Source organism: Streptomyces sp. NPDC051738 (assembly GCF_044453205.1).
Classification (GTDB): Bacteria; Actinomycetota; Actinomycetes; order Streptomycetales; family Streptomycetaceae; genus Streptomyces.
Genome location: NZ_JBITCM010000021.1, coordinates 115,343 through 173,013 on the forward strand (window position 1 = coordinate 115,343; position 57,671 = coordinate 173,013).

Consider the following 57,671-nt stretch of genomic DNA (forward strand, 5'->3'; position numbering starts at 1 on the left):
CCCTGGTGGCCCTCTCGGCCGCCGTCCTGTCGCGGCTTCCGGAGACCGTTCGGGAGCGGCAGCCGCTGAGCACCGTACGGCCGCGGCGGCCCGCTCTGCCGGCGGGTGTGCGGGCGGTGTTCGGGCCGGCGGCGATCGCCTCGTTCGTGGGGTTCGCCCTGTTCGGGGTCTTCACGTCGGTCAGCCCGGCGTTCCTCGCCGAGTCCCTCGACGTGACCGACCACGCCGTGAGCGGGCTGGTCGTCGCGCTGGCGTTCTTCGCCTCGACCGCCGGGCAACTGGTCGTCGGCCGGGTCGGGGTGAGCCGATCGCTGCCGCTGGGCTGCGCCGGACTCCTCGCCGGGCTGGCGCTGCTCGCGGGGGCGCTGCACTGGGATCTGATGTCGCTGGTGGTGCTCAGCGCGCTCGTCGGCGGGGTCGGGCAGGGGCTGGCGTTTCGCGGGGCGCTGGCCGCGGTGGCCGAGGCGTCTCCGGCGGACCGGCGCGCGGCGGTGATCTCGACGCTGTTCGTGGTGGCCTACGCGGGCATTTCGGTTCCGGTGATCGGTGTGGGGGTGCTGACCCAGTCGATCGGTCTGGAGGACGCGGGGCTGGTGTTCATCGCGTGCATGGCCATCCTGGTGTCGGGGGCGGCGGCCTATCTCCTTCGGCGGCCGGTAGCGGCGCGGACCTGAGCGCGGTATCAGGTCGTCGGCCGTTTTCCGGCCGCTCGGGCCGGTTGCCCAACTTCCGTGATACACCGGGAAGTTCACCATGCCGCGAGCAGAGAGGGCATTGCCCATGGGCCGACCCACGACCTCGACTCCCCTGCCGGGCGACACCAAGGTACTGTCCATCGGTCTGCATCCGAGTGCGCTCGACTACAGCCGGATGCCCGACGGTGTCGACGAGGCGGTGCTCACCGCTCGGATCGACGCGGCGAACGCGGCGCTGCGCGAGGCGGGGTTCGATGCTGTTCCGTGCCTGATCGGCGTCTCTCCCGACAGCGCCGAGGCCACTGTCCGCGAGCGGCTTCAGGAGCACACGTTCGGCTTGGCGATGATCGGCGGGGGCGTACGGATGCTGCCGGAGAACACCCTGCTGTTCGAGCGGCTGGTCAACGTCCTGACCGAGGAGGCGCCCGGGATCCGGCTCTGCTTCAACACGTCGCCGGAGGACACGGTCGAGGCGCTGAGGCGGTGGATTCGGGCGTAGGCGGGCGTGGCAGCCGCATGTCCGGGTGGGAGCCTGGCCGCTCTCCCGTTGGTTCCCCTCTCGCTTTGTCCAAACATTCTCGATCTCTGTCCATCGACGGGTCCGCCGGCGGCGGTCGAGGGTGGCTCCATGGATGAATTCAGCGTCCGGGACACGGACTTCCGGTGAGCGGCGGCACGTCCGGGCCCGCTCCGCAGGGGCCCGCGATCGAACGGCGGCGGATGCCGGGTGGACTCGTCGCGCTGGCACTCGGCGGTTTCGGCATCGGACTGACCGAGTTCCTGATCGCCGGGCTGCTGCCGCAGGTGGCGTCGAGTCTCGCGGTGTCCGAGGCGGCCGCGGGATGGCTGATCTCCGGGTACGCGCTGAGTGTCGCGGTCGGCGCGATCGCACTGACGGCGGCGACGGCCCGGCTGCCCCGCAAGAACGTCCTGGTCGGTCTGGTGGCGTTGTTCGTCATCGGCAATCTGTTGTCCGCTCTGGCACCGAGCTATCCCGTGATGCTGCTCGGCCGGGTCGTCGCGGCGTTGTGCCACGGCTCGTTCTTCGGCATCGGCTCACTCGTCGCTCGAAGCCTGGTCGCGCCGGAGAGGAAGTCCCGCGCGGTGGCCGTCATGTTCGCCGGGCTGACGGTCGCGAACGTGCTGGGCGTGCCGTTCGGCGCACTCGTCGGTGAGCGGTGGGGCTGGCGGGCGGCCTTCTGGGCGGTCACCGCGATCGGTGTGCTGGCGCTGGCGGGAATCGTCGTACTCGTCCCCGGCCGGGCGCCGACGGTGACGGGCACGCCCGGCCCGGTACCGCCCAGTGGCCTGCGCGCCCAGGTCCGTGCCTTCCGATCCGGGCAGGTCTGGCTGACCCTGGCGGCCACCGCGCTCGGCTACGGCGGGATGTTCGGCGCGTTCAGCTACATCGCCTACACGTTCACCGAGGTCGGCGGCTTCTCTCCCGCGGATGTCGCCTGGTTGCTCATGGTGTACGGCGTCGGCCTCGTCGGCGGGAACCTGATCGGCGGGCGGGCGGCGGACCGTGACCGTGACCGCGCGCTGGTCCTCTCCCTGCTCGGCCTCACCGTCACGCTGGTCCTGTTCGGTCTGCTGGCCGCCAGCGCCACCGCGTCGGTCGTCCTGGTATTCCTGATGGGACTGTTCGGGTTCGCCGGCGTGCCCGGCCTGATCACTCGCGTCACCGACTTCGCCCACGGTGCGGCCCTGGCCGCGAGCGCCAATGTGTCCGCGTCCAATGTCGGCAACGCCCTCGGCGCCTGGCTCGGAGGCCTGGCCATCACGGCGGGCCTCGGCTATACGGCGCCGCTCTACGTGGGCGCCGGTACCGTCCTGATCGCCGCCGTCGTCATGGCCGTCGCCGCGCAGAAGGCCAAGCAAACCGGGCGCCGGGCCACGGCGGCCGAGCAGCGGGCAAGGGTAGCCAAGCAGCGGGCCGACTGGCCTTACTGAGACCAAGAGGTCCGGGATGCGGGACCGGCGGCTGGGGGCGAGGCTGGTGCCATGTCCGGGCACCGCGTGATGGTCCGCCTGCCGTCGGCGGCTGGTTGCAGGACGGCCGCCCTCACCGACGGCGAGGCTTTGAGGGCCCTGGGTGCGTTGCATGCGCGTGGTACCGCCAAGTCGCTTCCGATCCTCTGTCGCGAAGAGGGGCCGGGGATGTGGGAGCCCTGAGCAAGCGCAAGGGCCCACAGGCCGGCCGGGAGCCTGACGTGGAGGCGGCGCTCGACGATCTCTACGTCACGCCTCCGGCCCAATTCGTCGCCCGCCGTGCGGAGATGTCGGCCGCGGCCAAGACGGCCGGGCGCGCCGAGGACGCCCGTCGTATCGGCGCCGCCCGCCGCCCCACTCTGGCGGCCTGGGCCGCGAACCTGCTGCTGCGCTCCCGACCGGAGGAGAGCCGGCGGCTCCTGGACCTGGGACCGGCCCTGCGCGAGGCGTACCACGTTCTGGACGCCGCCGGGATCAAAGATCTGGCGGAGCAGCGTCGGCGTATGGTCTCCGCGCTGTCCCGGCAGGCCGCTCAGCTGGCTCAGCAGGCCGGGTTCCCCCTGTCGGCCACGGTGCAGCAGGACGTCGAATCCACCTTGCGTGCCGTGCTCGCCGACCCTGAGGCCGCCGACAGCTGGGCCGAAGGACGCTTGGAGGGCGCCCTCACCCCACCGTCGGACTTTCCCACCGGCACCGTCCCGGCAGCCGGCGCTCCGCGAAAACCGACCGCGTCCAAGGCGCCGCCGCCGTCGGCGCGAACACGCCCGAAGGACGAACTCGCCGAACGGCGCCGACAGAGGCAGGAACAGCTCGATCAGGCCCGTAGGACGGCCGAGGAGGCCACGCGGCGGCTGCACGACAGACGCGCCGAGCAGGCCGAAGCCGACAACGCGCTGCAGCGGGCCCGAGACCGGCACGAGCACGCCGAGCAACAGGCGTCGGCCGCCGAGCAGCACCTGCGTGAGGCCCGGGAAGAGCTGCGGCAGGCCAACCACGAGCAGCGGGAGACCGAGAAGCGAAGCCGAGCGTCCGCTGACGCACTCGCCCAGGCGGAGCGGGAGGAGCGCGAGGCCGCCCGCGAGGTGAAACGGCTGAGCGCACGGAAGCGTTAGGAGCCGCGCGAGCGCGGGCGGGCGCAAGCTGGAAGGGTGGTCGCTTCGGCTGCTCGTAGGACGAGACCTGTGGGAGGACCGAGAGATGACTTCGATGGCGAACCTGCCGGAGGTCGTGTCACGCGAGGAGTGGCACGCCGCCCGCAAGGAGCTGTTGGCCGAGGAGAAGGCGCTCACGCGCGCGCGTGACCGGGTGAACGCCGAGCGGCGGCGGCTGCCGATGGTCCGGGTCGAGAAGGCGTACGCATTCGAGGGCCCGGACGGGACGGTGAACCTGCTCGACCTGTTCGAGGGGCGCCCTCAGCTGGTCATGCACCACTTCATGTGGATGTACGACATCGACGCCGACGGTGTCGAGCGCCCCCGCGACACCGGCTGCCCGAGTTGCTCCTCCGCGGCCGACGGCATCGGCGGGCTGCGGCAGCTGCACGCCCGTCACACGACGCTGGTGGCGGTGAGCCGGGCGCCGTACCCGAAGATCTCCGCGTATCGCGCGCGGATGGGGTGGACCTTCCCCTGGTACTCCTCGGCGGGCAGCGACTTCAACTACGACTTCCATGCCACCGTCGACGAGCGGGTCGCGCCGGTGGAGGTCTTCCATCGCACCGAGGCCGAACTAGCGGAGGCGGGAATGCCGTGGTCGGAGGGATTGCGCGGTGACTGGCCGGGGATCAGCGCCTTTCTGCGGGTCGGTGACGAGGTCTTCCACACGTACTCCACCTTCGGCCGTGGCATCGAGCAGTTCCACTACGGCATCCCGTACCTAGACCTCACCGCGCTCGGCCGCCAGGAGGAGTGGGAGGAGCCCAAGGGCCGGGCGCTGCCTCTTGGGCTGCAGGCCGGCGGCCCCGCCCTGCGTCTGCCCGACGAGTACGACGACTGACCGTTCTAGTGGTGGTGCGGCGGGTGCGGGGGCGGGGCCGGGATGCTGGACAGGCCCGGGGCGGCCTCCGGCCAGACCAGCAGGACCGGGCAGGGTGCGTGGTCCACGACGAACCGGCTGGCGGGACCCAGGCTCTTGGGCCCCAGGTGGCTGCGATCACCGTCCCGGGCCACGATGAGCAGGTCGGCGCCCTCGGCCGCGGCGACGACCTCGCGTTCGACCCGGCCGGAGCGTTCCACGCGCGCGCAGTCCCGGCCGAGCAGACCGGCCGCCTCCCGCAGCAGTTCGCGGGCGGAGTCGGCGGCCAACTGTTCCATCCGGGTGCCGGGATCCCGCTCGGGGTGGCCGCGGCCGAGCAGACCGGCGAAGGCACCGTGTGCGGCTCCCGCGCTTTCGTGGCCGGTGACGTGCAGGAGGACGATCTCCGAGCCTGCGGGAACCTGGGCGCGGGCCGCGTCCACGCAGGCCGGCCAGGTGCCCTCGACGATCCACACGATGACGGCCATACGGGTCAGCCTCCGGTTCGTCGGTCCGGTCCGGTCCATTTCCGACCGGCAGCCGATCGATCGCTGATCTGCCGCCGATGCGGTCCCTGATCAGGTCCGATCATCAGGTTCCGATCACTTGCAGTGCGCCCCACAACGCCACCACCGAGCAGGTGAGCGCGGCGGGCACCGTGTACAGGCCGAGCCGGGTGAACTCCCCCAGCTCGACGTCAGTGTCGTGCTCGTGGACGATTTTCCGCCACAGCAGCGTCGCCAGGGACCCGGCGTAGGTGAGGTTGGGGCCGATGTTGACGCCGAGCAGCACCGCGAGCACCGCGCCGGGGCCGGTCTCGGCGGTCAGGGGCAGCAGCACCAGCACCGCCGGCAGGTTGTTGATCACGTTGGCCAGTACGGCGGCCAGCGCGGCGATGCCCAACAGCGCGGGCAGTCCGGTGCCGTCGGGGACGAGATGGCCGAGGGCGTCGTCCAGCCCGTTGTCGACGACCGCCCGCACCACGATCCCCAGGGCCAGGACGAAGGCGAGGAACGGTAGGCCGGCGGCCCGCACCAGGGCCACGGGAGTGGTGCGCCGCCTGATCAGGGCGCGGACGGCCAGCACCAGCGCTCCCGCGAAGGCGGCCCACGCCGGGTCGATCCCCACCGCCGAGGTGACCACGAAGCCGGCCAGCGTGCCGGCCACCGTGCAGAGGGCGAACAGCGGCACCTCGGGCGGCCCGGAGGAGGCCGGGGCCTGTGCGCCGGCGTCCAGGTCGACCGCGAAGAACCGGCGGAAGACCAGGTACTCGACGCCGATCGCGACCACCCAGGGCAGCGCCATCAGCGCGGCGAAGCGGGTGAAGCTCAGCCCGCTCGCGGCGAAGGCGAGCAGATTGGTGAGGTTGGAGACGGGCAGCAGCAGCGAGGCCGTGTTCGACAGGTGGGTGCACGCGTACACGTGCGGCTTGGCGCGGGCACCGAGCCGGGCGGCGGTGGCGAAGACGACCGGGGTCAGCAGCACCACGGTGGCGTCCAGGCTCAGCACCGCGGTGATCAGGGAGGCGACGACGAACACCTGCCCCAGGAGCCGGCGCGGTCGGCCCGCCGCGGTGCGCGCCATCCAGGCCCCGCACGCCTGGAAAAGGCCCTCGTCGTCACACAGTTGGGCGAGCACCAGCACGGCCGCGAGGAAGCCGATGACCGGCCCCAGCCGGGCGGCCTCGTCCGCCGCGTGGTCCAGTGAGATCGCACCGGTGGCGATGACCACCCCCGCGGCCGGAACGGCGACGACGGCCTCCGGCAGGCCCCATGGACGCACCACGGCGCCCACCAGGACGACCACCAGGAGGACGGCAGAGAGCGCTTCCGCGAGGGAGCCGGTCAGGGTCGGAGCCTTTCGAGGTGGATGGTGTCCGGTGGAGACGGCGGTGGCACGAACCGCGTGATCATCGGGTACCCACAGAATACTCAGGCATCCGTGCGGGCAGTCCGCGCCGACAACCCGCGGCGCAGGCACTCCGCGAGGCGGGCGGCGAGGCGGCCGTCCGGGTCGAGGCGCGGGTTGAAGATCGTGACGTCGAGTCCCACGGCGCGCGCGTCGGCCAGCGCCGTCCGCAGCACGCTCTCCAGCTCGTCCCAGGTCAGCCCGTCGGGCTGGCGGTAGTCGACGGCGGGCATGATGGCGTCGTCCAGGACGTCGACGTCGAGGTGGACCCAGAATCCGCCGCCCACACCGCCCGCACCGCCGGCGAGCCGGTCGACCGCTCGGCGTGCCGCCGTGCCCGCGCCGGACGCGCGTACTTCGTCGAGGTCGACGGCGTGCAACTCGGCCGGGAGTGGCTGCATACCGGCCTGGGCGGACTCGGCGGCGTCGCGAAAGCCGAAGGCCACGACGTCCTCGTCCCGCACCAGGGGGCCGCGGCCTTCGAGGTCGGTGAGCAGCCGGGGGCCGCGGCCCGTGGCCAGGGCGAGTTCCATCGAGGCCGCCTCGCCGGTCGGCTCCGCCGAGGGCTGGTAGAAGTCGGTGTGGCCGTCGAGGAACAGCAGGCCGTGGCGTCCGCGGCGGCGCAGGGCGAGGAGGTTGCCGAGCAGGATGCTGCAGTCCCCGCCGAGGACGACGGGGAAACGGCCCTCGTCGAGGACCCCGCCGACCGCGTCGGCCAGCCGGACTGAATACCCCGCGATGCCGTGCGGGTTGAGCACCCCGGTGTCGGGGTCCCTCGTCGGGTCGTAGGCGGGTGGTTCGACCCGGCCGGCCCGTACCGCGCCGAGATCGGCGGCCAGTCCGGCGTCGAGCAGGGCCGTGGGCAGGTCCTGGACCCCGGAGGGCCGCAGGCCGAGCACGGACGGCGCCTCGATGATCGCGAGTTCCCGCATGTCCAGCTCCTTCCGTCGCCACCCGCCGCCCGCACCGTCACTCCATCTGTGCCACACCCTGAAGGCCGCCACCACTTGTGGGCCGGAAGGCGGCGGGCAGAGGGGCTGGGCGGTGCTCATGGTTCGGCGGATGCACACGTTCGGCAGGCCTTCCCGAGCCCGGCGCTCATCTGGCCGAAACTCATCCCCCTGTGACCGGAGTTGACTCCCGGTGATACAAAGCTCAACTGCTACCGGCGGTAAAGGCTTGCTTTGCGCAACCTTGCCCCGTACACCTTGCTCCACAACTAGCCAAGACTCTGGGGGGAGTTGGCTCATGGAAGGCACGGTTGACGGGTTACGCTACGGCGCGGTAACCCCGGTGGCGGCCTATTTGATGGCCTGCCTGGGAGGGGCGTTGGGACTGCGATGCATCGTTCGGTCCCTGCTCAACGAACATTCATGGAAGGCGGGTTGGCTGGGGCTCGGCGCCGCCTCGATCGGCTGTGGCATCTGGACGATGCACTTCATCGCCATGGTCGGCTTCCAGGTCGAGGAGACCCGGATCCGCTACGACGTCGGACTGACCGTCCTAAGCCTCGCCGTGGCCATCGTCGTGGTCGGCATCGGCGTGTTCATCGTCGGGTATCGGGGCGCGGGCAAGGGCGCGCTGACCGGTGCGGGTGTCATCACCGGGCTCGGTGTGGCCGCGATGCACTATCTGGGGATGGCGGCGATGCACCTCGACGGCAGCATCCAGTACGACGTGTTCACCGTCGGGCTCTCGATCCTGATCGCGATCGTCGCCGCGACCGCCGCACTGTGGGCCGCCGTCACCATCCGCGGTTTCCTCACCAGCCTCGGCGCCAGCATGGTCATGGGGATCGCCGTCTCCGGGATGCACTACACGGGCATGGCCGCCGTCAGCGTGCATCTGCACGGCACGACCGGCGCGTCGTGGGCCGGTGACTCGCCCACCTCGCTGCTGCTGCCCATGCTCCTGGGGCCGGCCATCTTCCTTCTGCTGGCCGGAGTGGTGGTGATGTTCGACCCGCTCCTGGTCCTCGGCGAAGGCGAAGGCGCGAGGAGCCGAACCGGCACATCCAGGGGCGCAGGAGGACCGGGCGGTTACTCGGGCCAACGGCCGGTAGCCGCCCGCGAGTTCAAGGCACCTGTCCCCGGCGCCCCACCACCCCGCCGGGAACCGTACGCCCGCAAGTGGTGACCCAAGGGGAGGGCGGGGCACGGCGACACGCCGGAGCCCCACCCTCCCCTTCTCGGCGTTCTCTAGATCATTGTTACGGTGCACAGGTGTCTGATTCCTCACGCGATACCGCCGAAGGCGCCGGCTGGGGCGCCACCGAACTCGGCGCGTACAAACGGCTGATGCCGCACCAGGTCGAGAAGATCTCCTGGCTCAACCCGAAGACGCTCTGGGCCGCCCGCAACGGCGTGCTCGCGTCCTGGTTCGGGGACCCCACGGGGCGTACCCGCGGTCGCTGGGTGGCCCAACGGGCCGCCGCCGGGGCACCTGCCGACAAGGTGATCCGGCGCGACGACCCGGACCGCTTCTCCTTCCTCGTCATCGGTGACACCGGTGAGGGCGACGAGCCCCAGTACGCCGTCGTACCGGGCTTCTTGAAGGTGGGTCAGGACACGCGGTTCACGGTCCTCGCGAGTGACGTGATCTATCCGGTGGGCGGCGCCGACGACTACGGCACCAAGTTCTTCCGGCCCTACCAGGACTACCAGGCACCGATCTACGCGATACCGGGCAACCACGACTGGTACGAGGACCTCGGCGCGTTCATGCGCGTCTTCTGCGGCGACGCCCCGGCCCTCGAAGCCGAGGCCGCGCCGCGCCCGCTCAGCAAGGCGTGGCTGCGGTCCCTGCTGTGGCACCGGCCGCGCAAGGGGGACGGTCAACGCCTCCCGCAGGACCGGGAGTTGAGGTCCGCTCCGGCTCAACAGGCCGTTCAGCCGGGGCCGTACTGGGCGATCGACGCCGGGCCGGTGCGCATCATCGGCATCGACACGGGACTGCTCGGCACCCTCGACGCCGAACAGGGAGCCTGGCTGCGCGAGGTGTCCAAGGATCCCCGGCCGAAGATCCTCATCACGGGCCAGCCGCTGTATGTGGACGGTGAGCACCACCCCTGCGCGATCGACGGGGGCGGCACCGTCGACGAGATAGTCCGCGACCCGGCCCACCGCTATGTCGCGGCGATAGGCGGCGACATCCACAACTACCAGCGCTACCCGGTGCAGGTGGACGGCCGCACCATCCAGTACGTCGTCTCGGGCGGCGGCGGTGCGTTCATGCACGCCACGCACACGATTCCGCGGGTCGACATCGCGAACGTCACGGAGAAGGAGTTCCGCTGCTATCCCCTGCGCGGTGACTCCCTGGCCTTCTACAGCGGGCTCTACGGGCGGAGGCTGCGCCTGCGTCGCTTCTTCACGCTCAGCGAGGCGGAGGCCACGGCCGTCGTCGCCGAGCGGCTGGACATCCGGCCGGGTCGCGCTCCGGCCGCCGACGCCCGGATCACCCGGCGCACGCGCCTGGTCGCGGGCCTGCTGGGCACCGGACGCCGACCCGACCGCGCCAAGCGGTTCCGACTGCCCGTGCGCAAGATCTACACCTCACTGTTCTCGCCGAGCTCGGCGACCTACAGCCCGCCGTTCTTCAAGTGCTTCCTGCGCCTCGACGTCACCCCGGAGACCATCCGCCTGCGCTGCTACGCCGCTACCGGCAACCGCGCCCAGGAGCTCGTCCCGCCGGTCGAGGACGAGGTCACCATTCCCCTGTTCTGACCCGGAGGGCGGGAACATCATCGGGCGCGGGGCGGTTGGCACTGCCGTACTGCTTGATCCATGAACGATGGAGGGCCCGTGCCGCCGACCTCACGACCGTTGCGCAAGCTCGGCTTCCTCACGATCGGGCTGTTCGACGAGGCGGATCCACGGCGGGGCCACGAGTCCACGCTGGAGATCATCGAACTGGGCGAGCGGCTCGGCTTCGACAGCGCGTGGCTGCGCCACCGTCATCTCCAGTACGGCATCTCCTCCCCCGTCGCCGTCCTCGCGGCGGCCTCCCAGCGCACCAGTCGCATCGAGCTCGGCACCGCGGTCATCCCGCTCGGCTGGGAGAACCCGCTGCGGCTGGCCGAGGACCTGGCGACGGTCGACATCCTGTCGGGCGGCCGCATCAACCCGGGCGTCAGCGTGGGCCCGCCAATGCACTACGACCGCGTCAAGGAGGCCCTGTACCCCGACACGGCCGATGTCGAAGACTTCGGGTACGAGCGGGTGCGGCGGCTGCTGGACTTCGTGCGGGGCAAACCGGCCACGGACTTCAGCGGGGTCGAAGGGTTCGAGGTGTTCGCGGACCGGGTGCAGCCGCATTCCCCCGGCCTTGGCAGCCGTCTGTGGTACGGCGGCGGCAGCCTGCGTTCGGCGCAGTGGGCCGGGGAGCACGGGATGAACTTCCTGACCAGCAGCGTCGTCAAGGCGGAAGGGCCCGAAGACGCGGAGCGGTCACCGGACTTCGCGGAGATCCAGCTCTCGCACATCCGCGCCTTCCGCGCCCACCATCCGGACGGCGAGAACGCCCGTGTCTCCCAGGGCCTGGTCGTCATCCCCACCGACTCCGCCACGCCGGAGCAGCGCGCGAGGTACGAGGCGTACGTCACCAAGCGCACCCCGCGCACCGCGTCACCGCAGGGGCCGGCCCGGCTGATGTTCGCGCCGGACCTCGTCGGCACCGCGGAGGAGATCACCGAACGTCTCCACGCCCACGCCGCGTTCCGCGAGGTGGACGAGGTGGCGTTCGCGCTGCCCTTCACCTTTGAGCACGAAGACTACGTGCAGATCCTCACGGACATAGCGACCCGCCTGGGTCCTGCGCTGGGTTGGCGTCCGGAAGGCTGAGGGGCACCTCCTCGCCCTCGGCGATGACGCGGTCGAGCAGGTGCAGCGGGGCGGGCCGGACTCCGGCCGCCTCGGCCGCGTCCCAGTGGGCGAGGGCCCGGGGCAGGTCGACCAGGCCGTGGATCAGGGGCAGGTCGCTCGGGGGCCGCCCGGAGTCGGTGAGATGGGCATGGAGCAGCGACTCCAGCCGGCACGACGCCAAGGTGCCAGGAATCCCGGACCGCATGGCGAAGCCCGCGCTCGCCACACCCGGCAGGTCGTCGCTGAGCCGGGTCCGAGTGGAGTCCAGGCCCAGCAGACCGCCTCCGACGACCAGGACGTCCCGGTCGCGGCTCATACGGTCCAGCGCCCGAGCGGTGTCGAAGCAGTGCGGGAAGGAGTCGTCCACGACGATCGTGCCGGGCCGGAGCCGGTCGACGTCCAGGAGGGCCGTCGCGCCGCTCACCGCGGTGACGATCACGTCGGCCTCGTAGACCGCCGCCGGCAAGGTCCGCCCCGATTCGGCGACCTGGACCGCCATCGCCGGATGCCCGGACGACAGGTCTGCCGCCAGCCGTTGGAGTCGCGCGGTGCTGCCCGGCAGGTCGCACAGCAGCAGCCGGGCCGGCGGGTTGGGCGCCGTCGCCAGCAGCAGCCGTAGGGACGAGGTACCGATCGAGCCGCACCCGACGACGGCGAGGGAGAGAGCGTCGAGACGGCGGCCGGTCGCCGTGAGCGCGGCGTGAACGGTCTTGGCCACGGCGACGGTCGTCGAGGCGTGGCCGGTGGTGAGCGCCGCGCTCGTCGTGGTCTCCCGCAGGACGTCGTAGCCGTAGCCGGTGTGGGACGGGATCATGCCCGCCAGCGAGACGCAGCGGGCGCCGAGTGAGGCGGCGTGCTCCACGGCGCGGGCGGTGCGGGCCGCGAGGTCGCCGGCCGAGGCCAGTTCGTCGGCGAACAGCGGGAGGGCGACGAAGCCGGAGTTCCCGAGCGGGGTCCCCGTCTCCTCCAGCAGTCGGGCGCGGCCCTCCGGGAAGAGGAGTGCCCGGATCTCCTCACGACCGAGACCAGGACTCTCGGAGGACAGTCCGGCGAGGGCCGCGAGGTGGTGCGGGGCGGGCAGGTAACCGACGAGCGCGGCGTCGAGGTGCGGGCGCCGACGGTGGCCGCCTCTGCGGGCGGGCGAGGAGTCGGCGTCGCCCAGCGCGTCCCGCAGCTGCCTCCGTATCTCCTCGGCGAACCCGGCGACTTCGCGGGACGTGAGAGCCGCCGCCGAGGCCCGCACGGTGACACGCAGGCCCGCGTCGTCCGCCACCGGCCGCACGGCCAGGAACACGTCGGTGCCCACCGGCGGCGGGGCGAGCGCGGTGTCGGACTCGTCCGCGCGCAGCGTCAGACCGCCCACGGCCTCGGAGCCCAGCGACGTGAAGTCGAGGAAGGTGAAGAAGAACTGGGCGTGGTGCGGCAGCCCCGCTGCCGTGCGCAGTTCGCCGCCTGGGCCTTCCGCCCGGGCCAGGTCGGTCTCGTCGGCGATGTGCCGCAAGTCCTCCTCGAATGCGGGCAGTTGACGACCGCTCTGCCCGCCGCGCCGAGCCGGGCGCAGTGCCACCGCCTCCGCGAACGGGCCGAACACCCGGTGCGCGTCCGCCGTGGACTCCTCGCGTCCGGTGACGGCGAGCCCGACCACGAGGTCGCGCCGGCCGGTGAGCTCCGCGAGGGCACGGTAGTACGCGGTGAGCAGCGGGGCGTACAGGGTGCGGTACGCCGCTCGGGCGAGTTCTCGCAGCGCCCCGGTGGTGGCGGCGTCCAGGGTGAACCCCGTGGTGTGGAACGCCGGTTGTGCGTCGGCGTCCTCTTGGGTCGGCCGGCGCAGGGCGGGGGGTGTGTAGGGCGCGCGCAGGCGTGCGCGGTAGTCCTCGGCCTCGGGTCCCGGTGCAGGTGGGCGTACGGCGGACAGGGCGACGTGCTCGCGGAAGGAGCTGTCGAGCGGCGGCAGGCGGTGCGGGAGGCCGCGGTCGAGGCGGTCGTACACGGTGAGCAGTTCCCCGGCGAGCAGGGCGGCGCTGTAGCCGTCGCCGATGAGGTGGTGTGCGTGGACGACGAGCACATGCTCGGCGGGGGCCACGCCGAACAGCCGCAGACGCAGCAGCGGCCAGGCCCAGGGTTCGAGTCGGCGCCGCGCCTCCTCGGCGATCCGTTCCTCCAGCAGATCGGGGTCCGCGAGGGTCTCCACCTCCACGGGCAGGCGCAACGAGTCCGGCAGCTCCTGCTGCACGGGCGGGCGGGCGCCCGCGGGGAAGACGGTGCGCAGCATGGGATGCCGGGCCACCAGAACGTCGACGGCGCGCTGGAGGACGTCCGGGCGCAGCGGCCCGCTCAGCCGGAACCGGGCGAGCCAGCCGGAGCCCGCACCAGGGTCGATGGTCTCGGCGAGCAGGAATCCTCGCTGGGAGGGGGTGAGCGGGTAGGGGCTCGCGAACTGAGCGGAGCCGGAGTCCGAGGTCGGCTCGGGCGAGGGGCCGGTGGCGGCGGAGACGGCGGTGGCGGTGTCGAGGGCCGCCGCGAGTGCGCTCAGGGTGCGGTGGGTGTAGACGGTGGTCGGCCGGGGGACGGCCGGCAGTTCCTTGCGCAGTCGGGCGAAGAGTTCCAGCACCATGATGGAGTCGCCGCCGAGCGCGAAGAAGTCGTCATCGCGGGTGACGTCCGGGACGTCCAGCAGGGCCGACCAGATGCGTGCCAGGGTGTGCTCGGTCGGGGTGGCGGGAGGGGTTCCGGGCCCGGACGGCAGGGAGTCGTGCGTACGGTCGCCCTCGTCGTGATCACCGTCACCTTCGGCGGCATCCACACCGCTCGTTCCCTCGAACTGGCGCGCCAACAGGTTGCGGTCGATCTTGCCGGTTCCGGTCAGGGGCATCGCGGAGATCGAGCGGATGCGTCCGGGAAGCATGTACGGCGGCAGTACGCGGGCCAGGAAGGCGCGCAGCCCGCGTGCGTCCGGCTCCCCCGAACCGGGCCTGGGTTCCACGTACGCCACCAGCCGTCCGTCGGCGAGCAGCACGGCGGCCCGGGAGACGTCCGGGTGGGTGAGCAGGGCGGCCTCGACCTCGCCGAGTTCCACGCGGTGGCCGCGGACCTTGACCTGGTCGTCGAGGCGGCCGAGGAACTCCAGCGCGCCGTCCGCGGTTCGGCGGACCCGGTCACCGCTGCGGTACCAGCGGCGCCCGTCGAGTTCGACGAAGGCCTCCGCGGTGAGGTGCGGCTCGCCGAGGTAACCGGGAGTCAGCCCCGTTCCGGCGATGAGCAGTTCACCGGCCCCGCCGGGCGCGCACGGACGACCGGTCTCCGTGACGACGGCCAGTTCGGTTCCGGCCACCGGCCGGCCGATGGGCAGCTGCCGTACGTCGTCGGCCGGCCGGGTCTCGATGATGTGGCAGGTCGCGTTGATGGTGGCCTCGGTGGGCCCGTACAGGTTGGCGACCCGGTGCTCCGGTCCCCCGCAGGTGTCGAGCAGGTCGAACCAGCGGCGTACGTGGGCGGCGGGAAGTGCCTCGCCGCCGACGTGGACCCAGCGCAGCTCCGACAGGTCCGGGGGTGTGCCGTCCTGTCCCGCCCGGGACTCGGCGGCGGTGAGCAGTCGCTCCCAGAGGGTCGGCACCGAACTCCACACCGTGATGCGGTCGTCGACGATCCGGTCGAGCAGGGCTTCGGGGTCGCGGACGAGGTCCCGGGTGAGGGTGTGGACGGTGGCGCCGACCAGCAGCGGTGCCAGCAACTGGCGTACGGAGGCGTCGAAACAGACGGATGCGGTCTGCGCGAGATGGTCCCCGGGGCCGTAGCCGAAGGTGGCCAGGGACCAGTCGAGGTAGGTGAGCATGGACCGGTGGGTGATCGGTACGCCCTTGGGGCGGCCGGTGGAACCCGAGGTGAAGATGACGTAGGCGATGGCGTCCGGGTCGGCGGGCGGCAGCGGGTGCGCGGGAGTCGGGGCCGGTGTCGGTGTCGGGTCGTCGGTGGCGACCGGGGTGATGCCGGGCAGTGCGGCGGTGGCCGCGCGCGTCGCCGTGTGACACACCACGACGCCGACGCCGGTGCGGTGCACCTGGTCCCGCAGCCGGGCGACGGGGTGACCGGCGTCCAGGGGGACCCAACCGGCGCCCGCGCGGAGGATGCCGACCACGCCGACGACGGTGTCCGCGCCCGGTTCGGTGAGCAGGCCGACCAGGTCGCCGGGGCGTACGCCGTTCCCCCGCAGACGGGCGGCGAGAGCGGCGGAGGCGCGGTCGATCTCGGCGTAAGTGAGCGTCGCGCTACCGGTGTTGACGGCCATGGCTGTCGGCGTCGCGCGGAACTGGGCGCAGAGGCGGTCCACGATCCCGGCGTCGCCGCGGCTCCGAGAGCCGGGAGACAGGACGGGGGGTACGACCGGTGCCGCCGACGGCTCTCCTGCCGCGGCGCGCAGTTCGCCCAGGTAGTCCGCCGCGAGACGCTCCACCGTCTCGCGGCGGAAGAGGTGAGCGGGGTGGTTCCAGGACAGGCGCAGGGCCGTGTCGGACTCCCAGCACAGCAGTCCGAGCCGGGTCGCGGCGGAGGCGGTGGCCGCCGCGGTCGGGGTCACGGTGACCGGCCAGTCGCGGCCGTGGCTCACGGGGAAGCGGGCGAAGCTGAACCCGGCCGGGGCGACCGTGCGCGGGGCGGGGCCGGTGGCGGGCAGCAGCGCGGCGATGTCGGGGCTGCCGAGCGTGGCGTGGGACTCCGCCTCGCGCCAGATCCGCCGCACCCGCTGGGCCAGGGCGGTCACGGGCTCGTCGAGGTCGACGTCGGCGAACATCGGCAGGGTGTCGGCGAGCGGGCCCACGAGGCGGTCGATCCCGGGCAGGGGCGCCTCCCGGCGGGCCCGCGCCACGTTCATGGCGACGGCCCGCTGTCCGCTCCACCGGGCCAGGCAGCGGCCGTACACCGCGAGGAGGAGATGGAAGAGGGAGACCTCGTGGCGGGCGGCCAGCTCGCGCAGCGCCGCCGTGAGTGTCGCGTCGACGTCCGTCTGGTGGTGGGTGAGCGACGGCTCCGGGAGTGCGTCCGGGTCGCCGTCGTACGGCAGTGCCGGTGCATGTGCATGTGCCGTTGCCGCCGCGGCGTGCTCGGCAATGCGGTTACGCCAGTACTGCTGGTCCCGGGTGAAGTCGGGCGACCGGCGTTCGGCGGTGACCAGGTCCGCGTAGTCGGCGAACTCGGCGCCTGGGGCGGGGAGTTCGAGTGGGCGGCCATGGGCGAGGGCCGTGTAGAGCGACCAGAGCTCCTCGCACAGGACCTTGAGGCTGTAGCCGTCCGCGGCGCTGTGATGGACGACCAGCAGCAGGTGAGCGAGGTGGGCGTCCCGGCGGTCGCGGACCAGCGCGGCGCGCACCGGGGCATCGGCGGTCAGGTCGAACGGGCGGTTGTACAGGCGCTGTTCGAGGTCGGGGACGGGGACGGGTGGCGCCGTGTCGTCCGGGTCGATCACCTCGTACCAGTGGGGGGCTCGGTCCGTGGCGTCGGCCGGGGCGGTGTACTGGCGGGGAGGTGCGCCGTCCCCGGCGTCCGTGGTGATGCGCAGGCGGAGCATCGGGTGGCGTGCCGCGAGGTGGGCGAGGGCTCGGCCGAGGAGGCCGGGGTCGAGGGGGCCTCGGACGGTCTGGCGTATGTAGCCGTAGGCGGTGACGCCCTCGTACAGGGCCTCCGTGGTGAGGAAGGCGCGTTGGAGCGGGGTGAGGGAGCGAGGGGTGCTTTCCCCACCGCGGTTGACAACTACCGGGACGGGGGCGGCAGTTGGTCCCTGTCCGCTGAGGTGGGTGGCCAGTTCGCCGATGGTGCGGTACTCGAAGAGCAGCGTGGCGGGCAGCGGCAGGCCGAGTTCCGTCTCCAGGCGGCGTGCGAGGTCCACTGCGGTCAGGGAGTCGAGCCCGAGACCCAGGAACTGCTCGTCGTCGGCGATGTCCTCGGGGGCGCGGTGCAGTGCCTCCGCCAGCAACTGCCGTACCAGATCCGCGGCGCGGACCGGGTCGACGGCGGCGCCGGCGTTGCCGTCCGGTGTGGTGCGGGGCGCGGGAGGCGCGCTCTCGTGTGTGCCGTTCGGGCGTTCCGCGGTGACGGTCGGCGCGGGCGGCTCCCAGGGCGTCACCAGCAGGTGCGCGGCATCGGTGGCGACGGCCGTGTGCAGCGCGGCGATCGCGGCCCGCGTGGTCATGGGGGTCAATCCGCGGGCGTGCAGCCGCTGTCGCACCGGCGATCCGGCGGCCAGTCCCGCGTCGGCGACGGGCCCGAACCCGATCGCCTGCCAAGGCCGGCCCGCCGCGCGTTCGGTGGCGGCGAAGGCGTCCAGGAAGGCGTTGGCCGCCGCGTAGTCGCCGAGGGCGCCCGCCAGGCCGGGCAGTACCGAGGAGAGGGAGGAGAAGGCGACGCACACGGCCGGTACCTGGCCGTACCGCCGCAGCGCCTCGGCGAGCAGCACCGTGCCCCGCACCTTCGCGGCCAGCACCTGCCCGATCTCGCCGTCGGTCTTGGCGCGGAGGGTGCCGGGCCGCACCGTACCGGCGGCGTGGAACACCCCGTCCAGCGGCGGCAGCGTGGCGAACAGGGCGTCGACGGCGGCCGCGTCGGACACGTCGGCCGCCTGGTACCGGGCCCGGGCGCCCTGGGCGCGGAGCTCGGTGAGCAGTTCGTCGGGAACGCTCTCGGAGCGGCCGGTCAGGATCAGTTCGCGGGCACCGCGGCTTGCAAGGTCGCGCGCGAGTGCGGAACCGAGCCCGCCGGCTCCCCCGGTGATCAGGTACGTGCCGTCCGGCGGCAGGGCTCCGAGCGCCGCCGGAACGTCCGGCACGTCGACCGGTGTACGGCTCCGCCTGCGGCCGGAGCGCCACGCGAACGCGCCCTCCGCGCCCGGCTCGTGGGCCGACGACAGCTCCCGCATCAAGGCGTCGGCCCTGGCGTCGAGCGTGTCGCGGGAGGACAGATCGATGCTGCGGGCGGCGAGCCCTGGGTGCTCCTCCGGGAGTGCCAGCGTGAAACCGTGCGGGAGTGCCTGTGTCGGGCGCGCCCGTTCCGTCGGGGCGCCGGTGAGGTACGCGTCCTCGGTGACCACCAGCAGGCGGGCGAGGTCGGTGGTGAGCAGGTCGAGTACGGGGCGCAGTGCGGAAACGGCCATGCTCAGGTCGATGCCGAGGTCGTTCCCGAGGCCCATGCCGAGGCCTATGCCAAAGTCGGTGCCGATGCGGAGTTCGTTGCCGAGGCCGATGTCCGTGGCCGGTTGGCCTCCGTCTCCGGCGCCCTCCGCGCCCGCCAGCCACACCACGGTGTCCGCCGACGCGGAGACCGACTCGTCAGCGCCGTCCTCCCCCAGGACCGTCACTCCACGACCGGCGAGCCGCTCGGCGAGGGCCCGGCCGAGCGGCTGATCCGCGCCGATGAGCCGTACCACGCGGGGTCCCACCGCCGGCGTGATCGGCGCGTCCCTCCAGTCGAGGCGCCGCACCACGGTTCCCTCGCCGGGCCGGCGCGGCCAGTAGCGGGTGCGCTGGAAGGGATACGTCGGCACCCCCGTCGGCACCGGCACCCTGCGACGCCCGGCTCCCCTATCCAAGACCGCACCGCGTGCCCACAGTCGGCCCGCCGTCTCCAACAGCGCCCGCGCTCCGCCGGAATCGGCGTCACGGCCCGAGGCCGGGGCAGGTCCCGCCGTCAGCACGGCCACGTCCGGGGCACCCTGCGCACCGGCGACCGCACGGACCGCCGCGCCCAGGGAGTTCCCCGGGCCGAGTTCGACGAAATGGTCGTAGCCCTCGTCCAGCAGCCGCGCGACAGCCGCGCCGAACCGCACCGGCTGGACTGCGTGCTCCTGCCAGTAGGCGGGCGTGAGGCCGGGGCGCCACTCGCCGGTGACCGTGCTCAGCATCGGTACGGCAGCCGGTTTGACCGTGAGCGCCTTCGCGGCGTCGGCCAGCGGGGCGAGGACCGGCTCCAGCAGCGGGGAGTGGAAGGCGTGGGAGACGCGGAGCCTGCGCGTGGCCACGCCACGGCGTGTCAGCTCGGCGACAGCGCGGTCGACGGCATCCTCGGATCCCGAAATCACCACCTGCTCGGGCCCGTTGACAGCGGCCACGCTCAGCGAGCCGCCGGATGCGGAGACGAGCTCGGCGACGGTGGCCTCGTCGCCTCGGACGGCCACCATGGCTCCGGGCAGGGCCAGTTCGCCCACCAGGCGCCCCCGCTCCGCGGCGAACCCCACCGCTTCGGCGAGGCTCAGCGCACCGCCGACACACGCGGCGGCGATCTCGCCCACGCTGTGACCGGCGACCGCGTCCGCGACCAGGCCCCACTCCCCCAACTGCCGGGCCAGACCGACCCCGAACGCGACGAGCAGCGGCTGGGCCACCTCCGTCCTCGCCAACTCCTCGGGGTCCATACGGGGATCGAGGCACCACTCGGCCAGCGAGCGCCCGAGTACTGGGCCCGTCAGCGAGGAGGCCTCGTCGATGACGTCACGGAACACCGGAGCCGACCGGTACAGATCCCGACCCTGGCCGGGCCGCTGTGCTCCCTGTCCCGGCATCAGGAACACCGTCCTCGGACGGGAGCGGGCGACCGTGAAGTCCGCTGCGCGGGCGGCCTGGAGACGGTCTGGGAGGTCCCCTTCGGCGACCACGGCGAGACGGTGGGTCCGGTCGTCGCGGGCGGTGTTGACGGCGGCGCAGAGGTCCGCCTCCGGGAGGTCGGGGCGTCGGCGCGCATACGCGGCCAGGTCGGCGGCGGCCGTCCGCAGGGCGTCGGGGGTGTGGGCAGAGAGCGTGAGCAGGTGCGGGCCGTCGGCAGCGGCCGTCGGGGAGGTTGTCGCTGCGGGCGCCTCCTCCAGTGCTGCGGGCGCCTCCTCCAGTACGGCATGCGCGTTCGTACCGCCGAAGCCGAAGGCGTTGACGCCTGCGATCAAGGGTCCGGGAGTGCGCCATTCCCGCTGCTCGGTGACGAGTTCGAAGCCGGGGGCGATGCGTTCCAGGTACGGCGCGGGCGAGGCCGTGTTCGGGGAGGGCGGGATCTGCCGGTGCTGGAGTGCCAGGACCGTCTTGACCAGGCCCGGCATGCCGGCGGCGTTGAGCAGGTGGCCGATGTTCGCCTTGACCGAGCCGAGCAGCCGCGGGAGCCCGTCGGTGCGGGGCGGGAAGGCGTGCCCGAGTGACTGCGCCTCGATCGGGTCGCCCACCGGAGTGCCGGTCCCGTGGGCCTCGACGTACGACACCGCGTCGGGGTCGATGCCGCACTCGCCGTACGCCTGGGTGATGACCTCGCGCTGGGTGCGCGGGTTGGGCGCGAGCAGGCTGAGCGACCGGCCGTCGTTGTTGACGGCTGTGCCGCGGACCAGGGCGAGTACCGGATCGCCGTCCCGCCGCGCGTCGTCCAGGCGGGCGAGGACGAGGGCCGCTCCGCCTTCCCCGGGCACGATGCCGTCGGCGGCGTGGCCGAAGGGGCGCCCGGCGCCCGTCGGGGAGAGCGCGCCCGCGTGTGCGAGCAGGCCGTGTCCGGTGGGGGTGAGGGCGAGTTGGACGCCGCCGACCACGGCGACGTCGCACTCGCCGCTCTGGAGGCTGCGCCGTGCCAGGTGGAGCGCCACGAGCGCGGAGGAGCAGGCGGTGTCGACCGCGAGGGCGGGGCCGTCGAGGTCGAGTGCCTGGGAGAGGCGGGCGGCGACCAGGTTGGGCAGGTTGCCGGTGAGCGCACCGGGGTGAGCGGCGAGGTCGCCGTCCGTGGCGGCGGCCAGGATCTCCCGGTATCCGCTGTCGCTCACGGCGGCGAACACGCCGATCCTGCGACCGGTGCGCCGTGGCCCCGCGTACCCGGCGCGCTCCAGGGCCTCGTGGGCCAGTTCCAGGAAGATCCGCGCCTGTGGGTCGGTCGCGCGGGCCTCCTCGTCGTCCAGGCCGAAGAAGGCGGCGTCGAAGTCCGCGGGATCCGGGAGGAAGGACCCGAAGAGGCCGACGGCGACGCCCGATGCGCTCTCCCAGCGGCCGGCGGGTACGGCTGTCACCGTGTCACGCCCGGCGACGAGCAGCTCCCAGAACGCCTCGGGCGTCGGAGCACCGGGGAACCGGCACGCCATACCGAGCACCGCCACCGGCCGCGTCCCGGCGCTCTCGACGGACGACACCGACACGCGCTCGGTACGCGTGTCCGTCACCCCGCCCTCGGATCCTGATACCTCGTCACATCCCTTACCGGAGCGGGCCAGTTGGGCCAGCACATGCCCGGCGAGCGCGCCCACCGTGTCGTGGTCGCGCAGCACACGCGGCTCCGCCGTGACGGAGAACGCGTCCTCGATCCCGGCGAGCACCGCCATCGCCTTCAGCGAGGAGCCCCCGAGCGCGAAGAACCGGTCGTCGCGGGCGATGTCCGCCGGGGCGAGGTCCAGGGTCTGCGCCCAGATCCCCCGGACGACTTCCTCGACGTCGTGCCTCGAACGCGGCGCGGGCTGCCGCGGACCGTGGTCCTCCGCCCGGGCCGCCTCGGCCCCGCGTCGGACAGGCCCAGCCTCGGCCCGCGCCACGGACGGCGATTCCTCGACCTCCGCCGACGACCGATCCTCAACCTCAATCGACGGCCGCTGCTCAGCGGCCGCGGACAGCCCCTCCTCGACCGCCGCATACGCGCCCGCCTCGAACCGCACGCGCATCTCACCGCGCCGCAGCTTGCCGCTCGTCGTGCGAGGGAACGCGCCGGGCGGCAGGGGCACCACCCGTACGTCGTCGTGGCCCAGCGCCTCGCGGACCCGGGCCGCCGCCGCGTCGAGCACCGGAACGACCGTGGCCGGGGCGGGCCGCGCCCACTGCACGAACACCACGACTCGGTCGACCCCGGTGTCCGGATCGGTGGACCCGATCGCCGCCACCGTCCCCGTGGGCAGTCCCGGCGTGGCGGCGGCGGTCTCCTCGATGTCGGGTGCGTGGAAGGTACGGCCGCCGACGAAGACGACGTCCTTGTGCCGGCCGGTGACGCACAGCCGGCCCCGGTCCAGGAAGCCGAGGTCGCCGGTGCGCAGCCAGCCATCGGAGAACGCGGCGGCACTCGCCTCGGGGCTGTGGTGGTAGCCGCGGGCCACCTGAGGACCGCGTACCTCGATATGACCGATCCGCCGGTCGGCGACCGGCTCGCCGGAGTCGTCGGTGACGCGGAGTTCGCAGTCCGCCACGGGGCGGCCCACATCCATCAGTTCGACGGCGTCCGGTCCGGGTGCGGCGGGAACGGCTCGGCCATGACTCAGCGCCGTCCGGTCCAGCGTCAGCGGTGCGGCGATCTCCCCGAGCGGGGGCACGGTCACGGCGAGAGTGGCCTCGGCCAGCCCGTACACGGGCAGCATGGCCGTGGCGTCCAGCCCCGCCGGGCCGGCCTTGGCGGTGAACTCCCGCCACACCCGCGGGGCGATCGGCTCGGCACCCACGAGCATCAGCCGTACGCAGCTCAGGTCCAGCGCGGCCCAGGTGGTGTCCGGCACCCGCCGTACCGCCAGCGCCAGCGCGAAGTTCGCCGCCGACAGCAGGGTCGCCTGGTGCCGTGTCACCGCTTCGAGCCAGCGGGCGGGGCGCTTGGCGAAAGTCAGCGGTTCGAGGCGCACCTGCTTCAGACAAGCCGCCATGGGGACGAGATGGGTGCCTATCAGGCCCATGTCGTGGAAGTAGGGCATCCAGGTCGCCACCACGTCGTCCGGGGTGATCGCCATGGCTGCGCGGATCTGCCGGAGGTTGGCGAGCACGGCCTCGTGGGTGAGTTCCACGCCCTTCGGGGCGCCGGTGCTGCCGGAGGAGAACTGCAGGAAGGCGATGTCCTGTGGGTCCCGCCGGGGCAGCGAACGCAGCGGCTCGGACGCGCGCAGCGCAGCCAGGCCGAGGCCGCGTACCGGGCCCGGGATGTCGGCGAGCAGGGCTTCGGTGGTCTCGTCGACGACCACGGCGGGCCTGCCGAGGAACTCCCACACCGGTCCGACCCGACGCGCCTCGGGGACGAGCGGCACGGGTATCAGTCCCGCCGCCAGCGCGCCCCAGAACATCGGCTGGAAGTTCTCACCGAGCTCCGCGAGCAGCGGGACGGGCGTGCCGGGTTCGAGTCCAGCCGCGCGCAGGCCCCCTGCCACGCGCAGGGCGTCATCACGGAGCTCGGCGAAGGTGACGGCGCGTTCGCCGCCGTCTCCGCGGACATGGACGACGACCTGACCGGGGGCCTCCGCCGCCGCGTGCAGCAGTACGTCGAGGAGCGTGGTGGCCGTGCGGCGCCCGGCAGTCGGCATGCGCTTCCTTCCTCATCGCACGGGGCCAGGCCCGCGTACGCGCCCTCCCGGAGTCCGGCACCGGGCAGAAGCCTTGATGATCATTAACCTGTACGACGACGAGTATCGTCGAAGGGTTCACCGGAGAACCGAACAGTCATACGGCCAGGTCGCTCAAGTGCGCCGAGACCGGCCCCAGGGTGAGCAGACCACTGCCGGCACCGGCCAGTTCGTTCGCCGCCGGGGTGAGGGCGGCGTGGGCGCGTGCCATGGTCCGCCGGTCACCGAGGGCCCGTGCCGCTCGGCCGGTGAGGCACCACAGGGCCTCCTGGAGGAGGTCGCGGGGCGGCTCGGGAGTCGCACGGAGGGCTTCGGCGGCCTCCGGGCGGTGACCCCGGTCGAGGAGGAGCAAGGGGCGTACCCAGGGGGCGTACGGCCCCCAGACCATGTCCACGTCGGACTCGTTGGACTCGTCGCACTGGTCGAACTCGTCGAACTCGTCGAAGCGGAGCGGCAAAGCATGCCGCAGGCGCACGCACAGCAGCGCGAGCGGTAGCAGGCCGTCGGCGACGCCCGGCATGCCCGCGTCGTGCAGCAGGACGGCCGCGTTCCGGTAGGCCGCCTCCACGTCCGTCGCCGGTGCCTGGCCGGCGGCGTCCAGCCGCAGTGCGGCGTACCAGCCGGTGAACACGCCCACCAGCGGCCGTTCATGCCGTACGGCCAGTGTGTCCGCGGCGGCGGCGTGGCGGTCGGCCGCGGTGAAGTCCCCGAGGGCGCAGCGGGCCTGGAGCCGGACGAGGTGGCCGAGGATCTCGAAGTCGGCCAGGCCGTGCCGGGCGGAGAGCGCGACCAGCTCGGCGCCGATCTCGTCACGGCGCGGCGCCAGCCCGGCGCGGCCGAAGCACTGCATGAAGGCCGCGTTGAGGGCGAACGCCAGGAGCAGCGGATCATCCAGCCGGCGCGCCGTCTCCTCGGCCTGGCGGGCGGCCTGCGGGCCGCGGGCGAGCGAGGTACCGCGCGACTCCAGGGCGATCGTGGCCAGCAGCCGGGCCTTCGCCGCCTCATGACCGACGGCGGGCAGGGCGGCGAGGGTGCGCTCCGCTGCCGCGACCACGTGTGCGGCCTGTTCCGGGTCGTCGAGGCGGGTCCAGATCGCCGGAACGTCGTAGGCGCCGATCACCCGGGCGGTCAGTTCGGCGTCGCCCAGCTCCTCGGCAGCGGCCACGGCCGCGACCCGGTGCTCGCGGGCGGCCGGCAGTCCGCTGCCTCCGGTCACGGCGAGGCTGCGCAACAGTCCGGCGGTCGACTCCAGGCGTGCCCGGGCGTCCGGCGCGACGGTGCGGTCGTAGGCGGCGGAGACCTGACCCCAGACCCGGCCGGCGGGGTTGTCCACCGGCTGACCGAGGTGGTCGGCCTGCCGGCCCAGGTGATCGGCCTGCCGGAGGATGTCCGCCTCCAGGGAGCGCAGTCCCGGGCCCGGGTCGACGCCCAGTTGATCGGCCAGCAGTGTGCGGGCCCTGCGGAGCACGTCCAGCGCGTCGGCCTGACGGCCGGTTCGGTACAGCGCCAGGGCCAGCAGGCGCCACGCGTTCTCCCGCCAGGGGTGCTCGGCCGAGTGGGCCCGGAGGTCGGCGGCGGCCCGGTCGGCCTGGCCCAGGGACATCAGCGCCTCGGCGTGCAGTTCCACGGCGTGCAGGCGCAGCTCGGTCAGGCGGCGGCTGTCGGCGCGGGCCCACGGCTGGTCGGCGAACTCCGCGTAGGCGGGGCCGCGCCACCGGCCGAGCGCCTCCTCCAGCCGTACGGCCGCTTCCTTGGGCGGCAGCGCCGGGGCCGCGGCGACGGTCTCCTCGAAGCGCCAGGCGTCCACCGCGTCCGTCGTCGTGCGCAGGGCGTAGCCCGGGCCGTCGGTGACCAGCAGCCTGGCCGGGGTGCGGGGCGGGCGGTCCGGTTCGAGGGCGCGGCGCAACGCGGCGACGAAGGTGCGTACGGCGCCCACCGCGTCGGCGGGCGGGTCCGCCCAGAGGTCGTCGACCAGACGGGAGACGGGCACGACGCGTCCTCGGGCGATGACGAGCCGGGCCAGCACCGAGCGGTGTCTCGGCCCCTTCAGGGGGATCGCGTTCCCGTCCGCGTCCCATGCCGTCACCGGCCCGAGCACACCGAAGGCGGGTACCACGTCGCCCACCGTACGGCGCTGTCGTGGGTCACCCCGCCGCTGCTCATCCACTGCTCATCCGCTCCCGGGAGGATCGAGGAACAAGATCCTCCAAGAGGCATCCTGCACCGCCCATCGTTGCGCATCGGCAAGGAGCGCAGCCATGACCGTAAGGAGCGCGACCATGGCCCCTGTCATCGCCGGCTTCGATCATCACCGCGTCCCCGTCGCCGACGGAGTCCGCCTGCACACGGCCGTCGGCGGCTCCGGCCCGCCCGTCGTCCTGCTGCACGGCTTTCCGCAGACCCACCTGATGTGGCGCCATGTGGCCGTCGACCTCGCGTCCGACCACACGGTGATCTGCCCGGACCTGCGCGGCTACGGCGCCTCCGACAAGCCCGCGGAGACCGACGGCACCGTCTATGCCAAGCGCACCATGGCCGCGGACATCGTGGCCCTCGCCCGTCAACTCGGCCATGAGCGCTTCGCGTTGGCCGGGCACGACCGGGGCGCCCTGGTGGCCTTCCGTGCCGCGCTCGACCATCCCGGCACGATCACTCATCTGGCATGCCTCGACGTCCTGCCGACCCTCGACATGTGGGAGGTGATGCACGGCGTCACCGCCGCCGTCGGCTTCCACCTCTACCTGATGGCCCAGCCGCCGGGCCTGCCCGAGCGCATGATCGGCGCCGCCCCGGACGCCTTCTTCGGCCACTTCCTCGACATCTGGACGACCGACCGAGCGGCCATTCCACCGGAGGTTCGCGACGCCTACCTGGCGGCCTGCCGTGCGGCGGTGCCCTCCATCGTCGCCGACTACCGGGCCTCCGCCGGCATCGACATCGAGCACGACCGGGCCGACCGGGCGGCGGGAGGCACGCTGCGGATGCCGGTCAGTGTGCTCCAGCAGGACTGGGGCGCGGCCCTCGGCTTCGACGCCGCCGCGCTGTGGCGTGCCTGGGCGCCGGATCTGTGGCACACCACGGTCGGCTTCGGTCACTTCATGGCCGAGGAGGCGCCGGACGACATCGCGAAGGCATTGCGGGAACTGCTCACCCGCTGAACCACGAGGCGTCCGGGCCCCCGCCGTGGGCCGGACACCCGGCGTGGGCTACCAGCGCCCCGGTTCGGTCCCGGTGATCGGCTCCGACGGTTTGCCGTCCACCCCGACCGGCACGTCACCGGCGAGCATCACCCGGTGCATGGTCCGGGGGAAGTCGAGGTGGGCGTTGTCGCTCGGGGCGAGGTGGATGGTGGCCCGGTTGTCCCAGAAGGCCACGCTGCCGGGCTCCCAGCGGAAGCGGACCGTGTACTCCGGCCGCACGGCCTGCTCCAGCAGCATGTCGAGGATCGCCCGGCTCTCGGCCCGCGAGAGGTCGGCGATCTGCTCGACGTAGTAGCCGTTGACGTAGAGCACCCGCTCCCCCGTCTCCGGATGGACCCGCACCAGGGGATGCAGCGAGGCGACTTGATGGTCCAGCAGGTGACGGACGTACGCGTCGTCGCCGGGCCGGGGCTGGTAGCCGACGCCGAGGCGGTGCTCGGCCCGCAGGCCGTCCACGAACTCCCGCATCGGGCCGGAGAGTCCGGCGTACGCGGCCGCGAGGTTCGACCAGGTGGTGTCGCCGCCGTACGGAGGTACGGTCTCGGCACGCAGGATCGTCGCGGCGGGCGGGTCGATACGGGCGCCGTGGTCGCAGTGCCAGCCGCGCAGCAGGGTGTGGCGGCGCCGTCGCAGCCACTCGTCGTGCTCCATGCCGAACTTCCCGCCCAGCTCCAGCCGGTCGGCGGTCGTCTCGATCTCGGGGAAGTCAGCCGGGGAGGCGCTCCCCCGCTTGCGCAGGACGACCGGTTCGCCGAACCGGCGCGCGAAGGCCACGTGCCCGGCGTGATCAAGCCGCTGTCCGCGGAAGAACACGACCTTCCAGCGCAGCACCGCCGCCCGGATCGCGCCGACCACGGCGTCGTCCAGCTCGTCGGCCAGGTCGACGCCCGTGATCTCCGCCCCGATGTGCCCGGCGACCGGTTTCACCTCGATCCCCGCGACCTGCTCCGTCCCCTCCGCGGTGGCCCTGTCCGTCGTCATGCGCACTCCGTCGATCGTCCGCACCGGCTCCGGTCCGAGCCGGTTCCAGGAAGATCGTGACAGGGTTCGGCGGGCGTGGCGACTAGCTGGTGGAGACAGCCAAGTCCCACACGCTGACGCCGCCCTGAGAGGTCGTGACGGCGACGGGGGTTCCTGCTGTTTCGGTGATCATCTGGAGATGGCGGCCGGTGAGCGGGTCTCCGATCTGCTCACCGCCGGCCAGATCCCACAGCCTGGTGGTGCCGTCATTGCTGCCGGTCACGGCGATCGTGCGGCCTGCGACGGTCGCGGTGCCCAGAGTCTGGATGCTGTCGGTGTGCCCGGTCATCGGTGCTCCGATCGGCTCCTGAGTGGTGAGGTCCCACATGTGCACCGCGCTCTTGTTCCAGGCGTCACCGCTGGCCACCACCACGGTCCGGCCGTTCACCTCGGTGATCGCGATGGCCCGCACCACCGGATCGATACCGGTGAGGTTCTTGCCTATCTGTTCCCCACTGAAGAGGTCCCAGGCCTGAAGGAAGTCGTCGTGGCCACCGGTGACGGCGACCGGTCGGCCGTCGACGAGACCGGCTCCCATCCCTCCGTTGTAACTGCCCTCGATTTCCGCGACCTGTTCACCTTCCCGAGTCAGATTCCAGGCCAGCAGCCTGCCTTCCTCGCAGCTGCTGACGGCGATCAGCCCCTGGTCGGACGCCACGGTGGTGAGCGAGCAGACGCCCAGACCATGACCGGTCAGCGTCTTGCCGATCTTGCGCCCGGTGCGCAGATCCCAGACCCGCACCGCCCCTCCGATCAGGTCCCACTCCTCGGGAATCGACAGATCGAACCGGCCGCCGCCGGTCACGACCACAGGACGCCCGTCCAGATGCGCCGCCGTCAGGACGGAGACGACATCGTCCGCTTCGAACTGCGGCCTGTCACCGTCGTCGGGGTCGTCCTCGTCCCACACGCCGTTCTCGTAGTACCAGGCGTCCTCCGGTCCGGCGGCGTCGAGCTCCAGGGGACGCTCGGCGCAGGCACCACCGGTGAGGTCGCAGGTCCACAGGCTCCCGTCGTAGCCGGCGCTGACCGAGACGAGAGCACCGTCCACCTCCATGACAGGAAGGGTGTCGTGGCTACGGTCATGGGTGTGGCCGGAGAAGTGACGCAGCATTCGATCATCAGTCATGCGCGGGACCCTAACTCCCAACACTGACAGCCCAGTTGCCGTCACCTCACCGCCGCACCCACATGCGTCAGCACCGCCTCCACCAACTCCCCCACCGAGCGCTCACCCGTGTCGACGCGAATCAGCCCGTGCGCGTCCACGCCCTGCGACATCAGCGACTGGAAGCGCTCCGCACGGGCGAGGAACTTGTCCACCAAGTACCGCTCCTCGTCCGCCAGTTCCTCGTAGCGGGCCGACGCCCGCATGCGCTCGCGCAGCACCGCCTCGTCCGCCGTGAGCCACAGCGCCCGTGTGCCGGGAACGGTCGTCATTGCGGCCACGCGGGCGGGCCACAGCGCGGAGCCCTCCAGGACCAGGCTGGGGCCGTCGCCGCCCGCCCGGTCGGTGATCAGCTCCTCGATGCGCGGCCACAGGCGCCCGTAGTGGTCGAGTACAGAGCGGATCAGTTCGTCGACGTCGAGGGTGGCGTAGTGCTCGGCGACATGCGGCGGCGGGTCCCACTCCGGCGACTGCCAGGGCCGCCCGGGGTGCCGGGCCAGCTTGTCCGTCGAGCGGCAGTCGAACCCGAGCCGCTCCGCGACGGCCCGGGCGACGGTCGACTTGCCGGTGTGGGACGTTCCCCCGATGAGCACCACGCGCAGATCCCGCATGCCGACGACCCTAATCAACGCACCGTGAACTCCCGTATCACCGTGTTCCGGAACACCGCCGTGCCGTCGATCGTGAACAGCGCGAGCCCGGTGTCGGCCGGATCCGGGAAGGCCTCGGTCGAGTGCACGTACCGGCCGTCGTCCACGAACATCTCGATGGACGTACGGTCGATCAGAATGCGCAGTCTCACTGTGCCCGCGGACGCGTCGAAGGGGCTCCGGCTCTCCTTCCACTGGCCGCTGCTGTCAGGGCTCACGGTGTATCCGCGGTTGACGAAGGCGTAGTCGCCGTAGATTCCGGCGTCGATGTGGCGTCCGCCGTCGGAGGAGCGCCTCAACTGGAGCCCCGCGCCGCTCAGTTGGTCCCAGGTGATGTCGGTGGACACCTCGTACGCGGTGCCCGTGTAGTCGAGCAGGAGGGTCCCGTCGACCTCCAGGTCGCCGAGGTCGACCGTGCGGGAGACGTGGGCGTCGAGACCGGCGACCGGCTGGGAGGCGAGATGGTACGAGCCGTCCGCCGCACGCTTCAGCGTGACCTCGCGGACGATCGAGTCGGTGCCGTTGAAGCCGTCGCACTCGATGGTGGGCGTGGTGTTGGCGTAGTCCCAGTGGTTCAGCCAGCCGATCGCGTACCGCGCCGCCGGGTCGAGCGTGCCGTCGGCGTCCCGCTTCTCGAAGGTGACGGCCGCGTACCAGTCCCAACCGTGGTCGAGCCACTGCGGATCGCTCAGGTCGGGCGTGAACGTGGTGCCGTCGAAGGACCCCGTCCAGTAGGCGTACGTGCTCGGCAGCCCGGATCCCTTCCCGTTGGCGCTCACGCCCAGCACCCACTTCCAGGTGCCGTCCGCCGCCCGGATGCGGAACAGGTCCGGGCACTCCAGCACGCCGATCCCGCCCTTGATGAAGCCGCCGACGTACGTCCACGACTTGAGGTCGGAGGAGTGGTAGAAGCCCACTTTGTCGTTCTCGGCGAGGGCCATCACCCAGCGCCCGCGTTCCTCATCGCGGATGACCTTGGGATCGCGGAAGTCCCGGACGCCGGGGTTGGGCAGGACCGGAGCGGTGCCGTGGTTGGTGAACGTGCGGCCGCCGTCGGTCGAGTAGTACAGGTACTGCGCCTGTGCGCCGTCGTCGGGCGCCATGGTGGCGAGGACGATCACCGCACCCGCACCGAAGCCCGCCGTGTTGTCGGTGTCGATCACCGCCGAACCGGACCAGACATCACCGTTGGGGGTGGTGTCCTTCGGCACGGCGATCCCGCGGTCGGTGAAGGAGACCAGGTCGGTGCTGGTGGCCAGGCGCCAGGCCGTGCCGGCGGTCGTGCCGCCCGTCGAGTAGTCGGGGTTGTAGAGGTAGTAGTAGTGGTACTCACCGTCGATCCACACCGGCCGCTGCGGGTCGTTCATCCACTGGTCGGGGACCGTGAAGTGGTACTCGGCGCGGTAGCTGCCGGTGCAGGCGGCAACCGTCGCGGCCGCCGCCGACGAGGATCTCGGCCCGGCGGGAAGTAAGGCGCCGGCCGCGCCCACGGCCGAGGCGATGAACAGCGACCTCCTGGATATTCCAGGCATACCGGATATGCCACGCACAGTGCGGCTCCTCTCCCTGACGACATCGTCAGGACTGCGGCTCATGGAGATCCGAACCGGATCAGAACTGGCCCACCAGAACCGGAGTCGTCCAATCCCGAACGGTCGGCCCGGATCGGAACTGTGAGGCCTAACTCGTTAAAGGTCAATACCTAACTCGTTAAAGGTCATGCCGTTCGCAACCCTTGACAGGGCCGGGATGCCCTTCACATCATCTGGGCATCAGATTCTGGCTAACACGAGTTAGGCACGTTGGATGACCGACTCGCATCTCACCCGCCGCACCCTGCTGCGGTACGGCGCCTACGGCGCGGGAGCCGCCGCGCTGGCCGGTACCGCCGCCAGTTGGGACCGGCTCACCGGAGCCGACATACCCGGGCGGGACGACGGCTCCCTCGTCGTCGCCACCCTCGGCCCCGCCTACGGACCGGAGGCCATCCGGTCGCTCACCGAGGGCTTCAAGAAGGTCCACCCCGACATCAAGCTGCGGATCAACGCCGTGCAGGCCGTCGACTGGTCGGACTTCTTCGCGAAGATCCTCACCCAGATCGCGGCGGGCACCGCGCCCGACCTCGTCTACGTCGCCACCGAGGGCGTCCAGCTGTTCGCGCAGCGCCTCGGCGTCCCGTTGGACCGCTGGGTCAAGCGGGACGCCGAGGAGCTGCGCGAGTACTTCGCCGACGTCCATCCCTCGCTGGTGGAGTCGATGATGTACGAGGGGAGCCTCTACCAGCTGCCGGTCGAGTTCAACGCGGCCGACATCTACCTCAACGACCAGGTGCTGAAGCGCGCGGGCGCGGACTTCCCGGCCCCCGACTGGACCCGCGACGACTTCACCGCGCTGCTGCGCGACATGAAGAAGGCGAGCGGCTCGCAGTTCACGCCGTACTTCTGGACCAACCGGCTGTGGGGCGGCGTGGTGCCGTGGCTGTTCGCCAACGACACGAACCTCCTCTCCGAGTCCAAGGCGCCCGGCGGCGCCTGGCTGTGGGACTCCTTCTATCCGGCCGCCCAGCGGGAGGGACGCGGCGGCGGTTTCCGGTGGACCACCCCGCAGGCCACCGAATCGCGCGTGGAGGAGGCGTACGACTATCTCGCCTCCCTCATCGAGGAGGATCTGTGCAACCGGCCCGAGGGGGGCAACGGACAGAACCTCATCGGCGTGTTCTCCACCGGCCGGGTCGGTGTCACGCCCGCGGGCGGCTTCTGGGCGGGCGGGCTGCACATTGCGGGGATGAAGTCAGGCGCGTTCGACACGCAGTACTTCCCCCGCTGGCGCACCCAGCGCATGCAGTTCGGCGCCGCCGGCTACGCGCTGCTGCGCACGTCGAAGCGGCAGGAGGAGGCCTGGGAGTTCATCAAGTACGCCGCCCGCAGGGACACCCTGACGCGGTTGTTCACGACGAACCAGACCACCCCGGCCCGCCGCTCGATGCTCACCGCCGACCGCTACCGCGAGACCGGCCCGAACCGCTGGCAGGTCTTCTACGACACCCTCGACAAGTTCCCCGACACCGGGCCGATCCCCGCGCCGCCGCAGGTCGCGGAGGTCGAGCAGGTGCTGCTGAAGCACACCGGTACCGCCCTGGCCTCCCGGCGTGCGGTGGCCCCCGCGCTGCGGCGGATGCAGAGCGATCTGGAGAAGGCCATGGAGCGTGACGTATGACGAACACCCGGATACCCGCCGTACGGCCGAAACAGCGGACCGCGGCACGGAGCGCGCCCGCCCCCGCGTCCGGGCCCTCCGCCCGTGACCGCGGCACCCGGCTGCTGGCGACGCTGTTCCTGGCGCCGACGATCGTCGGCATCGTCGTCTTCACGGTCCTCCCGATCGTCGGCTCGGTGGTGCTGAGCCTGTTCCACTGGAACGTCATCGACTCCCCGAGCTTCGCCGGGGCCGCCAACTACCGTGAGGTCTTCGGCGATTCGACCGTGCTGGTCTCCTTCGGCAACACGCTCGTGTTCATGGTGTTCGCGGTCGCGCTCCAGCTCCTCGTCGCCCTGGTGCTGGCCCTGGCGGTGAACGGGCGGATGCCCGGGTGGCTGCGCTCGGTGTTCCGGTCGGCGTTCTTCTTCCCGCTGGTGCTGTCCGCCGCGTCGATCTCGGTGGTGATGAAGTACCTGTTCAACCAGGACTTCGGGGTCGTCAACTGGCTGCTGGGACTGGTCGGGATCGCTCCGGTGCCGTGGCTGACGTCCGAGAACGCGGCGATGGCCACGGTCATCCTGGTCTACGTCTGGCAGCAGTTCGGCTTCTCGTTCCTGCTGTTCGTCGGGGGTCTCAACAACATCCCGAAGGAGATCCACGAGGCCGCCTCCCTCGACGGCGCGACGGGCCTGCGCAAGCACCTCACCATCACCCTCCCGCTGCTGTCGCCCACGCTGCTGGTCGCGTCGGTGGTCGGCATCATCAACGCGCTCCAGGTCTTCGAGCAGCCGTACGTCCTCACCAACGGCGGGCCCGGCGACGCCACCCGCACCGTGGTGATGGTCATCTACGAGAGCGCCTTCGAGCAGCTCCGCTTCGGCGAGGCGTCCGCGGTGGGCGTGCTGCTCTTCGTGCTGATCATGGCGGTCACCGCCCTCCAGTTCCGGCTCAGCCGGCGTTTCGTCCACTACCAGTGAGCCGGGTGAGTCCCATGAGCCAAGCGACGATGAACCTCAGCCGTGCCCGGCACTCGCTCACACCGTGGGCGCGGATCGCCACGCTGGCCGTGTGCGCGCTGCTGACCCTGGGGCCGGTCATCTGGACCGTCTCCACGTCCCTGCGCGTCCCGGCCGAGTCCTTCGACCTGCCCCCGAAGATCATCCCGACGGACCCCACCGTGGAGTCGTACCGCGGGGTCTTCGACCAGATCGACGTATGGCTGCTCGCCCTCAACTCGACACTGGTGACGGCGCTGATCGCAGTGGGCCAGATGATCACCGCCGGGCTGGCGGGATACGCCTTCGCCCGCCTCGAGTTCCGGTTCAAGAAGCCGCTGTTCGGGCTGGTGCTGGCGACCATGATGGTGCCGCTCCAGGTCACGATCGTGCCGGTGTTCCTGGTGCTGAAGTCGATGGGCCTGACCGACACCCTGCTCGGTCTGATCATCCCGGCCTTCCCGACCGCCTTCGGGACGTTCCTGATGCGCCAGTACTTCCTGGGCATGCCCAAGGACCTGGGCGAGGCGGCGATGCTGGACGGCTGCGGGCCCTGGCGGATCTTCCGGTCCGTGTACGCACCGCTGGCCGCGCCCGGTCTCGCGATCGTCGGTGTGCTGGCCTTCAACTACCACTGGAACGAGTTCTTCCGGCCGCTGATCCTGGAGACCTCCGGCCAGAACTACACCCTCCCCCTGGGTCTGGTCTCCCTCCAGGGCAACCTGGGCACCGGCTCCATCTCGGTGGTGCTCGCCGGTGTCGTCCTGTCCATGATCCCCGCCGTCGTCGTGTTCGTCGTCGGTCAGCGCCCTCTGCGTGAGGGCATCACGTCCGCAGGAGTCAACCGTTGAGCCTCACCGCTCAGTCCACGGATCCCAGTGCCCCGCGCTTCCGGGTCCGTCCCCCCGCCAACTGGATCAACGACCCGAACGGTCCGTTCCAGTGGCGGGGCCGCCACCACCTCTTCTACCAGCACAACCCCGCCGCGCCGGTGCATGCGAACGTCCACTGGGGCCATGTCTCCAGCCACGACCTCGTCCACTGGGAGCACCACCCGATCGCGCTCGCTCCCACGCCCGGCGGCCCGGACGAGGCGGGCTGCTGGTCGGGCTGTGTGGTCGACGACGACGGCGTGCCGACGGCCGTGTACACCGGCGTCGACCGGCATCACACCGGCCTGGGCTCGATCTGCCTGGCGCGGGCGCTGGTGCCGGAGGACGAGACGCTCACCGACTGGAGGCCGCGGCCCACCCCCGTCGTGACCGGCCCGCCCGCCGACCTGGACGTGGTGATGTTCCGCGACCCGTTCGTGTTCAGGAGCGGTGGGCGGCGGTGGGCGCTGGTCGGCGCGGGGCACGCCGACGGGACTGCGTCGGTGCTGGTGTACGACTGCGACGACCTGGCCGACTGGCGGTTCGCCGGGGTGCTGCTCGACGGCAACGACCCGGTCGCGGCGGACGTGTTCGGGGACAAGGCCGTCGGCTGGGAGTGCCCGCAGCTCTTCGAGACCGCGGGCGGGGACTGGGTGCTGGTGGTGTCGCTGTGGGACGGCGACCCGTGCGGTACTGGTTATCTGACGGGCCGTCTTGAACCTCGCGGCGAAGGCGAGTTGCGCTTCGTGGCCCGCACCGGCGGACGGCTGGACCACGGGCGGGACTTCTACGCGCCCGCCGTGCTCCAGGAGCCGGAGCGGGCGCTGCTGTGGGGGTGGTCCTGGGAGGCGCGCGACCAGGGCGAGGTCGATCGCGCCGGATGGGCCGGTGTCCTGACCGCGCCGCGCGTGGTGGACGTCCATCCCGACGGCGCCCTGCGGGTCGTACCGGCTCCGGAGCTCGAACTGCTGCGTGCGGACGAGCCGTTCGTCTCCGCGCCGGGCCGGCGCACTCCGCTCCCGGAGGCGTACGACCTGACCGTGACCGCGACGGGCCGGACCACCGTGAGCCTGCTGCGGTCCGCCACCGGCGCGGAGCTGACGGTCGCACTGGACCCGGACGCGGGCACGGTGACACTCGACCGCGGCGACTGGCCCCGGACCGGGCCCGAGGGATCGGCGCCGATTGTCGTGCGAGGGCCGGCCGCCGAGGTACGGATCCTGGTCGACGGCTCACTGCTGGAGCTGTTCGTCGGGGACCGGGCGACGGTCACCGAGCGGGTCTACCGGCGACCGGACGACATACCCGAGCTGCTCCTCACGGGTGCCGTGGCAGCCGTCACCGGCTGGGAGCAGGTCCCACCGACGCACGGCTGATCACCGGGCAGGCCAGGCGCCGCACCGTCGCGGGCGGCGTGCGGCCCGTGTCGATGGCGTCCAGGAGCAGCCGTGCGGCGGCCTCGCCCATCGCCCGGTGGGGCAGCGAGCGGGTCTACCGGCGACCGGCCCGAGCTGCTCCTCACGGGTGCCGTGGCAGCGGTCACCGGCTGGGAGCAGGTCCCACCGACGCACGGCTGATCACCGGGCAGGCCAGGCGCCGCACCGTCGCGGGCGGCGTGCGGCCCGTGTCGATGGCGTCCAGGAGCAGCCGTGCGGCGGCCTCGCCCATCGCCCGGTGGGGCAGTGCGACGCTGGTGAGGGGCGGGGTGAGGAACTCGGCCATGTGTTCCTGGTCGTCGTAGCCGATCACCGACAGGTCGGCGGGGACGGCGATGCCGAGCCGGGTCGCGGCGTGCAGGACGCCGGCCGCGACCCGGTCGTTGTAGCAGAAGACGCCGGTGGGGCGGTGGTCGGCGGGGACGCCGTCGAGGATGCGCGTCGCGCCCTCGTAGCCCCCGCTGATCTCGCCTCCGGTCCGTACGACCCACTCCTTGGGGACGGTGATGCCCTCGGCGCGCAGCGCGTCCCGGAAGCCGCGCAGGCGGTCGACGGAGGCGAGGTCGTCCTGGCCGCCCACCATGGCGACCCTGCGGTGTCCCTCGTCCAGCAGCAGTCTGGCCGACGTACGGCCGCCGGCGCGTTCGGCGGGGACGACGGCGGGCAGGCTGTCGTCCTCAGGGAGGCAGTTGGCGAGGACGGAGTGGGTGCGGTGCAGGCCCTCGGGGACACGGACGCTGCGCAGCGACATGGCCGCGTAGATGATGCCGTCCACACGCCGGTCGAGGAGTTCGGCGACGGCCGCGTCCTCCTTGGCCGGATCGCCGCCGGAGTCGATGGTCAGGACGAGGTGCTCGCTGGCCCAGGCGGTCTCCATGGCGCCCCGCAGCAGCCGGCCGGCGAACGGCGAGGAGGCGATCTCGTCGGTGACCAGGCCGATCACGGCCGTACGGCGGCGGCGCAGGCCGCGGGCCACCGGGTCGGGGCGGTAGCCGAGCTGGGCTGCTGCCTGGCGGATGCGTTCCTGGGTGGCGGGCGAGAGGTTGCCCTCGGCGCGGCCGTTGAAGACGAAGGAGACCGCGGTGTGCGACACGCCCGCAAGCCGGGCGACGTCCCGTGACGTGGGACGCGCCGGTACCGTCGGCTGATTCTCCTCGGTGCCGCCCATGACGTCAGCTGCCTCGTCCCCCACCGTTCCGGTTGATCAAGGCTCACCCTATCCGTGACGCTGGAGGGACGACACAGTCAAGGGAAGGTCCGGCAGTGATCAGCATCCCGACCCACACGCTCAACGACGGTACGACGATCCCCGCCCTCGGCCTCGGCACCTGGCCGATGGACGACGCGGGGGCCGAGCAGGCGGTGCGCGGCGCCCTGGAGCTGGGGTACCGGCTCGTGGACACGGCGACGAACTACCGCAACGAGACCGGCGTCGGCCGGGGCGTCGCGAGCGGCGGCGTGCCCCGCGAGGAGATCGTCGTGACGACGAAGCTCCCGGGCCGGCACCACGGCTACGAGGAGACCCTCGCCTCCTTCGAGGAGTCCCGCGCCCGCCTGGGCCTGGACTACGTCGACCTGTACCTCATCCACTGGCCGCTCCCCCGCGTCGACAAGTACGTCGACTCCTGGAAGGCCATGATCAAGCTGCGCGAGGACGGCCTCGTCCGGTCGATCGGCGTCTCCAACTTCACGGCCGGGCACATCGAGCGGCTGGAGCGCGAGACCGGGGTCCTGCCGTCCGTCAACCAGATCGAGCTGCACCCGTTGTTCCCGCAGGACGAGCTGCGCGCGTTCCACGCCGACAAGGGCATCCTGATCGAGAGCTGGAGCCCGCTGGGGCGCGGCAGCAGTCTGCTGGAGGACGCCGTCGTCAAGGGCATCGCCGACGCCCTCAAGGTGACTCCCGGCCAGGTCGTGCTGCGCTGGCACACCCAGCTGGGCGCCCTGCCCATCCCGAAGTCCGCGAACCGGGAGCGGCAGCGCGAGAACCTCGACGTCTTCGGCTTCACCCTGGACGCCACCCAGATGGAAGCCGTCGCCGACCGGGCGCATCGGCGGCTCGGCGGGGACCCCGAGGTGCACGAGGAGTTCTGAACGGCGGTTACGGGCGCCGTCGCGGGTACTCGGGGCGTTCGGGAAGGAGGAGGTCGTGGGCGAGAAGGACCGGCTGCGGGACTATCGCGGCAAGCGTGACTTCGGGCGGACGCGGGAGCCGGAGGGAAGCGCGGCGGCCTCCGGGCCCGAGCCGCGGTTCGTGGTGCAGATCCATGACGCCCGCACCCTGCACTTCGACTTCCGGTTGCAGGTGGACGACGTACTGAAGTCCTGGTCGGTGCCGAAGGGGCCCTCCGACGATCCCCACGACAAGCGGCTCGCGATGCCCACCGAGGATCATCCGCTGGAGTACGAGGAGTTCGAGGGCGTGATCGCGCAGGGCGAGTACGGGGGCGGCACGGTGATCGTCTGGGACAACGGCACGTACGAGCCGCTGAGCCATGACCGCAGGGGGCGGCCCGTCGACTTCGGCGAGTCGATCGAGCGGGGTCATGCCACGTTCCGGCTGAGGGGGTCGAAGCTGCACGGGGAGTACGCGCTCACCCGGTTCCGCGACGGCCTCGACGGTGAGCGTGAGGCGTGGCTGCTGGTGAAGGCCGGCAAGACGCGGGCGGGCGGACACGGCACCCCCGATCCACGCCGGGCCCGTTCGGTACGGACCGGTCGTACGCTCGCCCAGGTCGCCGCGGACGGCGACCAGGAGTGAACCGCGACGAAGCGGTGTCCGGCGGTCCCCCGAATTCGCCGGATGTTGTGGTTCCGCCCTCAACTACCCTTCCCTGCCTCTATGTTCACGGCGACATCACTCTCGCCGCAGGAGGCACCTCGTCATGCGCCCCGCGCTCCGCATCGCCGTCACCGGCGCCCTGGCCGCCGCCACCGTCCTCGTCGCCGGACCCGCCCAGGCGACTCCGCCCGGGCCGGGCGTCAGCGGCCGGATCATCAGTCAGAAGACCGTCGGCGACACCGACTACATCGTCCGGGAGATCACCATTCCGCCGGGTCAGGCCACCGGCTGGCACTACCACGACGGGCCGCTGTACGCCTTCACGCAGCAGGGCACGCTGAGCCACTACGACTCCACCTGCGCCTCGGACGGCGTCTACCCGAAGGGCAGCTTCATCCAGGAGCCGGCCGGGCCCGGCAACGTGCACATAGGCCGCAACGAGGGCGACACGCCGGTCGTGCTCGACGTGCTCTATGTGCTGCCGCACGGCGCGCCGTTCTCCCAGGACGCGCCCAACCCGGGCTGCCCGTTCGAGTGATCACGTCTACGGCAGCTGCTGCTCGGCCCAGATCGTCTTGCCACTGTCGGTCTGCCGGCTCCCCCAGCGCTGGGTGAGCTGGGCGACCAGCAGCAGTCCACGCCCGCCCTCGTCGTAGGCGTGGGCCCGGCGCAGGTGGGGGGAGGTGGAACTGCCGTCGGAGACCTCGCAGATGAGGGTGCGGTCGCGGATCAGACGGAGCTGGATGGGCGGTGCGCCGTACCGGATGGCGTTGGTGACGAGTTCGCTGACGACGAGTTCGGTGACGAAGGCCGCCTCGTCCAGCCCCCACGCGGTCAGTTGGTCCGTGGCCGCCTGCCGGGTGGCCGCCACGTGTTCGGGGTCCGGGGTGACGTCCCAGGTGGCGATGCGGTCCGCGCCCAGGGCCCGGGTGCGGGCCAGCAGCAGGGCCACGTCGTCGCTGGGGTCCTCCGGCAACACGGCCTTGAGCACGCCGTCGCACAGCGCGTCGAGGCTCTCGGCGGGCGCGGTCAGCGCATGGCACAGCTCGGCGATGGCGTGGTCGATGTCCCGGTCACGGTCCTCGATGAGGCCGTCCGTGTACAGGGCGACCAGGGAGCCCTCCGGCAGTTCCACCTCCATCGCCTCGAAGGGCAGCCCGCCGACGCCGAGCGGGGGCCCGGCGTTCATCTCGACGACCTGTGTGGTGCCGTCCGACAGGACGAGGACCGGGGGCGGATGGCCGGCGGCGGCCAGGGTGAGACGGCGCGTGACCGGGTCGTAGACGGAGTAGAGGCAGGTGGCGCCCAGTTCGGCGACCTCGTCGGTGTCGTCCCCGGCGAGGTGGGTGACCAGGTCGTCGAGGTGGGTGAGGAGTTCGTCGGGCGGCAGGTCCACGTCGGCGAGGGTGCGCACCGCCGTGCAGAGGCGGCCCATGGTGGCCGACGACGGGATGCCGTGTCCGACGACGTCGCCGACGACGAGGGCGACCCGGCTGCCGGAGAGCGGGATCACGTCGAACCAGTCGCCGCCGATGCCGGCCTGTGAGCCGGAGGGCCGATAGCGGTGGGCCACCTCGACGGCCGCCTGGCCGGGCAGTCCCCGGGGCAGCAGGTTGTGCTGGAGGGACAGGGCGGTGGAGCGTTCGCGGGCGAAGCGGCGGGCGTTGTCGACGCAGACGGCCGCCCGGCTGGCGAGTTCCTCGGCGAAGACGGCGTCGTCCTCGCCGTAGTCGTCCGACTGTCTGATGCGCACGAGCACCGCGACACCGAGTGTGGTGCCGCGGGCCCGCAGCGGCACCGCCATCATCGAGTGGGCGCCCACCCGGTGGCCCCGGCCGGCCGGGGCCCGGGCGTTGCGTTCGGCGATCCACCGCATGAACGCAGGCTCGCCGGCCTGGCTCTGGATCACCCGGCTCTCCAGGATCGCCCGGGCCGGCGGTGAGAACGGCGGGTAGTAGTCCACCTCACCGAGGTGGACGGCCGCTTCCGGGGTGCCCTCGGTGCCGGAGCCGTGGGCGACGCGGCGCAGGGCGATGTCCGTGCCGGACAGCACGGGCGGCTCCTCGGCGCCCAGCACCCAGTCGAACAGGTCCACGCTGGCGAAGTCGGAGAACCGGGGCACCACGACCCCGACCAGCTCCTCGGCGGTGCGCACCACGTCCAGGGTGGTGCCGATGGCGGCCGCCGCCTCGTTCAGCAGGGCCAGCCGCTGTCGCGCCCAGTACTGGTCGGAGCTGTCGAACGCCGCCAGTGCCGTTCCGATGACGACGCCGGAGGTGTCCCGCACCGGCCACATCTCGATGCTCCAGGCGTGCTCCCGGTTCAGGGCCGGGGCTCCGGTGAAGCTCTCGTAGCGGACCGGCGTGCCCGTCTCCGCGACCTGGCGCAGATGCCAGTGGAAGCCGCGGCTGTGCTTGGCGTCCTCCACGGTTTCCGGGAAGTGCCGGCCGATCAGGACGTCCTCGGGCACGCCCATCACCTGGCAGGCGACGTCGTTGAGCCGCAGGTAGCGCTGCTGGGTGTCGAAGACCGACATGGACATCGTGGCCTGCTGGAAGGCCTGCTCGGCCAGGGTCGGCTCGGGGCCGCCCGGAGGCTCTCCGGTGATCATGAAGCCGTCGGGTGCGCCGCCCTCGCCCAGCACGGCGTGCGCCCGCAGGACGAGGGGTACCTCCGAGCCGTCGCGGTGGCGCAGGACGACGGTGCCGGTCAGTGCGGCCAGGGACGCGGGCGGCGGTTCCTCGGCCAGCAGGTCCCGCGCGGGCCGTCCCACGACCTCCTCGGCGGTGCGACCGGTCACCCGCCGGGCACCCTCGCTCCACCCCTTGACCAGACCCTGGGCATCGAGGATCGCCACAGCGGAGACGCGCTCCATATCGTCCAGCATGAGTCCTGCGCCGCACCACATCAACCGCGACGCCCGGGTGGTTACACCCGTGGAACCGCGGCGATCGGACCCGCCGCCGCCCCGTCTGGCCGTCCGCTCACTTGCGCAGTGCGGCCAGCGCCCGGTCGGCGTGGGTGTTCATCCGCAGTTCGCTGCGGACGACCTCCAGGACGGTGCGGTCCTGCCCTATGACAAAGGTGACCCGTTTGGTCGGCGCCAGGGAGAAGCCGCGGGCCACGCCGAAGCGCTCGCGGACCGTGCCGTCGGCGTCGGACAGCAGCGGAATGCCGAGGGTGTGCCGGTCGGCGAACTCCTGCTGGCGGTCGACCGCGTCACCGCTGATGCCCACTGGGCGTGCGCCGACGGCGGCGAACTCGGCGGCGAGATCCCGGAAGTGGCAGGCCTCCGCGGTGCAGCCCGGGGTGAGGGCGGCGGGGTAGAAGAAGAGGACCACCGGTCCCGCGGCGAGCAGCTCGGTGAGGCTGCGGGTGGTGCCGGTCTCGTCCGGCAGCGCGAAGTCCTCGACCTTGTCGCCGACCTTCAGCTGTGCGCTCATGCCCGGTCCTCCGCGTTCTTCGCGACCCCGCGGGCCCACAGGACGAGGGGGATCTGCAGCGGCAGCCGGCCGAAGGCGGCGGCCTTCTGCGGCGCGGGGCGGTGCCGCCAGTCGGCGGCCATCTTCACGTTCGCGGGGAACACCCCGACGAAGAAGGCCGCCGTCGCCAGCGCGGCGGCCTTGCGGGTGCGCGGCAGCGCCAGGCCGGCGGCCAGTGCGAGTTCGGCGGCGCCACTGGCGTACGTCCAGGTGCGGGGCGTGCCCGGCAGGGCGCGGGGCACGGTCTCGTCGAATCGGCGGGGGGCTACGAAGTGGGCGACGCCTGCGGTGGCCAGCAGGCCGGCGAGCAGCAGGGGCGAGCGTTGGGACCGGGGCACGGATCCTCCTTGGATGACCTGCCGCCGGATGCTACCGGAGGGTAGGGCACGGCCCGTCATCCGCCCCGGCCGGTCACCCGCCCTGCTGGGTGCGGCGGTTGTGGGTTCCGGGGGTGTGGCCGAAGGAGCGGTGGAAGACGTCGATGAAGGCGCTGGCGGAGGACCAGCCGCAGCGGTGGGCGACGGTCGTGACGGGCGTGTCCTCGGCGAGCAGGCGCAGCGCGTGGTAGAGGCGCGACTGGGTGCGCCACTGCGGGAAGGTCATGCCGAACTCGTGGCGGAAGAGCCGGCTGAGGGTGCGCTCGCCCGCTCCGGTCGCGGCGCCGAGGGCGGCGAGGGTGCGGGAGTCCGCCGGGTCGGCGTGGACCAGCGCGCAGACCGCGGCCAGACGCGGATCCGTGGGGGTGGGCAGGCGCAGGGGCTGCTGGGGCGAGGCGCGCAGCTGGTCGCGAAGGACGGCGAGCAGGCGGTGGCGCTCGGCGCTGTCGTCGTCGGGGTCGCGGGTGTAGGCGAGGATCAGCTCGCGCAGGAGCGGGCCGACGGCGAGGACGGTGGGGGCGGCCAGGCCGAGCGGGTTGTTCTCGGCGGGCAGGCCGACCAAGTGCAGGTCGAGGCGGCCGTGGGCGCGATGCGCGTGCACGGTGCCCGCGGGGACCCAGATGGCGCGGTTGCCGGGGGCGAACCAGGTGCCGGCGTCGGTGGTGACGGCGAGGACGCCGGAGCCGGCGTAGACGATCTGGTGGTCGTCGTGCCGGTGCGCGTCGATACGGTCCCCGGCGGCGAGGACCTGGGCGCGGGTCGGCGCGGCCGGTGTGTGGCGAATGCTCGCGTGGCGAGCGTTCGTGTGGCGGATGTTCGACACAGTTGGGCAGATTATCGAAAGCGGGACACCGCCGTGCCCCGCGACGATCGCAGGGTGTCCACGAAACGCAACCGAGCCATCACCCTGCTGTCCCTGGGCCACGCCTGTGTCGACGTGTACCAGGGCGCCGTGGCGGCCCTTGTCCCGTACTTCGTTTCCGAGCGCGCCTACAGCTATGCCGCCGCCTCGGGTGTCGTGCTCGCCGCGTCGCTGTTGTCGTCGGTGGTGCAGCCGCTGTTCGGGGCGCTCACCGACCGCTGGGCGATGCCGTGGCTGCTGCCGCTCAGCGCGCTGACGGGCGGTGCCGGGGTCGCGCTGAGCGGGGTCATGGGTTCCTACGCGCTCACGCTGGCGGTGGTGGCCGTGTCGGGGATCGGCGTCGCCGCGTACCACCCGGAGGCGGCCCGCGCCGCACGCGCCGCCGCGCAGGGCAGTCATACGGCGATGGGCTGGTTCTCCCTCGGCGGCAACGTCGGCTTCGCTCTCGCGCCCCTGCTGGTGGCGTCGGTGGTCGCCACCGGAGGCCTGGGCGCCTCTCCCCTGCTGATCGTCCCGGCCGTCGTGGGGGCGGCCCTGTGCGCGGCGGCCGTGCGCTCGGCCGGACTCCGGGACGGGGCCGACCTGGGCGAGGTCGCGGGCGCCGACGACTGGGGGTCATTCCTGCGGCTGTCCGGCGCCGTCGTGTGCCGGTCGATCGTGTTCGTCGGGCTGAGCACGTTCGTCTCGCTGTACGTCAGCCTGCGGACCGGCGGCGGGGACGTGGCCGGCATGGTCGCGCTGTGTGTGCTGTACGTCGGCGGCGCGGTGGGCACGGTGGCCGGGGGACGGCTCGCCGACCGGTACGGGCGGCTGGTGGTCGTACGCCATGCGTATGTGCTGACGGTACTCGCGGTGGCCGGTGTGATCCTCGTGCCCGGGCCTGCGGTGTATCTGTTCGTGGCGCTGACGTCGGCCGGTCTGTACGTCCCGTTCTCGCTGCACATCACGCTCGGCCAGGACTATCTGCCCCGGCGGGTGGGGACGGCGAGCGGGGTGACGCTCGGGCTGACCGTGAGCGTGGGCGGTCTCGCCGCCCCGGTGATCGGTGCGCTGGCCGACGCCACTTCACTGCGGACGGCACTCATGCCGCTGATCGCGCTGCCCGTGCTGGGCCGGCTGCTGCTGTGCGGGCTGCGGGAGCCGACGGCGCCCGCAGGGGCGGCCCCGGCTCCGGACGCCTACGGTGATCGCCCTCGCGCAACGTCGGTGTGAGCCGCGCGAGGGGCTCGTCAGGCGGTCCCGGCCGGTGCCGCCTGCTGTGGTTCGCTGTCCTCGTCGATGGCGTGGGACAGGAAGTCGTCGACCATGCGGTGGAAGAGCGTGGCCAGTTGACGCAGCTCCTCCGGTGTCCAGCCCTCCAGGGCGAGCTGCATACCGCGCGCGCCGGCGTCACGGACCCGGTCGATGGCCTGTCGGCCGGCCTCGGTGAGCTCGATCCGCTGGGCGCGGCGGTCCTGCGGGTCGGGGACGCGGGTGACGTACCCGGACTTCTGCAGCTGCTGCACCGTGCGCGTGACGTGCGAGGCCTCCACACCGAGTCGGTTGGCCAGTTCCCCGGGTCGCAGTGAGTCGGAGTCGGCGACCTGGCGCAGCAGCGCCACGGCGGCCCGGTCCAGCGGCACGCCGGCCAGGGCCATCAGCCGGTCGTGCTGCCGGGCCCGCGTGCTCAGGTAGGTGATGCGGGTGAGGGCGCGCTCTATCTCGACCACTTCGGGGGACGCGGGTGTGTCGGGGAGTTCGGGGAGCGGTGGTGTGGACATGGGCACCACTTTACCATCTTGTTGCGTAACTCAATTAATTCAGAGGGCCTCCGCCCGACGCTCCCGCCGGGGGGGGGGCGCGCGGGCCGGCGGGGGGGGCGGGGGGGGGCGGCGCGGGGGCGGGGCGGGGGGGGGGGGGCGGGGGGGGGGCGGGTTGGACATTGGCCCCAATTTAAAAAATTTGTGGGTAAAAAAAATAATTCCGCGGGCCGCCCCCCCCCCCCCCCCCCCCCCCCCCCCCCCCCCCCCCCCCCGCCCGGATCCTCTCGGTGCCCGTCGGCCCGGCTCGGCCGCTTTCGACTCGACCGGAGACTCATCCCCAGGGACATGCGCTTAGCTTAGGCTAACCTAACCTGGATTGTTGACGATTTCGTTGACGACTCAACTGTGCATGCAGGTTCCCGGAAATGCGCGTCCGGTCCGCCCGCCACCGGCGACGAGAAGAGGAGCGATGCCCGTCCTGGAAACCCCGCAGCGGCAAGCCGAACCCGCCGCCCCCGGTGTCCGCCCGGTCCGCGTGACCGGCCCATGCCTCGCCCGCCTCATGGATGGCCTGGCCTCGGCCGACAACGCTCGACGCACGGCTCTGACAGCCGAGTTCTGGAGCGAGGTGGAGCGCCTCGGTGCCCCGCTCGTCGAGGAGTTGGAGGGCGAACCGGACCACCGGGCCGTCACCTTCCTGTGGCGCGGGCACCGTGCGACCCGGCAGGTCCTGCTGCTGGCCAACCGCATCATCGACCGCGACCGTCTCGCGGGCTCCATGCTGGAGCACGTGCCGGGCACGGACGTATGGCACCTGGGTCTTCGGCTACGGGCCGACCACCGCGGTTCCTACCGGCTGGCCGCCGACATCTCGCCCAAGGAGCCGCCCACCGACCCGGACGGCCTGCAGCAGCGGCTGCGCTCACTCTCCGCGCACGCCGCGCCCGACCCGCTCAACCGGCGCTCCGTGCCGACCCGTTGGAACCCGGTGCCGAGCTCGGTCTTCGCCTTGCCGCAGGCTCCGGCGCAGCCGTGGAGCGGGCGGCGCGGGAGCGTTCCGGCGGGGCGGGTGGAGCGCCATCGGGTGGCTTCCGCCGCGCTGGGCGGCGATCGTGACACATGGGTCCATCTGCCTCCGGGGCACGATCCGGCCGGCGACCCGCCGCTGCCCGTCCTGGCGTTGTGCGACGGCGACATGTGGTTCGGCCGGCTCGGGTTCCAGGACACGCTCGACGCGCTGATCGCCGACGGGGCGCTAACCCCGCTTGCCGTGGTGGCGCCGGACGCCGTGGACCGGCACACCCGCGCTCGTGAACTCGGCGCCCGCGAGGAGTTCGTGTCGTTCCTCGCGGACGAGTTGCTGCCCTGGGCGGCGGGGCGCTGGTCGCTGGACACGGACCCGCGGCGGACCGTGGTCGCGGGGCAGAGTCTGGGCGCGATGACCGCGCTGTACGCCGGGTATCTGCGGCCCGACCGGTTCGGCAACGTGCTCGCGCAGTCGGCGTCACTGTGGTGGCGGCCCGGCCTGCCGCCCCGCAGCGGGCCCAAACCCCTGGCCTTCGGCGCCCCTTGGCTGGTCACCCGCTTCGCCGCCGCCGAGCCGCGCCCGCTCACGGTCCGGCTGGACGTCGGGCTGCACGAGGGCTCGATGGTCGAGCACAACCGCGCCCTGTACGAGGTGCTGCGCTCGGCGGGCTGTCGCATCACCTACGGCGAGTTCAACGGCGGCCACGACTACGTCTGTTGGCACGGTGCGCTGGCCGACGGCCTGGTGCGCCTGCTGGGCGCCTGAGTCCGGCTTCTCTCCAAGCCCTTCCCTCTTTCAAGTCCCCCTCTTCAAGGAGCTGTTCCTCCATGTCCTCTGCAGGTGCCTCTCGCAGGGCGGTCCTGACGTCCGCCGCCGCCTTCGTGACAGGAGCGCTGCTCCTGACCGGCTGCGGCAACGACGACGGGAGCGACGCCACCTCCGCCGCCAAGGAGTCGAGCACGCGCCGGATCACCGACGCCACCGGGCGCGAGGTCCAGGTGCCGTCGGCGCCGCGGAAGGTCGTCACGCTGAGCGAGCCGACGTTGGACGCGGCGCTCGCCCTCGGCGTCGAACCCGTCGGTACCACCGCGGGCCGCGGTCAGCAGGGCGTGTCCTCGTATCTGGCGGCCAAGGTGGGGAAGGCCGAGGTCGTGGCGACCGTCGCCGAGGCCGACATGGAGAAGGTGGCCGCGCTCCAGCCCGACCTGATCCTGCTCGACGAGACGACCGCGGCGAAGAGGGAGGTGGCCGGCCTCCAGGCGATCGCGCCGACCGTGGTCACCGCCAAGCTCAACGAGGACTGGAAGAAGGCGTTCACCGCCACGGCCGACGCGCTCAACAAGAAGACGCAGGCCGAGAAGGTCCTCACGGACTTCGACACCGACGTCGCCGCTACGAAGGAGAAACTGGGCGAGAACGCCGGCGCCGTGCTGAGTGTGGTGCGCTGGCAGAACGGGGCTCCGTCCGTGGTGGGCAAGGGAGTCGGCCATGTGGGCTCCACGATCTCCACTCTGGGTCTGGCCCGGCCGAAGGACCAGCAGGGCGCCAGTACCGGGCACAGTGAGCCGGTCAGCCTGGAGAAGCTGTCCACCATCGACGGCGACTGGCTGTTCTTCGGTGCCCTCGGTGACCGGGCCGCCGGTGAGAAGGCGTATGCCGAGGCGAAGAAGGTGCCGAACTTCGGCCGGCTGAAGGCCGAGAAGGAAGGGCACATCGTCGTCATCGAGGGGTCCGCCTGGAACAGCGCGGGCGGCCCGCTCGCGGCACGGGTCGTGCTCGACGACCTCACCAAGGCGCTCGCCCCATGAGCGCCGGGCTGGCCGGCCGGCTCGCCCTCGTGACCGGGGCGGGCCGGGGCATCGGCGCGGCGGTGGCCACCGCGCTCGTCGAGCAGGGCGTCCGTGTCCTCGCCACCGACCTGACGCCGGGCGGTGTCGAGGCGCTGGCCGCCGAGCACGGGCACGGCGACCAGGTCACCGCCCGCACGCTGGACGTCACCGACGCAGCGGCCGTGGAGGCCCTGGTCGACGACACCGAGCGCACCCTCGGCCCCCTGGACATCGCCGTCAACGTCGCCGGGATCCTGCGCAGTTCCCACGTGGTGGACCTCACCGACGAGGACTGGGCCGCCACCTTCGCGGTCAACGCGGACGGCGTCTTCCACGTCTCGCGCGCGGTCGCCCGCCGGATGACCGAGCGCGGCCACGGCAGCATCGTCACGGTCGCCTCGAACGCGGCCGGCGTCCCGCGCTCCGGCATGGCCGCCTACGCCGCCTCGAAAGCCGCCGCCGTCATGTTCACCAAGTGCCTGGGGCTGGAGGTGGCCGCCGGCGGAGTCCGCTGCAACACGGTGTCGCCCGGCTCGACCCTCACCGCCATGCAGCGCGCCCTGTGGACGGCCGACGACGAGGCGGCCGCCGCCCGGAGCGTCATCGAGGGCGACCCGGCCACGTACCGCACCGGTATTCCGCTCGGCCGGATCGCCGATCCCGCCGACATCGCCAACGCGGTCGTCTTTCTGGCCTCCGACCGGGCACGCCACATCACCATGCACGACCTGTACGTCGACGGGGGCGCCACCCTGCGGGCCTGACCGGCTCCTCGCCCCTCCCTTCGTGCCGTCCCCCCACTGGAGCACTGGACCACTGGAGACAACCATGTCCATCACCGTGCACGCACCCGCCGCCCCGCCGGTCTCCCCCGGCGCTGCGACCTCCCTCCTCGACGCCTACCGCCCCGCCACGGACCGGTTCCTGGCCACGCCCCACCGCACCCTGCTGGGCCGTGGCACCAGTGCCGAAATACCCCACGACAGCGGCCCGTTGACGCATCGGGTGCGGGAGGTTCTCGACGCGCTACGGCGTCCGGGTGCCCCGGCGCCTGTCGTCGTGGGTTCGCTGCCCTTCGCCCCGGACGCGCCGCCCGCGCTGGCCGTGCCCGACATGGTGCACTGGGCGCCGCCACTGCGCGAGGACCCGCTCGTCGCGCTGCCCGTCCCCCACGACGAGGCCCGGCCCGACTGGCGGGTCACGGAGGTTCCGGCGCCCGAGCGGTACGGCGAAGCCGTGGCCGCCGCCGTGGAGCGCATGCGGGCCGGGGAGTTCGCCAAGGTCGTCCTCGCCCGCACCCTGGAGCTGACCTCCGCGCGCGAGCCCGACCTCGCCGCGATGCTGCGCCGTCTGGCCCACCGCGACCCGGCCTGCTACACCTTCGCCGTGCCCAGCGGTCCGGGTCGCATCCTGATCGGCGCGAGCCCCGAGCTCCTCGTCGCCCGGCAGGCCGGCCGCCTCACCGCCAACCCGCTGGCCGGGTCGGCGCCGCGCAGTACCGACCTCGCCGAGGACGTGCGCCGGGCGGTGGCGCTGCTGGAGTCCCCGAAGGACCTGCACGAGCACGCCGTGGTCGTGGCCGCCGTACGCGAGGCGCTGGCGCCGTACTGCGCCCGGATGGAGGTGCCCGAGCGGCCCACGCTGGTGCGCACGGCGGCGATGTGGCACCTGTCCACCACCGTCACCGGGGAGCTGGCCGATCCGGACACGACCGCGCTGGACCTGGCGTCCGCGCTGCATCCCACCCCGGCGGTGTGCGGCACCCCGACCGATGTGGCCCGGGCCGTGATCGCCGAGTCGGAGCCCTTCGACCGGGGCCCGTACACGGGCATGGTCGGATGGCAGGACGCGGACGGGGACGGCGAGTGGGTCGTGATGATCCGCTGCGCCGAGGCCGAGGGGCGGGCGCTCAGACTGTTCGCGGGCGCCGGAGTGGTCGCCGAGTCCTCGCCGGAGGCCGAGACGGCGGAGACGGCCGCCAAGTTCCGTACGTTCCTGCACGCGGTGGGGGCCGCGCTGTGACCGTCACCCCGGGCGTGGACGCGCCCACCTGGCCCGAGGAGTTCGCCGCGCGCTACCGGGCGGCGGGGTACTGGCGCGGGGAGACCTTCGGCGGTGTGCTGCGCGAGCGCGGCGCCGCCCACCCCGACCGCGTCGCCCTGGTCGACCCCGCCCCCGAGCGCCGCACCTGGACGTACGGCGAACTCGACGTGCGCGCCGACCGGCTGGCCGCCGGGTTCGCGGCCCTCGGTATCGGCAAGGGCGACCGGGTCGTCGTCCAACTCCCCAACATCGGGGAGCTCGTGGAGGTCGTCTTCGCGCTGTTCCGCATCGGCGCGCTGCCCGTGTACGCGCTGCCCGCGCACCGCGACACGGAGATCGGCTACTTCTGCTCCTTCACCGAGGCGGTCGCGTACGTCGTGCCGGACGTGCACGCCGGCTACGACCATCGCGATCTCGCCGCGCGGGTGCGCAAGGAGTCGCCGAGCCTGCGGCACGTCTTCGTGGTGGGCGAACCCGGCGAGCACACGGCGCTGTCCGAGGTGCCCTGCGACCCGGCGGGGGCGCTCGACGGGCCCGAGCCGCACGAGCTGGCGTTCCTCCAGCTGTCGGGCGGTACCACGGGGGTGCCGAAGCTGATCCCGCGCACCCACGACGACTACCTGTACTCGCTGTGGGGCTCCAACGAGATCTGCGGAGTCGACGCGGACACCCGGTTCCTCGTCGCGCTGCCCGCCGCGCACAACTTCCCGATGAGCTCGCCCGGTTGGCTGGGCGTGCTGTACGCCGGGGGCACGGTGGTGCTGTGTCCGAGGCCCGATCCGGCGACTGCGTTCCCGCTGGTCGAGCGCGAGCGGATCACCATGACGGGGCTCGTTCCGCCGCTCGCCCTGGTGTGGACCGAGGCGGGCACGACGACGCCGTACGACCTGTCGAGCCTTGAGCTGACGCTGGTCGGCGGTGCCAAATACAGCGAGGAGGCGGCGCGGCGGCTGCAGCCCGCGCTGGGCTGTCGGCTGATGCAGGTGTTCGGGATGGCCGAGGGGTTGGTCAACTACACACGGCTGGACGACTCCGTCGACACGGTCGTCACCACACAGGGCCGGCCGATCTCCCCGGACGATGAGATCCGGGTCGTCGACGACGCCGGTGACGACGTCCCCGACGGCGAGCCCGGACACCTGCTGACCCGGGGGCCGTACACGATCCGCGGCTACTGGCGGGCGCCCGAGCACAACGCGCGCGCCTTCACCGAGGACGGCTTCTACCGCACCGGCGACCTGGTGCGCCGCACCCCTACCGGCCATCTGGTCGTGGTGGGGCGGGCCAAGGACCAGATCAACCGGGGCGGCGAGAAGATCGCGCCGGAGGAGATCGAGAACATCATCCTCGCCCATCCGTTCGTCCACGACGTGTCGGTGGTCGCGGTGCCCGACGCCTACCTGGGGGAACGCTCCCTGGCCTACGTCGTCCTGCGCGCCGGCGCCGAGCCGCTGAAGCCGGTCGGCGTCAAACGGTTCGTGCGCGAGCGCGGGGTCGCCGCGCACAAGATCCCCGACCTCGTCGAGTTCGTCGACGCCTTCCCGCAGACCGGCGTCGGCAAGGTCAGCAAGAAGGAGCTGCGGTCCACCGCCGAGCAGTCCTGAGTGACCCGACAGACCTGATGGTCCCGAGCGTCCTGCGAGTCCTGCGAGTCCTGAGCGTTTCGAAAGGCCCCTGTTCTCATGGCACTTCCCGCCATACCCTCCTATCCGCTCCCCGCCGCGGACGAGCTGCCCGCGAACCGTGTGTCGTGGACCGTCGATCCGGCGCGCGCCGTGCTGCTGGTCCATGACCTCCAGCACCACTTCCTGTCGGCTTTCCCGGCCGATGCCCAGCCCGTGACCGGCATGCTCGGCAACACCGCCCGGCTGCTGCAGCGGGCCCGCCGGCTCGCTCGGTGTGCCGGTCGTCTACTCGGCCCAGCGCGGCGGGCAGACGCCCGAGGAGCGCGGGCTCCAGCTGGACTTCTGGGGGCCCGGTGTCACGGACGACCCCGAGGCGCTCGCCATGCCCGGGCCGGTGGCCCCCGAGCCCGGGGACACCCTGCTCACCAAGTGGAAGTACAGCGCCTTCGCACGCACCGAACTCGACGCGCTGCTGCGGGAGTCGGGCCGCGACCAGCTGGTGATCGTGGGCGTGTACGCGCACATCGGTGTCCTGATGACCGCCGCCGACGCGTGGAGCCGGGACATCCAGGCGTTCGTCGTGGCCGACGCCGTCGCCGACTTCTCCCGCGAGGACCACGAGATGGCCCTGCGCTGGGCCGCCGGCCGCTGTGCGGTCGTGACCACCGCCGACGCGCTCTTCAAGGAGTCCTGAGCCATGGCCCTCACGCTGGAACAGATCCACAACGACGTCGCCGACTGCCTCGGCGAGGACCCCGCCGACATCTCCGTCGACGAGAACCTCGTCGACCACGGTCTGGACTCGGTGCGCATCATGACGCTGCTGGAGCGCTGGCGCCGCGCGCACGACGTCGAGGCGGACTTCGCGGACCTCGCCGAGCGGCCGGCCATCCAGGCCTGGGCCTCGCGGCTGGGGGTGGCATGACCGTCACGCTCGCGCCGGACACCGTGCTGCCGTTGACGGCGGCGCAGTCGGGGATGTGGTTCGCGCAGGCCCTCGATCCGCTCAGCCCCGCGCAGAACACCGCCGAGTGCCTGGAGATCGACGGGCCCCTCGATCCGGACCTCTTCGCCGCCGCCCTGCGCCAGGTCACCGAGGAGGCGGAGGCGCTGCGCGTGGTCGTCGAGGACACCCCCGACGGGCCGCGCCAACACCTGCGTACCGCCGTCGAGTTGCCGCTCACCGTGCGGGAGCAGGGCACCGAGGAGCAGGCCGAGGCGTGGATGCGCGCCGACCTGGCCGAGCCCGTCGACCTGGCGTCCGGGCCGCTCTTCCGGCACGCCCTGTTCCGCGTCGGCGAGGAGCGCTGGCTGTGGTATCAGCGCGTCCATCACCTCGTCATGGACGGCTTCGGCTACTCGCTGCTCGTGCGGCGCACCGCCCAGGTGTACTCGGCGCTGGCCCGCGGTGCTGAGCCCCCGCCCCCCACCTTCGGCCGGCTGACCGACCTCGTCGAGGACGACGCCGCCTACCGCGCCTCGCCCGCCTTCGCCGCGGACCGCGCCCACTGGCGGGAGGCGTTCGCCGACCGCCCGGAGGCACCCCGGCTCGCGGGCCGCGGCGCGCTGCCCTCGCGGACGTTCCTGCGCCGTACGGCCCACCTGGCGCCGGCGGCCACCGAGCGGCTGCGCGAGCTCGCCACCCGGCTGCGCGCCACCTGGCCGGATGTGCTGATCGCCGCCCAGGCCCTGTACACCTCCCGCGCGACCGACCGGTCCGACGTGGTGCTGGGCCTGCCGATGATGGGCCGCATGGGCTCGGTGGCGCTGCGCGTGCCCGGCATGGTCATGAACGTGCTGCCGCTGCGGCTGACGGCCACGCCGGAGGCGAGCTTCGCCGAACTGGTACGCCAGGTGGTCCTCGGCATCCGCGAGGTGCGCCGCCACCAGCGCTACCGGTACGAGGACATCCGCCGCGACCTCGGTCTGCTCGGTGAACCGCGGGGCCTGGTTGGTCCGTTGGTCAATGTGATGCCGTTCGACTACGGCGTCGACTTCGCGGGCGCGCCGGCCCGGGCCCGGAACCTGTCCGCGGGCCCCGTCGACGACCTGACGGTCAACGTGTACGACCGCGCCGACGGCCGCGGCCTGCGCATCGACCACGACGGCAACCCCGCCCTGTACGACGACGCCGAACTGGCCGCACATCAGGAGCGGTTCGTGCGGCTGCTGGAGCGGCTGGCACAGGCCGACCCGCAGCTGCCGCTCGCCGTACACGGCATCGCGACGCGGGACGAACGCGCCCTGGTCCTGCATGAGTTCAACCGCACGGATCGCGCCCTGCCGCCGACCACCCTGATCGGCCCGATCGAGTCGCGCGCCGCACGGACCCCGCACGCCCCGGCGCTGATCCACGGGGACACGACTCTCACCTACGCCGAACTCAACACGCGGGCCAACCGGTTGGCCCACCACCTGAGGTCGCTGGGGGCCGGTCCGGGAGCGGTGGTGGCGGTCTCCGTCCCGCGCTCGACGGAGCTGGTGGTCGCGCTGCTGGCCGTGCTGAAGGCGGGCGCCGCGTATCTGCCGCTGGACCCGGACTACCCGGCGCAGCGGCTGACGTACATGCTCCAGGACGCGGCGCCGGTGTGTGCGGTCACCGACCGTGCGGGCCGTCTCCCTCAGGACACCGGGACGCCGCTGGTCGTGCTGGACGGGCTGGGTGTGTCGGCGTATCCGTGGGTGAATCCGGGGCGCGCGCTGACGCCCGCCCATCCCGCCTACGTCATCTACACGTCCGGTTCCACGGGCCGTCCGAAGGGCGTCGTCGTCCCGCACGGGGCGATCGACAACCGCCTGCGGTGGATGCAGCACGAGTACCGGCTGACGGCCGAGGACCGGGTGTTGCAGAAGACGCCGTCGTCCTTCGACGTGTCGGTGTGGGAGTTCTTCTGGCCGCTGCGCGAGGGTGCGGCACTGGTCGTCGCCGAGCCGGGCGGCCACAAGGACCCCGCCTATCTGGCCCGGCTGATCCGTGAACGGGCGGTCACCACCTGCCACTTCGTGCCGTCGATGCTCCAGGTCTTCCTGGCCGAGCCACACACGGCCGGGTGCGACGCCCCACTGCGCCGGGTGTTCTGCAGCGGTGAGGCCCTGCCCCGTGAGACCGCAAGGGCCTTCGCCCGCACGCTGCCGGGCGTCGAGCTGCACAACCTCTACGGGCCGACCGAGGCCGCCGTCGACGTCAGCTACCACGCCTGCGATCCGGCGGACTCGGGACCGGTGCCGATCGGGCGGCCGGTGTGGAACACGCGGCTGTACATCCTCGACGCGGCCCTGCAACCCTGCCCGCCCGGTGTGCCGGGCGAACTGTATCTGGCGGGCGTGCAGTTGGCCGACGGCTATCTGAACCGCGCCGAGCTGACGGCGACCCGGTTCGTGGCCGACCTTTTCGGGCCGGCGGGCACCCGCATGTACCGGACGGGCGACCTGGCCCGCTGGACGGAGCGGGGCGAGGTCGAGTACCTCGGCCGGACCGACCACCAGGTGAAGCTGCGCGGCCAGCGCATCGAACTCGGCGAGATCGAGGCCGTGTTGGCGGCCCAGCCGGGCGTCGACGGTGCCTGCGCGCTGGTGCTGGAGGACCTGCTCGTCGGCTATGTGACGGGCGGCGCTGACCCCGCTGCCGTCCGTGCCGCGTTGGCGCGCGAACTGCCGGAGCACATGGTCCCGGCGGCGGTCGTCGCGCTCGACGCGTTCCCGCTGAGCCCCAACGGCAAGCTGGACCGCCGTGAGCTGCCCGCCCCGGTCTTCGCCGGCGGCGACGGCGCCCGGCGCCCGGCCACCGCGCGCGAGGAAGCCCTGACGCTGCTGTTCGCGCAGGTCCTCGGCGTCGAACAGGTCGGTCCCGACGACGCGTTCTTCGACCTGGGCGGTACGTCACTGCTCGCGGTGCGGCTGGTGGCAAGGGTCCGGGAGGAGTTCGGCGTCGAGCTGACCATCGGCTCGCTCTTCGAGGCGCCGACACCGGCCGCGCTCGCCGCCCGGCTGGAGGACACGGGACCCGCGTCGGGGGACGCACTCGACGTCGTTCTGCCGCTGCGCGCCGAGGGAGACCGGCCGCCCCTGTTCGCCATCCACCCGGCGGGCGGCATCGCCTGGTGCTACGCGGGGCTGTCCGCCCGGCTCGGTCCCGGACAGCCGGTGTACGGCATCCAGGCGCGCGGCCTGGTCGGTGACGAGCCGCTGCCGCGCACCCTCCAGGAGGAGGCCGAGGACTACGTCCGGCGGATCCGCGAGGTCCGGCCGCACGGACCGTACCGGCTGCTGGGCTGGTCGGTCGGCGGGGTCCTCGCGCACACCGTGGCCGTGCTGCTCCAGGACGCCGGGGAGCGGGTGGAACTGCTGGCGTTGCTGGACGCGTTCCCGGCCGAGCAGTGGCGGGAGCGGCCCGCGCCCGAGGAGGGCGACGCGCTGACCGCGGTGCTGCGCATGGCCGGCTTCGACCGCACGCACGAGCGCACCCGCGAGGACGTGCTGGCCACCCTGCGCCGTGCGGGCAGCCCGCTGGCGGGCCTGTCCGAGCACACCCTCGCCCGGATCGTCGACATCGTGCCGAACCACGCCCGCCTGATGCGCGAGCACCACCACCGCCGCTACGAGGGCGACGTGCTGTTCTTCACGGCCGCCGCCCCGCGCCCCGAGGACTGGCTGACCCGCCGGGCCTGGTACCCGCACGTCGGCGGCTCGATCGAGAACCACGACCTGGACTGCACCCATCCGCAGCTCCTGCGGGACCGGCACCTCGACGAGATCGCGGCCCACATCACCGCCCGGCTGAAGGAGTTCGACGCATGACGCGGCAGCCTGCGCCTACCGGCTGGGAGGTCCGCTTCGGTCCGGCCCCGCACGGGGCGTGTGTGCGCCGGGTGGAGGAGGGCCGGGGATGACGACGGCCATCGCGCCGCAGGTGCTCGTGCGCGGGCCGGGGCTGTGCCCGCGGGACCTGTCGCGCGGACCGCTGCTGTGGCTCGTACGGGCCCCGGGCGCGGACGCCCCGCTGGACATCTCCCTGCTGGACGAGGGGGAGCAGCGGCGGGCGGCGGCGTTGCGGAAGCCGGCCGAGCGTGCGCTGTATGTGGCGTCGCACAGCGCCCTGCGCCGGCTGCTGAGCGCGTACACGGGCGTGCCGGCCGCCTCGGTGCGGCTGACCCGGCTGCCCTGCCCGGGCTGCGGCGACCCGCACGGCCGCCCGGCGATGGCCGGCCCCGCCGGGGCCGGCGTGCACTTCTCGGTCTCGCACTCGGGCGGGCTCGCCCTGCTGGGCCTCGCCACCGCGCCGGTCGGAGTCGACGTCGAGCGCGTTCCCGGGGCGCGGCTCGCCGAGGAGGCCTCCCGGGGCCTGCATCCGTCCGAGCAACGGCAGTTGGCGGGGATGCCCCCGGCGGTCCGGGCCGCTGCCTTCGCACGCTGCTGGACCCGTAAGGAGGCCCACTTCAAGGCGACGGGTGAGGGGCTGTCCCTGCGCGCCCTGCGTGAGGTCCATGTCGGTGCCGGACATGCCCCGGCGCAGCTGCCGGGGTGGAGGTTCACCGACGTCGAGGTCCCGGCCGGCTGGGCCGCCGCCTGTGTGGTCAGCGCCCCAGGAGGGCCACG

At 72.6% G+C, this 57,671-nt stretch carries 40 protein-coding genes and 3 pseudogenes (3 of these 43 only partly in view); 26 read left to right on the forward strand and 17 right to left on the reverse strand.

The window, feature by feature from the left end; genetic code table 11:
• From ACIA8X_RS37210 to ACIA8X_RS37230, 5 genes are all read left to right on the forward strand, one after another.
• A protein-coding gene (locus tag ACIA8X_RS37210; RefSeq protein WP_399460158.1) for an MFS transporter crosses the window boundary here: on the forward strand, positions 1 to 674 show its 3' portion. Its footprint begins 517 nt before the window's first position; the window shows 674 of its 1,191 coding nt (coding positions 518-1,191); the start codon falls outside the window, past its left edge; its stop codon occupies positions 672 to 674.
• Between the two features lie 106 nt (positions 675 to 780).
• Positions 781 to 1,194, forward strand: coding sequence for a hypothetical protein (locus ACIA8X_RS37215; RefSeq protein WP_399460159.1), 414 nt, complete (start codon positions 781 to 783; stop codon positions 1,192 to 1,194).
• A gap of 221 nt (positions 1,195 to 1,415) precedes the next feature.
• Complete coding sequence (locus ACIA8X_RS37220) at positions 1,416 to 2,648, forward strand: MFS transporter (RefSeq protein ID WP_393460509.1); 1,233 nt, start codon at positions 1,416 to 1,418, stop codon at positions 2,646 to 2,648.
• A gap of 209 nt (positions 2,649 to 2,857) precedes the next feature.
• Positions 2,858 to 3,799: a hypothetical protein gene (locus ACIA8X_RS37225; protein ID WP_399460160.1), complete on the forward strand. Its 942-nt coding sequence runs from the start codon at positions 2,858 to 2,860 to the stop codon at positions 3,797 to 3,799.
• 85 nt (positions 3,800 to 3,884) lie between these two features.
• The gene (locus ACIA8X_RS37230) at positions 3,885 to 4,682 is read left to right on the forward strand and encodes a DUF899 domain-containing protein (RefSeq protein WP_399460161.1); all 798 of its coding nucleotides are present in this window, start codon (positions 3,885 to 3,887) and stop codon (positions 4,680 to 4,682) included.
• Between the two features lie 5 nt (positions 4,683 to 4,687).
• Here the strand turns inward: ACIA8X_RS37230 and ACIA8X_RS37235 are convergent, their stop codons facing one another.
• From ACIA8X_RS37235 to ACIA8X_RS37245, 3 genes are all read right to left on the reverse strand, one after another.
• On the reverse strand, positions 4,688 to 5,188 hold the full coding sequence (locus tag ACIA8X_RS37235) for a universal stress protein (RefSeq protein WP_399460162.1): 501 nt from the start codon (positions 5,186 to 5,188) through the stop codon (positions 4,688 to 4,690).
• Positions 5,189 to 5,291: 103 nt separating this feature from the next.
• On the reverse strand, positions 5,292 to 6,548 hold the full coding sequence (locus ACIA8X_RS37240) for an SLC13 family permease (RefSeq protein ID WP_399460196.1): 1,257 nt from the start codon (positions 6,546 to 6,548) through the stop codon (positions 5,292 to 5,294).
• Positions 6,549 to 6,631: 83 nt separating this feature from the next.
• Complete coding sequence (locus ACIA8X_RS37245; RefSeq protein WP_399460163.1) at positions 6,632 to 7,540, reverse strand: arginase family protein; 909 nt, start codon at positions 7,538 to 7,540, stop codon at positions 6,632 to 6,634.
• A gap of 316 nt (positions 7,541 to 7,856) precedes the next feature.
• Here ACIA8X_RS37245 and ACIA8X_RS37250 point away from each other — a divergent pair, with 316 nt between their 5' ends.
• From ACIA8X_RS37250 to ACIA8X_RS37260, 3 genes are all read left to right on the forward strand, one after another.
• Entirely contained in the window at positions 7,857 to 8,744 is an 888-nt protein-coding gene (locus ACIA8X_RS37250) for an MHYT domain-containing protein (protein WP_399460164.1), read from the forward strand.
• An 86-nt stretch (positions 8,745 to 8,830) separates the two neighbouring features.
• A complete protein-coding gene (locus tag ACIA8X_RS37255; RefSeq protein WP_399460166.1) occupies positions 8,831 to 10,333 on the forward strand; it encodes a metallophosphoesterase family protein in 1,503 nt (500 codons plus the stop codon).
• Between the two features lie 78 nt (positions 10,334 to 10,411).
• A complete protein-coding gene (locus tag ACIA8X_RS37260) occupies positions 10,412 to 11,449 on the forward strand; it encodes an LLM class flavin-dependent oxidoreductase (RefSeq protein ID WP_399460167.1) in 1,038 nt (345 codons plus the stop codon).
• On the opposite strand, the gene ACIA8X_RS37265 is transcribed toward ACIA8X_RS37260, so the two are convergent.
• Positions 11,394 to 23,729: an amino acid adenylation domain-containing protein gene (locus ACIA8X_RS37265; RefSeq protein ID WP_399460168.1), complete on the reverse strand. Its 12,336-nt coding sequence runs from the start codon at positions 23,727 to 23,729 to the stop codon at positions 11,394 to 11,396. The genes ACIA8X_RS37260 and ACIA8X_RS37265 overlap by 56 nt on opposite strands.
• Before the next feature lie 136 nt (positions 23,730 to 23,865).
• Positions 23,866 to 25,884 carry a BTAD domain-containing putative transcriptional regulator gene (locus ACIA8X_RS37270; protein WP_399460169.1) on the reverse strand — a complete coding sequence of 673 codons (2,019 nt, stop codon included), beginning with the start codon at positions 25,882 to 25,884 and terminating at the stop codon, positions 23,866 to 23,868.
• A gap of 163 nt (positions 25,885 to 26,047) precedes the next feature.
• On the opposite strand from ACIA8X_RS37270, the gene ACIA8X_RS37275 reads away from it, so the two are divergent.
• The gene (locus tag ACIA8X_RS37275) at positions 26,048 to 26,926 is read left to right on the forward strand and encodes an alpha/beta fold hydrolase (protein ID WP_399460197.1); all 879 of its coding nucleotides are present in this window, start codon (positions 26,048 to 26,050) and stop codon (positions 26,924 to 26,926) included.
• Between the two features lie 48 nt (positions 26,927 to 26,974).
• Here the strand turns inward: ACIA8X_RS37275 and ACIA8X_RS37280 are convergent, their stop codons facing one another.
• From ACIA8X_RS37280 to ACIA8X_RS37295, 4 genes are all read right to left on the reverse strand, one after another.
• Entirely contained in the window at positions 26,975 to 27,949 is a 975-nt protein-coding gene (locus ACIA8X_RS37280; protein WP_399460170.1) for a TauD/TfdA dioxygenase family protein, read from the reverse strand.
• Positions 27,950 to 28,031: 82 nt separating this feature from the next.
• Complete coding sequence (locus ACIA8X_RS37285; RefSeq protein WP_393460363.1) at positions 28,032 to 29,117, reverse strand: WD40 repeat domain-containing protein; 1,086 nt, start codon at positions 29,115 to 29,117, stop codon at positions 28,032 to 28,034.
• 41 nt (positions 29,118 to 29,158) lie between these two features.
• Positions 29,159 to 29,767, reverse strand: coding sequence for an AAA family ATPase (locus ACIA8X_RS37290; RefSeq protein WP_393460366.1), 609 nt, complete (start codon positions 29,765 to 29,767; stop codon positions 29,159 to 29,161).
• 14 nt (positions 29,768 to 29,781) lie between these two features.
• On the reverse strand, positions 29,782 to 31,338 hold the full coding sequence (locus ACIA8X_RS37295; RefSeq protein ID WP_393460369.1) for a glycoside hydrolase family 32 protein: 1,557 nt from the start codon (positions 31,336 to 31,338) through the stop codon (positions 29,782 to 29,784).
• Positions 31,339 to 31,612: 274 nt separating this feature from the next.
• Here ACIA8X_RS37295 and ACIA8X_RS37300 point away from each other — a divergent pair, with 274 nt between their 5' ends.
• From ACIA8X_RS37300 to ACIA8X_RS37315, 4 genes are read left to right on the forward strand one after another with little or no spacing between them, the layout of a single operon-like run.
• Positions 31,613 to 33,022: an extracellular solute-binding protein gene (locus ACIA8X_RS37300; RefSeq protein WP_393460372.1), complete on the forward strand. Its 1,410-nt coding sequence runs from the start codon at positions 31,613 to 31,615 to the stop codon at positions 33,020 to 33,022.
• Positions 33,019 to 33,981, forward strand: coding sequence for a carbohydrate ABC transporter permease (locus ACIA8X_RS37305; protein ID WP_399460171.1), 963 nt, complete (start codon positions 33,019 to 33,021; stop codon positions 33,979 to 33,981). The genes ACIA8X_RS37300 and ACIA8X_RS37305 overlap by 4 nt, the downstream gene beginning before the upstream one ends.
• A gap of 14 nt (positions 33,982 to 33,995) precedes the next feature.
• Complete coding sequence (locus tag ACIA8X_RS37310) at positions 33,996 to 34,850, forward strand: carbohydrate ABC transporter permease (protein WP_399460172.1); 855 nt, start codon at positions 33,996 to 33,998, stop codon at positions 34,848 to 34,850.
• Entirely contained in the window at positions 34,847 to 36,247 is a 1,401-nt protein-coding gene (locus ACIA8X_RS37315; RefSeq protein ID WP_399460173.1) for a glycoside hydrolase family 32 protein, read from the forward strand. The genes ACIA8X_RS37310 and ACIA8X_RS37315 overlap by 4 nt, the downstream gene beginning before the upstream one ends.
• Here ACIA8X_RS37315 and ACIA8X_RS37320 read toward each other — a convergent pair.
• Both ACIA8X_RS37320 and ACIA8X_RS37325 read right to left on the reverse strand, forming a co-directional pair.
• Positions 36,210 to 36,353: pseudogene (locus ACIA8X_RS37320) on the reverse strand (transcriptional regulator); the annotation flags it as partial. The gene ACIA8X_RS37315 and the pseudogene ACIA8X_RS37320 sit on opposite strands and share 38 nt — an antisense overlap.
• 57 nt (positions 36,354 to 36,410) lie before the next feature.
• The gene (locus tag ACIA8X_RS37325; protein ID WP_399460174.1) at positions 36,411 to 37,475 is read right to left on the reverse strand and encodes a LacI family DNA-binding transcriptional regulator; all 1,065 of its coding nucleotides are present in this window, start codon (positions 37,473 to 37,475) and stop codon (positions 36,411 to 36,413) included.
• 95 nt (positions 37,476 to 37,570) lie between these two features.
• On the opposite strand from ACIA8X_RS37325, the gene ACIA8X_RS37330 reads away from it, so the two are divergent.
• The 3 genes from ACIA8X_RS37330 (at position 37,571) to ACIA8X_RS37340 (ending at position 39,627) form a co-directional block, all read left to right on the forward strand.
• Positions 37,571 to 38,401: an aldo/keto reductase gene (locus ACIA8X_RS37330; protein WP_399460175.1), complete on the forward strand. Its 831-nt coding sequence runs from the start codon at positions 37,571 to 37,573 to the stop codon at positions 38,399 to 38,401.
• A 55-nt stretch (positions 38,402 to 38,456) separates the two neighbouring features.
• Positions 38,457 to 39,068 (forward strand): DNA polymerase ligase N-terminal domain-containing protein, encoded by a 612-nt coding sequence (locus ACIA8X_RS37335; protein WP_399460176.1) that lies wholly within the window; start codon positions 38,457 to 38,459, stop codon positions 39,066 to 39,068.
• A gap of 124 nt (positions 39,069 to 39,192) precedes the next feature.
• The gene (locus ACIA8X_RS37340) at positions 39,193 to 39,627 is read left to right on the forward strand and encodes a cupin domain-containing protein (RefSeq protein WP_399460177.1); all 435 of its coding nucleotides are present in this window, start codon (positions 39,193 to 39,195) and stop codon (positions 39,625 to 39,627) included.
• Between the two features lie 6 nt (positions 39,628 to 39,633).
• On the opposite strand, the gene ACIA8X_RS37345 is transcribed toward ACIA8X_RS37340, so the two are convergent.
• The 4 genes from ACIA8X_RS37345 to ACIA8X_RS37360 all read right to left on the reverse strand — a co-directional run bounded on the left by ACIA8X_RS37345 (position 39,634) and on the right by ACIA8X_RS37360 (position 43,771).
• A complete protein-coding gene (locus tag ACIA8X_RS37345) occupies positions 39,634 to 41,964 on the reverse strand; it encodes a SpoIIE family protein phosphatase (protein ID WP_393460521.1) in 2,331 nt (776 codons plus the stop codon).
• A gap of 109 nt (positions 41,965 to 42,073) precedes the next feature.
• Complete coding sequence (locus ACIA8X_RS37350; protein ID WP_393460393.1) at positions 42,074 to 42,532, reverse strand: peroxiredoxin; 459 nt, start codon at positions 42,530 to 42,532, stop codon at positions 42,074 to 42,076.
• On the reverse strand, positions 42,529 to 42,909 hold the full coding sequence (locus ACIA8X_RS37355; RefSeq protein WP_393460396.1) for a DoxX family protein: 381 nt from the start codon (positions 42,907 to 42,909) through the stop codon (positions 42,529 to 42,531). Before ACIA8X_RS37355 ends, ACIA8X_RS37350 begins: the two co-directional genes overlap by 4 nt.
• A 73-nt stretch (positions 42,910 to 42,982) precedes the next feature.
• Positions 42,983 to 43,771 carry an AraC family transcriptional regulator gene (locus ACIA8X_RS37360; RefSeq protein ID WP_393460399.1) on the reverse strand — a complete coding sequence of 263 codons (789 nt, stop codon included), beginning with the start codon at positions 43,769 to 43,771 and terminating at the stop codon, positions 42,983 to 42,985.
• Between the two features lie 54 nt (positions 43,772 to 43,825).
• On the opposite strand from ACIA8X_RS37360, the gene ACIA8X_RS37365 reads away from it, so the two are divergent.
• Positions 43,826 to 45,022: an MFS transporter gene (locus tag ACIA8X_RS37365; protein ID WP_393460402.1), complete on the forward strand. Its 1,197-nt coding sequence runs from the start codon at positions 43,826 to 43,828 to the stop codon at positions 45,020 to 45,022.
• Positions 45,023 to 45,039: 17 nt separating this feature from the next.
• On the opposite strand, the gene ACIA8X_RS37370 is transcribed toward ACIA8X_RS37365, so the two are convergent.
• Complete coding sequence (locus ACIA8X_RS37370) at positions 45,040 to 45,570, reverse strand: MarR family winged helix-turn-helix transcriptional regulator (RefSeq protein WP_393460405.1); 531 nt, start codon at positions 45,568 to 45,570, stop codon at positions 45,040 to 45,042.
• 451 nt (positions 45,571 to 46,021) lie between these two features.
• Here ACIA8X_RS37370 and fes point away from each other — a divergent pair, with 451 nt between their 5' ends.
• From fes to ACIA8X_RS37415, 9 genes and pseudogenes are all read left to right on the forward strand, one after another.
• A complete protein-coding gene (gene fes, locus ACIA8X_RS37375) occupies positions 46,022 to 47,344 on the forward strand; it encodes an enterochelin esterase (RefSeq protein WP_393460408.1) in 1,323 nt (440 codons plus the stop codon).
• Positions 47,345 to 47,406: 62 nt separating this feature from the next.
• On the forward strand, positions 47,407 to 48,387 hold the full coding sequence (locus ACIA8X_RS37380) for an ABC transporter substrate-binding protein (protein WP_393460411.1): 981 nt from the start codon (positions 47,407 to 47,409) through the stop codon (positions 48,385 to 48,387).
• Complete coding sequence (locus ACIA8X_RS37385) at positions 48,384 to 49,172, forward strand: 2,3-dihydro-2,3-dihydroxybenzoate dehydrogenase (protein WP_393460414.1); 789 nt, start codon at positions 48,384 to 48,386, stop codon at positions 49,170 to 49,172. The genes ACIA8X_RS37380 and ACIA8X_RS37385 overlap by 4 nt, the downstream gene beginning before the upstream one ends.
• Positions 49,173 to 49,236: 64 nt before the next feature.
• Entirely contained in the window at positions 49,237 to 50,430 is a 1,194-nt protein-coding gene (locus ACIA8X_RS37390) for an isochorismate synthase (RefSeq protein WP_393460417.1), read from the forward strand.
• Entirely contained in the window at positions 50,427 to 52,055 is a 1,629-nt protein-coding gene (locus tag ACIA8X_RS37395) for a (2,3-dihydroxybenzoyl)adenylate synthase (protein WP_393460420.1), read from the forward strand. Before ACIA8X_RS37390 ends, ACIA8X_RS37395 begins: the two co-directional genes overlap by 4 nt.
• A gap of 78 nt (positions 52,056 to 52,133) precedes the next feature.
• Positions 52,134 to 52,770 (forward strand): annotated as a pseudogene (locus ACIA8X_RS37400) (isochorismatase family protein).
• Between the two features lie 3 nt (positions 52,771 to 52,773).
• Positions 52,774 to 53,001 carry a phosphopantetheine-binding protein gene (locus tag ACIA8X_RS37405; protein WP_393460423.1) on the forward strand — a complete coding sequence of 76 codons (228 nt, stop codon included), beginning with the start codon at positions 52,774 to 52,776 and terminating at the stop codon, positions 52,999 to 53,001.
• Positions 52,998 to 56,873: an amino acid adenylation domain-containing protein gene (locus ACIA8X_RS37410; protein WP_399460178.1), complete on the forward strand. Its 3,876-nt coding sequence runs from the start codon at positions 52,998 to 53,000 to the stop codon at positions 56,871 to 56,873. The genes ACIA8X_RS37405 and ACIA8X_RS37410 overlap by 4 nt, the downstream gene beginning before the upstream one ends.
• An 88-nt stretch (positions 56,874 to 56,961) precedes the next feature.
• Positions 56,962 to 57,671 carry the 5' portion of a 4'-phosphopantetheinyl transferase family protein gene (locus ACIA8X_RS37415; RefSeq protein ID WP_399460180.1) on the forward strand. Its footprint extends 52 nt past the window's final position, so the window shows 710 of its 762 coding nt (coding positions 1-710); it begins with the start codon at positions 56,962 to 56,964; its stop codon lies beyond the right edge, outside the window.
• Positions 57,650 to 57,671 (reverse strand): annotated as a pseudogene (locus ACIA8X_RS37420) (enterochelin esterase) (its annotated part continues 254 nt past the right edge of the window); the annotation flags it as partial. The gene ACIA8X_RS37415 and the pseudogene ACIA8X_RS37420 overlap by 74 nt on opposite strands.

Coding starts and splice junctions, on each gene's coding strand:
- ACIA8X_RS37215 (WP_399460159.1), top strand. CDS start 781: ATGGGCCGACCCACGACCTCGACTCCCCTGCCGGGCGACACCAAGGTA.
- ACIA8X_RS37220 (WP_393460509.1), top strand. CDS start 1,416: ATGCCGGGTGGACTCGTCGCGCTGGCACTCGGCGGTTTCGGCATCGGA.
- ACIA8X_RS37230 (WP_399460161.1), top strand. CDS start 3,885: ATGACTTCGATGGCGAACCTGCCGGAGGTCGTGTCACGCGAGGAGTGG.
- ACIA8X_RS37235 (WP_399460162.1), bottom strand. CDS start 5,188: ATGGCCGTCATCGTGTGGATCGTCGAGGGCACCTGGCCGGCCTGCGTG.
- ACIA8X_RS37245 (WP_399460163.1), bottom strand. CDS start 7,540: ATGCGGGAACTCGCGATCATCGAGGCGCCGTCCGTGCTCGGCCTGCGG.
- ACIA8X_RS37250 (WP_399460164.1), top strand. CDS start 7,857: ATGGAAGGCACGGTTGACGGGTTACGCTACGGCGCGGTAACCCCGGTG.
- ACIA8X_RS37265 (WP_399460168.1), bottom strand. CDS start 23,729: ATGCCGACTGCCGGGCGCCGCACGGCCACCACGCTCCTCGACGTACTG.
- ACIA8X_RS37275 (WP_399460197.1), top strand. CDS start 26,048: ATGGCCCCTGTCATCGCCGGCTTCGATCATCACCGCGTCCCCGTCGCC.
- ACIA8X_RS37280 (WP_399460170.1), bottom strand. CDS start 27,949: ATGACGACGGACAGGGCCACCGCGGAGGGGACGGAGCAGGTCGCGGGG.
- ACIA8X_RS37285 (WP_393460363.1), bottom strand. CDS start 29,117: ATGACTGATGATCGAATGCTGCGTCACTTCTCCGGCCACACCCATGAC.
- ACIA8X_RS37290 (WP_393460366.1), bottom strand. CDS start 29,767: ATGCGGGATCTGCGCGTGGTGCTCATCGGGGGAACGTCCCACACCGGC.
- ACIA8X_RS37295 (WP_393460369.1), bottom strand. CDS start 31,338: ATGCCTGGAATATCCAGGAGGTCGCTGTTCATCGCCTCGGCCGTGGGC.
- ACIA8X_RS37300 (WP_393460372.1), top strand. CDS start 31,613: ATGACCGACTCGCATCTCACCCGCCGCACCCTGCTGCGGTACGGCGCC.
- ACIA8X_RS37305 (WP_399460171.1), top strand. CDS start 33,019: ATGACGAACACCCGGATACCCGCCGTACGGCCGAAACAGCGGACCGCG.
- ACIA8X_RS37310 (WP_399460172.1), top strand. CDS start 33,996: ATGAGCCAAGCGACGATGAACCTCAGCCGTGCCCGGCACTCGCTCACA.
- ACIA8X_RS37325 (WP_399460174.1), bottom strand. CDS start 37,475: ATGGGCGGCACCGAGGAGAATCAGCCGACGGTACCGGCGCGTCCCACG.
- ACIA8X_RS37340 (WP_399460177.1), top strand. CDS start 39,193: ATGCGCCCCGCGCTCCGCATCGCCGTCACCGGCGCCCTGGCCGCCGCC.
- ACIA8X_RS37345 (WP_393460521.1), bottom strand. CDS start 41,964: ATGGAGCGCGTCTCCGCTGTGGCGATCCTCGATGCCCAGGGTCTGGTC.
- ACIA8X_RS37350 (WP_393460393.1), bottom strand. CDS start 42,532: ATGAGCGCACAGCTGAAGGTCGGCGACAAGGTCGAGGACTTCGCGCTG.
- ACIA8X_RS37370 (WP_393460405.1), bottom strand. CDS start 45,570: ATGTCCACACCACCGCTCCCCGAACTCCCCGACACACCCGCGTCCCCC.
- fes (WP_393460408.1), top strand. CDS start 46,022: ATGCCCGTCCTGGAAACCCCGCAGCGGCAAGCCGAACCCGCCGCCCCC.
- ACIA8X_RS37380 (WP_393460411.1), top strand. CDS start 47,407: ATGTCCTCTGCAGGTGCCTCTCGCAGGGCGGTCCTGACGTCCGCCGCC.
- ACIA8X_RS37385 (WP_393460414.1), top strand. CDS start 48,384: ATGAGCGCCGGGCTGGCCGGCCGGCTCGCCCTCGTGACCGGGGCGGGC.
- ACIA8X_RS37390 (WP_393460417.1), top strand. CDS start 49,237: ATGTCCATCACCGTGCACGCACCCGCCGCCCCGCCGGTCTCCCCCGGC.
- ACIA8X_RS37405 (WP_393460423.1), top strand. CDS start 52,774: ATGGCCCTCACGCTGGAACAGATCCACAACGACGTCGCCGACTGCCTC.
- ACIA8X_RS37410 (WP_399460178.1), top strand. CDS start 52,998: ATGACCGTCACGCTCGCGCCGGACACCGTGCTGCCGTTGACGGCGGCG.